The organism is Halococcus saccharolyticus DSM 5350, from assembly GCF_000336915.1.
GTDB classification, from domain to species: Archaea; Halobacteriota; Halobacteria; order Halobacteriales; family Halococcaceae; genus Halococcus; species Halococcus saccharolyticus.
The window spans coordinates 221503-275177 of the sequence record NZ_AOMD01000025.1 but is presented as its reverse complement, the minus strand read 5'-3'; the positions used below and the strand labels follow the sequence as shown (position 1 = coordinate 275177).

The following is a 53675-nucleotide window of genomic DNA, read 5'->3' as shown; positions in this document are numbered from 1 at the left end:
GCTCGCGTCCTCCCGCAACCCGCCGGTACTGGACCTCGATGTCACCGGCGTCAAAGCCGGCCGCCGTCGCGTCGACCAAAAGGGTCGTGTCGAGCAGGTGATTCGCTGCGTACTGCCGCGCGGCGTCGTCGCTCATGCCCATGTTCGAGACCGTGACGCTCCCCGCGTAGGGCGTGCCGCCGACGTCCACCCTGTAGGTGATGGTCCACCGTTCGCCGGTACTCATCGGCCCGCTCCCGCTCCGGTGTCCCCGACGAGCGCCGTCCAGACGGTCCAGTCGTCGCCGCCTGTTGCAGCCACGCAGCCCGTACATGGATAGCCCCGCTTGCCGACGAGCGTGGGGCCGGCGCACCCGCGAACGTCGTGCTCGCAGCCGTGCTCGGCGGCGAACGCCGCGACACGGGCGACGAAGCGCGTGTTGCGCTGGACATCGTCGAACAGGGCCGCGAGCGCTGCCCGCTGACTGTGCTTGCAGCCGAGGCCGCGGAACGTGGTGTCGGCGCACCCGCAGTAGCCGGACTCCAACTCGATGCGGTAGGTCTCCCCACTCGCTGAATGGACATCGTAGATTGCGGGGGCGACCGGCTCGGCGTCCATCTCTTCGGTCGTCGCGCGCCGGTAGCGTGCCTCGGTTAGTGCCGGCTCCTGCTCAGCGTGGCCGGTGTCGATGCCCTTTTCTTGTCCGCTGACTGAAATTGCCATTGCTGTCTTGGTCTCCACGAGACAGCCAGCCTCGGTGTCCAACCACCGGGGCAATTCTCCGTCGAAAGCGCCCAAAGGGCCGGTTCTGCCTCACCATTACATAGTACCTGTATAGGCTTAAACTCTACCTTTTGGAGTACCTGCAAAGGGATATACGTTCAGGACCATTACTCTTGACTATGATGGTGACAAACGACCATTCAATGCCGAGAGATCGCGACGACGAGAGTGGTCGATATACCGAAAGCTACCCGGCAGAGGACGTGCTCGCGGCCGTCCGCGAGGTGGGCGGTATGGCGAGCACGCGCGATGTGACCGACGCGCTTGGAAGCTCCTACGAGACCGCGTACCAGAAGCTCCGGGGGCTTGAGGATGAGGGCGAAGTGGAGAGTCGGAAGGTGGCGAACGCGCGTCTGTGGATGGTTCAGGAGAGCGACGGCGAATAAGTCCCTCCGAGGACGCCGAGGTCCGGCTGAAACGCCTGAGCAACGATCTCGGCCAACCTATCACCGTCGGTGACCGCGTGTACGAGGACGGCGATGTACAAGACCTCAACCGCGACGGCGACCCCAGACCGAACCTCGACCGGGTGGCGGATGGCGTGTTCATCGCCGAGTGTGACGAGTGCGGGCGCAAGGAGACGTATCAGCGCACCGCGTGCCGCGGCTGTGGGACCGAGACGACCACCATCGATAACGACTGGCGAAACCTCGCGTGGCGTCGGGACCCACATCGTAGCAGCCTGGCCGACGACTGCCCCGGCCACGGTCTCTGCTGGGTGTGTGTCGCCAACCACCTTGCCGCCGCCCACCCCGGTCCTCGTCAACCTCTAGACGTTGCTGTCGGATGTCCAGCGCAACGCAAACGACCTGCGCAAGGACGTGACCGATGTACTTCTCGACCGGGCACAAGATGCCCGCCCGGTCTACGAGCAACGGCTCTGTGCAGCGCACCACGCGCCGCCAGCGTTCGCTCAAGGACGACGAGAACCGTACTCAACGCACCCGAATCGGCCGGCATCGACCGCAAGCAGGTGCTCGGTGTCGACCGCGAGAAGGTCGACAAGGCGCTTGAGGTGGTCTCCCGCTCTCCGAGTCGGCGGTGTACGACATTGAGGAGAGCAAGTACGTTCGCAAGGCAGACGTCAATGAGGACCACGGATAATGGTACAAATTTGAATTTGATATTCCGACCAAAAATCTAAATAGTGTATCAGCCTTCTCCTCCATATGACCGAACACGGGGCACTCGAAGAGGTTCAGCGGGCGCTTGAGGATAAGTACGGGGTGTCGCGTGTTACCCGAGAGCCAGCTCTGGGTGAGGGTGGAGTATCTATCAGACCCGACATTCTCGTGTTCAAGGACAAGGAGAGGACATCCCCATTCCTCGCTCTTGAGTATAGCAGTCTCAGCACCCCTCACCGAAGAACCGAGGACATCGAGCAAGTTCGAAGGTATATCGAGAAAACCGGTGCACCGTTCGGCGCGATTGTCTCTGAGGATCTCCTTTACATCTTCCAGGTAGACCAGGACGACGAGCTAATCGAAGTTCCCGTTTCCAAGTATCCAGACATCGGCGACGAACCGAACATGGGTCCGCAGCCCATCGGATCGCACGAGTTGTTCAAGTTCCTTATCGCTCGGATACGCGACCAACTCCGCTCCAAACAGCACCAGCAGGTGTCAGAAGCATTTGTTCAACAGCTTTACCGGAAGTATGAGGCCGATAGAGGGGCGGTAGACGTTGATATCGAGGACTCGTTTGAGAAGGTCATTGAGAGCCTTGACGCGTCTATCCAACAACGGCACGATTCTTACACGCCGGGCAAAACACCAATCGATTCGCCCGTACTCAGGACCGTATTCTCGGTCTTCTCGAACTACGACCTCGCATCCACTACACTCGACATCCGACGGCAAATCGTCGATGAGACGTTCATGGGAGACTTCTTCGACCGTGAGGGTGAGAAGTTCACCACCCCACCCAAGGTCGCCGAGCGTCTGGTAGAACTGCTCGATATCACTGACAGTGACTCTGTCCTTGACCCTGCCTCTGGCTGGGGTTACACGCTGAGAGCGGCCAACGAGTACACGGACGAGGTCGTCGGTGTAGAGCTGAATCCAGGTGTAAACAACGCTGCTCTCTTCTTCAACGATCTACTGGAGAAGTCCGGCACCTATGTGACGGCCGACTTCTTGGAGATGGCCTGTCGGGAGGATATCCAAGCCTCAGGTAACTCTACCACGCTAAGCACGTTCGCGCACGACGAGGAGGTCACCAGCCAGCCGCAAATTGCAGCAGAATTCGACTGTATCGTACTCGACCCTCCTTTCGGAGGACACCCCTCGGATGAGGTCCTCGACTATCTCGATGAAGGAAGAGGGGTGAAACTACACGAAGCCTTCCTCTCTTTGGCCTTAGACCAGTTAGCCGATGGCGGTCGGTTAGTAGCAATAGTTCCCACCACCGGTCTGGTGGCTGTCCGTAGCGCATGGCTTCGAGAAAAGATTGTCCAAGATTACAACCTTCGTGGGATTATCGAGCTTAGTGATGCCAAGCTCTTCCCGTATCTTGACTCCAGATTCAGCCTGTCTGTTGTAGTGGTTGACAATCACGGGGGGCCGACAAACGAGTTCACGGGCATCGTCTGTGATGAGGGTAGTAAGGACGAACTGAGTCGAGCAGTGGCGCAAGTCAAGAACGACGAAGGTGAAACGATTCCGGTGAAGGGAGCTTCAGAATCTCTCCTGCCGAGCGAACTGCTGGGAATGGAAGAGGCTCAGCAGGCACTTCACGATCGGTTCGACCAAGTCGCTCCCTTGGAAGACTTCGCAATCCAAATCGAAGGGGGAGCGCGTCGTTCGGGCGACGAACTCGAACCGTACGAAAACCCGAATTCGGATATCTCCTATCTCAAATTGGGTGCTAACCTGTACGAATGGACGACTCACGTTGATGGCGACTCTCTCGTCGCTAATCCAACCGATGTTCTCATCGGGTTAAAAGGGACGCCGGGGAAAGTCTACCACCCCGGAGAAACAGTCGTCCCCTCATCGAACTGGGCCATCATCAGGTTCCATTCAGAGGTTGAGGCGGCGGTTTACGCTGCGTACCTCGCTTCCCAGACGGGGCAGAAGCAGGTTCAGTCCATGGCCCGTGGGTCCACCATTCAGTACGTCCCTCTCCGCCGAATTGGCGACGTTATCGTTCCGTTGTACTCCGATAGCGAACTCATGGACCTTGCGGAGAAAGTTCAGAAAGCACGCGAGGAGTACAACGACGAGCAGAGAGATTACACTGCCGTTGATTTCGAGGGGGTGTTCTAAGCGATGAGTGGGGGCGAGCCCTCAGAGACAGCAGACCTGCTTGAGGGAACCGTACTGGAAGAGCAGCTGGACCAGTGCGACGCAATCATGGGGGACATCATGGAGGAGAGGTTGGACCCGACGGACGAGGAGAACATCTACACGAGGATTGACTTCCAGTACGGGAGGACGAAGGACAAGACGCTCGAGGTCCTTTCAGACCGGTTCGAGGCTGAAGGCCTCAACACAGCACTGAAGACGCTGATTTCGGGGATAATCGAATGTCAGGGCTTCCATGCCAAACTTGAACGCAACGGGCAGAGAGATGATAGTCTCGAAACGGTGACCCGCTGGTTCAAGCTCTACGCTGCAGTCGTGCTTGAGAAGCAGCCCGACATCCCGTTCGAGTTCGTTCTCACCCAGTTCAAGAAGTATCGAGATGTCGTCATCGTACACCCGGACGGTATACCGACAGCGACCGACAAGCCCGAAGCGTCCCTGCTGGGCTTCCTCACTCTGTCGTGGACAGCGATGGAGGAAATTCTCCGACTCTGGCAAGAGATACTGTCGAAGTCAGATGTAGAGCTAATTGGCCGCGAAAGTGCTCTTGACGGCAATACTCCGAAGCACGGATTCATTCACAATCTATCCGATACCCGAGGGTTCGTCACGGCCTACCCGGAAGGACAGGAAGGGGACGACACTCACTTCGATCTTGACTCGGCGGAATACTTCCCTAAAGAAGGAGATGTCGTTGAGCTGGAGGACGAAGAGAGCGCTCCCCACCACGATGCTCGAACAGCTAACTCACTCAGGAAATACGACCCATGAACATACACATCATCCCCCACGGTCGGGCCACCTCGCACGTGAAGCGAGGACTCCGCGCGTACTCAGGTGCGGATAAGGTTTATCTCCTCACCAGCGACGCGTTCGAGTCCGAGGGGATAGAACTGGAGGCAGACCTAGAAGAGTTTGGATATGATTTGGAAAGCCGTCTAATTGACGCGTTTGACCTTCGAGATGTCGTGGACACCATCGTCAGCATTGCCAAACAGCATCCGGGTGACGACCTCTTCATCAACATCACGGGCGGGACGAACCTTGTCGCGGGCGGAGCGACATCGTCGGCGTTCTTCATCGGCGCGACGCCTTACTACGTGCTCGAACCACAAGATGGAACCGAGAACATCGACGAGCTCATCATGGAACTCCCGGCACCTACCCAGCCACTCACGTTCGAGGTCGAGGGGCTCCAGCGCGACCTCCTGGTCACGCTCGGTGACTGGACCGACGAGGGGAGAACAGGCGTGATAATGCGGGAGATTGGGGAGGCGCTCGGGGAGTCGGCACAGAAGGTCAGTTACCACGTGGACCAGCTGGAGGACCGCGGACTCGTCGAGCGTCGACCGTCCGGACGAACCAAGCACGTCTACCTTACCGACGTGGGGAAACTGTATCTCCAGTGGACAGGAGAGGAGTGATTTCCAATGGCACCAGAAAGAGATAAACAACGGATGGCACATGATGGCAGTATGGCTTCTAAAGATGAGAGCCTCCTCCAGTACACTGAGGGAGGGGAAAAATTCTCGACCTCGACACGCTGGAATCTCACCCTTGGGAGGCGGCTGATGTTCTGCGTGGAAGTATTGACGCAGCGGACTACAAGAACTACATCTTTGGGCTGCTCTTCCTGAAGCGAATCAACGACCGGGTTGAAGAGGAGACGTGGGAAATCGCCGAGGAACTCACCGGTGACGAAGAGGAACTGGATGAATACCTCCTCGAACAGATTCGAGGCGACCGCGACCTCCATGAGGAGTTCTGGGTTCCGGAACGTTCTCGCTGGGGCCATATCGCCGCGCAGAGCAGCGACATCGGGGCGACCTGAACAAGGCCCTCGAAACGGGCGACGACGAGAACGACGCCATCGCCGACCTCACGTTCAACGATGTCGACTCGGACGTGACGCCCCGCGACGACGCAGCCACCGACACTACTTCACTGGGAACAGGGGGGACGGTCTGGTCTTGCTGCTTCTCGATACGGCGTTTGAGTACGGTGATGCGCTCCTACTGACGGACCGTTTGGTGCTCGATGCCGACAAACCTGCATGACGCGCCCCTTCATCGACGTCCCCAAGTCGCTCCATCGAAGAGTGTTGGCTGCTGGACAGAACCATGACCCCGACCGGCAAGAGGCCTATACCGCTGCCGAGCTGCTGGTAGTTCTTGACCCAGACTCCGTACATGATCCCGAGGTCACCGGACCGTTCGGCCGTTTCCTTGACGAGTACGACGACCGAGGAGAGTAACCAACAGCTGTCGCGCTCGGTGTAACGGCGGCCGTTGAAGGGGGGAAAGGCTTTGTCTGCGTTCACACAGCCGAAGCGGGTCAGGCGTGGAATTTGCGACTTCCTCCGAGAGGTTGTGAACTCTTAACACTCCACGCTCACACTGACTTCGTGAGCATGCCCCTCACAGAAGACACCGGTCCTCTGGAACCCATTGTTTCTCGAATTGTGAACGACTACGACAGCTGGTCTCATCCATTTGAGCGAGATATGTTGCCGGAGAAACGGGCTATGGTCGGCATCGAAGATACCGACGACCGCGCCCGCTATCTCACGTTCGTTGCGTGTATTGACTACCAGCGGGACGCAGAGGCGCTTTGGCAGAAGACCAGACGACTTTGGGATGATGAGCGTTGGATATACGAGCCGACAACACTCTTCGAGGAGCGGTCTCTGGAGGAATTAGTTGACCTCTTTCGAGAGCAGGGAATGCGTTTCGGGAAGCGCGATGCGGAAATCTGGCACCAGAACGCTGAGACGTTCTATCGTCACTATCGTTCAACCCCTCTGAAACTATTCGAGAAACACGATTTTGACGCTCCCTCAATCCTCAAAGCGGTCCGTAGCGACAGCGGCTTCCCGTACCTGGGAGGCGAGAAAATCGGCCCGCTCTGGATGCGGCTGATGCACGAGGACGTCCACCCACTATCAAACATCACAGAAATCAACATCCCAGTCGATGTCCAAATCCGGAAGGTAACAAAGGTAATCTTGGGGCAGGAGTACAGCGATACGGAAATCAGGAGCTTCTGGAGTCAGTTTTGCGTGGAGCATGGCTTCGACCCAGTGAAGGTAGACCAACCCCTCTGGCTTATCGGCACACACTGGAACGATTGGGGACGTGAGTATCTCGAAGACCAACTCGAAGCTGCAGATGTGGCATCGGACCGCCCACAACTCAAGGTTCCACTTCGAGAAGAGTATGGTACGATAGACGAGTGGTTGGATGCAGTAGCCGCATCAATTGATGTGGAAACGGAGGTCATGTGGGAAATCTACGACCAAATTGACGCCGAGGAGTCCGAAGCGGACCAGTCTCGGTGCTGACTTACTCAGTGCTACTCATCGAGGTGTTCGTTGTACCAGGCAAGTGTCTTCCCGAGACCTAAGCCCTCCGTCGGAATGCTAATGTCCACACCTGAGTCTTCTAATAGCGGGAGGAGTTCCTCATAGTAATCACGACCTGCGTGGAACACCAATTCATTGCCTTGCTCCAGCAAATTTTCGCGGTTGAGTTGTTGATGAGTAGTCTTCGCCCATTCGCGTTTTCTATCAACGGGCGCTCCGCTCAGCGTCTCGTCGTAGGGCTCGATTACCGAACCGTCAGGACTGAGGAGGTGGTGCTTCGCCGAGAGAATATACCATCCGTCGTGATTCTCCTCGCTGTAGGCTTTCGCTTTCTTGAACAACGAAGACGGCATGTAGAGTTCGGACGGTTGCGAAGCTTCTGACCGCTTGCTTTTCGTGCAGCTTACGAGACCTACCTGCATGTGTGAGGATGTGTTGTGGCTCAGCATATATTTTGCTCGCAATTCCTACAAGTGCGTCCTGCTCACCATGAAGTCTAAGACCCTCACGGATATGGATACGGTATGCCCCTGACGCTTGATGAGCTCGACTCTCATCTGTTCAAGTGTGCGGATATCATTCGTGATGCAGTCGACTCGACTGACTACAAGGAGTACATCCTCCCGCTGGTCTACTACAAGACCATCTCCGACGAGTTCGAGAAACAGTATCAAGAGAATCTCGACGACTATGGCGAGGACTACGCTCGTCGGCCGAAGCTCTTCGATACGCCCGTCGTTCCTGAAGGCTACCTCTGGGAAGACCTCCGCGCCGTTAGCGATAACGTCGACCAAGCGCTCAACGAAGCGTTCGACGCGCTGACCGAGGAGAACCCCGAACTCCAAGGTCTCTTCCGAGCGGACTACATCGATGCCGACGCGCTCAACGACGACCGGCTCGGGAAGCTCGTCGAGCACCTCAGCAAGTACGACCTCGATCGCGAGAACGTGCCGCCGGACATGCTCGGCGAGGCGTACATGGATCTGGTTCGTCACTTCGCCGAGGAAGAAGGGAAATCCGGCGGACAGTTCTTCACGCCGCCGCACATCGTTCAACTGTGTGTCCGGCTCGTCGACGAGTTCGAGGATGGTGACACCTTCCACGACCCGACGGTCGGCTCCAGTGGGATGCTCATCGAGGCCGCGAAGTACTACCGCGAGCAGGGTGGCAACCCCTCGAAGCTCACGTTCACGGGGCAGGAAATCAACCCCGACATCGCGGCCATCGCCAAAATGAACCTCTCCATCCATGCGCTCAACGGGACCATCGAGCGCGAGGACTCGCTATCGAACCCGCAGTTCACCAACGGCGACGAACTGGAGCGGTTCGACCGCGTGCTCGCGAACTTCCCGTTCTCGGCTGACTGGGGGAAGGACGACCTCCAAGACGACGCGTATGGCCGCTTCGACTGGCACGAGAAACTCCCGCGGGCCGACCGGGGTGACTACGCCTTCATCATGCACATGGCCGAGCAACTGAAAGACCCCAAGCGCGGCGACGACTCGGGTGGTAAAGCCGCTATCGTCATCCCCCACGGCGTGCTCTTCCGCAAGCACGAATCACGCTACCGGGAGCCGATGCTCGAAAACGACATGGTGGAGGCCATCGTCGGACTGCCCGAGAACCTCTTCCAGAACAACTCGATTCCGTCGGCCATCCTCGTGTTGAACACCGACAAGCCGGCCGAGCGCGAGAACGAAGTCCAGTTCGTCCACGCCGCCGACGAGGCGTTCTACGACGAACTCTCGAATCAGAACGAACTCACCGACGAGGGGGTCGACCGCATCGTGGCGAACGTTCGTGACTGGACGACTGAGGAGCGCGTCAGTCGCACGGTGGCGCTGGAGGAGATTCGGGAGAACGATTACAACCTGAACATCGCGCTGTACGTCGATACGACCGAACCCGAGGAGGACATTGACGTGAGCGCGGAACTCGGGAAACTCCGGGAGTTGCAGACCGAACGCGACGAGATAGAGGCGCGGATGGACCAGCACATGGAGGCGCTGAACTATGAGTGAGGAGGCGTCGCTTGACGAGTTTGCCAAGCCACAGCCTGAAGATAAAGCTGAGTTCGTGGAAACAGCGGCTGGCCGGATTCCATCAGATTGGGATACGAAAAACGTTGAGTCCCTGTGTGAACTACGAAATGGAAAAGCAACTGACCATGCCGATGAAGGGGTGAAACAATATCCTGTATATGGCTCAAATGGCCCTATCGGTTCACACTCCGAATCGAATTTCGACGGAGGTCTGATTTTTGGTCGTGTTGGCGCGGTCGGTGAAGTTGAGAAAGCATATCAACCAGTGTGGGTTTCAGACAACGCGATTCAAGCGCAACCATCTGACGACATCAACACCGATTTTCTGTTTTACTGCTTATCTAATAGAGAATTGGGGGCGCTTGCGACCAAAACCGCTCAACCACTTCTCAATCAATCCACGATTGGTAACGTAGCTGCACCATATCCATCATATAAAGAACAGCGCAAAATCGCCACCGTACTCTACACCCTTGACCAAGCGATTCAGAAGACCGAAGAAATCATCGAACAGACTGAGCGGGTCCAACGGGGGTACATCAGGAGGCGAGTAATCGCATCGGATGCGAGCGGAGAGCGACAAGATGGTATCGTAGGCACACGGAGGGTGACGATTCCACAACATTGGTCTGTCGTCCGATTAGGTGACGTAGCCGAAATCGTGAGTGGCAAATCTTTTCCCAGAGAGTTTCAGAAGGGTCACGCTGGCTCACGTGCGGTGATAAAGGTTGAGGACATGAATTTACCCGGAAATGATAAATCTATTCAAGAAGTCACGAACAGAGTTACCGACGAGGTACTTGATGAATTGAGCAAGAACGTTTTCCCCGAGAATACGGTCATTCATCCTCGCGTCGGTGAAGCGCTATTACTGAACAAGACTCGTATCACAGGTGAGGACACCGCCTTTGACGATAACATCATGGGTTGGATTCCTGAAGAAATCAATCCGGAGTATCTGTATTACGCATCCACACTGGTCGACTTCAATGCAGTCGCGCAGACCGGCACCGTCCCATCAATCAACAAAACAATGGCCGCTAACTTTCGATTCCCCCTCCCACCAAAAGAGGAACAAGAGGAAATCGCTGAAGACCTGTCTCGCGTCGACAGCCAAGTTAGTATCTACGAAGAAGAGAAGGAACAGCTACGGAGGGTCAAACAGGGTCTCATGCAGGACCTGCTCTCTGGTACGGTCCGCACCCACGAGGCGGACATCGACATCCCCGAGGCGGTGCTGGCGCACGGCTGACTCACCGATAGGTTTCGAGCGCGACGCCGGGAATCGTGCCGAAGTGCGAATCGCCAGCGAGAACGGGTTCGTCGCGTTCGATGGCGGTCGCGGCGATTGCCGCATCACCCTTCCCGATGCCGGGACCGTCGTCATCGTCGGCCATGCGCTCGCCGAGGAGTCGTCCGGCACGCCGAGCAATCGAGGGAGTCATCTCCACCAGCGGGTACGAATCCAGCACCGCCTCGACGGTCCGGCGCTCGGCGGGGGAGTTCGCCACCTTCCCCACACCGATATAGAGTTCCAGCACGGTCATCGCCGGCATGACGAGTGGCACACCCTCGGCTTCGAGTTCCCGTTCCATTGAGACGGCCGCCTCCACGTCGCCGATGACATCCAGGACGAAGCTCGTATCGACAATCACTCGAAGCACTCGGCGACCTCGCGGGCTTCGTCGCGGTCTCGCTCGTCGGCGGCATCGATGGCGTCGCGCATCTCGGCCACCTCGTTCTCGTCGAACACGCCACAGAGGTCGCGCAACGACCGGTCACCGATGAGCCGCTCGACGGCCTCGCTGAACGACTCGTCGTCGCGCTTGTTCGACCGGATGCGCTCGTACACGTGGTCTTGAAGCCGAACCTGTTGTGACATTCTTGTTGACAGCGTTGACGCTCTACAGTAATCAGGGTTCGGACCCCGTCGGCTTCTTTCGTTCGACCACCGACAGAATCTTGTCATACCTCGCCGAACGCCGGTCCATGGTGAGCGTCCCGAACGAGGGCGGTGTCGAGCGGTCACTGCTCTCGTGGCTCGATGGTGTCGGCTGGGAAACTCACGGGCAGGACGGAAGTTGGGGTGCGGACGTTCTCGATAGCAAGTATGACCGTCGGAGCAACGAAGTCGTCTACTGGGACCTACTGGCCGAGCAGGTAGTCAACCTCAACGACGACGTGACCGCGGACAACGTGGACAAATTCATCTCCTCGTTGAAACGTGACCTCGACCACGAGAACCTGCTGGACGGCAATCAGGCGTTTCACGAACTCCTCACCAAGGGGAAGACCTTCTCGGTCCAGCAGGCCGACGGTTCGAGCGAAACCATCTACGTCGACCTGATTGACCACAAGGTACCCGAGAACAACCGTTTCCATGCAGTCAATCAGTTCTCCGTCTCGCGCGGGACGACCATCCGCCCGGACGTGAATCTGTTCGTCAACGGCATCCCGCTGGTGACGATGGAACTCAAGAGCCTCGCACAGGACAACGACTGGCACGACGCTGTGAGCGACCTGCTGACCTACGAGGAGGACGTACCTCGGCTGTTCGTCCCTGGCCTGTTCAATATCGCCGCCGACACGATGGAACTCCGGTATGGGGCTGTCGGCGCACCCAAGGAGTTCTACGAGCCATGGAACGACGCGCCGCGGGTCTATGAAGACCCCAACGAGATGAAGCAGGCCATGCTGGCGCTCTGTAACCCCGAGACGCTTCTCGACCTGCTGAAGAATTTCGTGTTCTACGAGCGGCAGGCCGGCGGCGACGCGAAAATCGTCCCGCGATATATGCAATACTACGCCGTCAACGCCATCCTTGACAGAGTGCGTGAGGGCGAGCACGACCGCGGGCTCATCTGGCATACCCAAGGCTCAGGCAAGTCGTTCACGATGCTCTATGCGGCCGAGAACCTTCTCTCACGGGCCGCCACCACCAACCCGCAGGTGTTCATCATCGTCGACACGGACAAGCTCAACAGCCAGATGCGCGACCAACTGGCGAACCTTACGCTGGAGCGGTGGACCGAGGCCGAGAGCATCAGCCATCTCCAGCAACTCATCGAAGAAGGCCAGAGCCAGCTCGTTCTCACGACTATCCAGAAGTTCGAGGACGTCGAGCCGGACACCCAAGGCAACGACGAGGTCGTCGTGATGAGCGACGAGGCTCATCGCTTCATGGAAGCCGACCTCGGGAGCCGCCTTGATGCGGCGCTCCCGCAGTGCTCTCACTTTGGATTCACCGGCACGCCCGTCCGCGAGGGCGAGCGGGAGAAGGACAAGAACACCTTCCGCGAGTTCTCTCCCGAAGACGAGGACTACCTCCATCGCTACTCGGTCAGGCAGGGCATCGAGGACGAACTAATCCTTCCGGTGTACTTCACGCTCCGTCACGAGATGGAGTGGGACATCGATGAGGCGGGTCTCGACGAGGAGTTCGAACACCAGTTCCGCGGCATGAGTACCGAGGAGAAACGCGAGTTCATCCGCGAGACCGTCACCGCGACCACGCTCGCCGAATTCGGACCGCGGGTTGACCGGACTGTCGAGGAAATCGACCAGCACTACGATGAGCACGTTGCGCCGAACGGCTGGAAGGGAATGGTCGTCACGCCCAGTCGGCGGTCTGCCGCGATGTACGGCGAACGCCTCGTTGAGCAACGTGGCGAGGACGAGGTCGAAGTGCTCTACACCGCGACCAACGACGACTCGGACCTCATCAAGCAGTTCCACACCGACTCGGAGGAACGCGACCAGATAGTCAAGCAGTTCAAACAGGGGGACACGCCGGAGCTACTGGTCGTCCATGGTATGCTCCTGACGGGGTTCGACGCGCCGGTACTGAAGACGATGTACCTCGACCGGGACCTGAAGAACCACAACTTGATGCAGGCCATCGCCCGGACGAACCGGCCTGCCGCGGGCAAAGAGAACGGCGAAATCGTGGACTTCCAGGGCGTCTTCGAGAACATTGACGAGGCGCTCGATTACGATGCCGAGACGAAAGCCTACGCCGCTCGCGACAAAAACGAGCTCTTCGACGACCTCGTTGAGCAGTTGGAGATGGTGATGGGTCTCTTCGACGATATCCCCAAGGATGACAGCCAAGAGGCTACCTACGAAGCCGTCGAGCGCGTCAGTACCCATCCCGAACGTCGCGAGTTCAAGCAGGGCTTCCGCCGTCTCCAGAACCTCTACGAGTCCGTTGCTCCCGACGGCCGGCTCATCGAGGAGGGAATACAGGACCAGTACAAGTGGCTGAGCCGTGTCCACGTCGCGTTCCAGAGAACCACCTCGGGTGAGGACACACCCGAGGAGGACATGCGTGAGAAGACCCGCGACATCCTCGAAGGCAACATCGACGTGGGTGAGATACGACGCGACTTCCCCACGTACAAGCTTGGCGAGGAGTTTCTTGAAAACGCCGAGGGGCTGGACAACCCCGGCGTGAAGGCGTCGCAGGTCGCTCACGCCACGCGTGACCACCTCCATCCACGAACGGGTCAGAACCCACGGTACAAGCGTCTGAGTGAGCGCGTCAACGATATCGTCGAGCGCTGGCAAGGTGGCGACATGGCGGACCCCGAAGCCGTCGAGGCACTGAAATCCGTTGAGGAGGAGGTACTGGCGGTCGAAGAGGAGGCCAACGAGCGCAGCATGGATGGTGCGGAGTTCGCTATCTACACTCACTTGTCCGAAGAGACCCCAGATGCTATCGATTCCGATGACCAAGCCGAGGCAGTGGCCGAGGACATCGCAGCGCGGTTCGATGAGCAGGTGGACCGTGACTATCCCGGCTGGGAGACGAACCAGCAAACACTCCAAGATATCGAGCATGTACTCTTGGATACGCTCGTCGTTGAGCACGACCTCGGCCATCTGATGCAGGACGACGAGTTTGCGGACGCGGTTCGGACCTACCTCATCGAGAACTATGTCTGAGACGCGACCGCGTGAAACCGACTTGCTCGGCGAGGCAGTGAACTATGAAGTGCGTCGCAGCAACGAAGCTGGCGAGCCGCGTATAGATGTCGATATTCGCGGCGTGGTCGTGATACTCCCACAGGAGTCTCAGAGTAACCCGGAGACGTTGCTGGCGGAGAACGCGGCGTGGGTCGTCGAGAAGAAGCGTAAGTACGATTCGTATCGGAAAGAGGTGCCGAACCGACGATTTGAGGTCGGAGCGACGTTCCTATATCTCGGCACACCCCACGAGATAGTGGTCGAACGCCGGTCCTCGTCCGCGGTCCGTGAGGGAGAGTTCCGTCTCTCGGAGCACCATGTGAAGCAGGCGTCAGTGAAACGCGCCTTGGAAACGCTCTACCGGCGCAAAGCCCGGGAGACCTTCGAGAAACGCGCCAGTCACTATGCCGAGGAGATGGGTGTCGAGTACGAGCAAATCGAGATACGAAACCAACGAACGAAGTGGGGAAGCTGCTCGACCGCAGGAACGCTCGGACTGAACTGGCGACTCATGATGGCTCCGTCGGACATTGTTGACTACATCGTCATCCACGAACTCGCCCACCTTCGAGAACCGAACCATACTGATGCCTTCTGGTCGCTTGTCGTGGAGTACGACCCCCAGTATAGAGAACATGCTCAGTGGCTTGAAGAACACAGCACTCGCCTGATATTCTCGAGTGGGGATTTGTGACTATACGACTTCCTGAATCGTAAAATTAATTTGACCTATACTTCCAGCTACGTCATCAAGGCCGGTCCGATTTGTGCAAACGATTTCTGCTTTTTGAACATTTGCCTCACTCTGGTTTTAAATTCACATCTGGTAAGGGGCTATCTTCCCACGTTACATCTAATTCCCCTTCAAGCTTGTTGGCATCAGCGGAGGTAACTATAACTTTCTTTGTGTTCCACTCTATCTCTTCAAATGTCTCCTTTTTGAGTTGCGATTTCATATCAACGAAAGGCTCATAGCTTGTTCTGGGGGTATATGTCTCTACTCGAATGGGTTCCGAATGCCGTGATAAGTTGCCACCACCTCCATCAATTTGCTCATGTTCGCTGAATACAATACGTGTATCCATCTCCGGTCCAGCTGCTTCAGAATGTACACGAAAAAGTTCAAAGCGGCTGATTTCTTCTCTATTGATATCGATTCTGGTTGGCGACTCAGACTCGCTCCACCCTTGTGTCAGCTCAATCTGGTAGTTTTTCTCTGCACTGACCTCCTGTTCTCGTGCCCCTCCCTCCTGTGCATCTTGCCGAATTCGCGTTTCAGTTGTGTTTCGTACGCCCTCAAGAATAACTCGAAGTTTACAATTAGTGGCTACTGAGCTTCCTGTGTTTCTGACTTCTACCTCGTACTTACACCATTCCATTAACCAGCCTTGGGAGGTATGGCCGTTTCTCAGAATGCTTGGTTCAAATTCTAATACTGGCTTCTGCCACCATCGCACTGTCAGGCTTCCCAAAGATGTGGCAAGGAAGCCCGCAATGGCACCAGACACGATTGAACTGAGCAGACTCATACACGGAGAACACACGCTGTTGCGTTAGTTCTTAATGCTATTCGAATTTGAAAGCAGTTAAATTCTCAACTATATCCGGCTCAATCGTGGTGGAACTGCCATATGCTACTAATAAACTTTTCTGAAATGGTCGTCCGCTCGATTTTACCTCCCTACAATAGGGTCACTTGACTTTTGACTCGCCCCCGTCAGTGACCACTGCCTCAGAACCCTCGTCGGGGTCAGCGACTGCGTAGGTGTAGGGCATCTCGTCGTCAACACGAGTGAGATAACCGGCCTCCCAAAGTTCGCGCAGGTGCTTCCGAGCTGTCTCTTCTGTGATTTCAAGCGCGTCTCCCATCTCCTTTGAGTCATTTACGCCTTCTGCGATAGCTTCCATTACCTTGACCTGCGTGTCACCGAGGTCTTCAGCGTCGTCATGACGGTCGATGTTGGCCTCCAAGTCTCGGGTAGAGGACAATACCTCCATGGCCCGCTCATGTCCAAGCTCATCGACGAGCTCAGAAATATCGGCTAACTTCTCCCGCTCGTTTGCTTCTCGGGCGACCGGGGCCAATTCCTCGAAGGCCTCCCGCACACACTGCATGGTTTTCTCGTCTGCCGCCACATGAGGGGCGAAGTTGGCAAACCGCCCATTTTCTTGATAGCAGGCGAGGCGCACCTCGTACCGGTCACGGTTTGAGTTCCGCGATACCTGAACTTCCGTACGTCCTTGGTCATCGCCCCACTCCTCGACCACGCGCCGTTCGATGATATCTGACATCGCACTTCGTCCGTGTATCAATGGGCACAAAAAGCTTCCTCGTAAATTCTCGTTATTTCTGAGAAATTCTCGTCGCAGGTCGGGCCCCTACTGCCATTGCTGCTTAAATTGACATTTCATAGGCAGGATTGAGACCTCTCCCTTAGTATTGAGTTTTAGACAATTATATTAGGTAATATCAGTCGCTCACCTTCTGTAAAACCGGTTGGACACTTGTGGAGAGTGCCTCTTGCGACCTGATGGTCAAAACTGGGTGCTGGCGGAGTAGAGAACGACAAAGTAGGGCAATATGATAATTGTTCTTAGTATATAGGAACAATAATTCGGCCGACGAGAACTGCGAGGTCGCGGTCGTACTCAAAGAGAAGGAGGTTGGAAATTATTACGGCGAGGTCTTTATGACCGACTGGGAGGGTGGAGACAGCGGGTCCGGGAGCGGCGACGATTCACCGCTGCCCGTCGGGGTCGTCGCCACGGTCATCGGCGTGATGGTGCTCGCGGTCGGACTTGCATTCCACGATGATGTACTGGTGTCTTCAGCCTCTCTCCTGCCATATGCCACAGCCCAGGCGGAGAGACGGTAAAACACACAGTGTGGAGTAGTGCGTTGGGTGGTAGTGGCGACAATAGTGCTAATAGATTCTCGTTTACCCGGAGCAATCTCTCGTGCGCGAAGGCTCGATTCGACGCGTTCGATGAACTCTGCCGACCTGACTCGCGCGATGTCCTCCTCACCGGCAAGGAGTGTCGAGGCATCGCGCACAAAGTCCTCGATCTCGACACGCCGACTCTGTCACTGATCTCTGCCGGCAGCCCACCCGAGAACGGCGTCTGGCACCCACAAACCGTTCACGCCGTCGCAGCCGCGAAGGCGCTCGCGTTCGAGCGTGAAACCCCGGTCGAGCGGGCGTTCGTCGAGTATCCGACACACGGCATCATCAGAGCGGTGGAACTCACCACCCGGCGGAAGGCAGCCTATCGACGGGCGGTCCGAACGCTCGAATCGATCGATGGCCCACCGCCGCGCCTCGACGATGACTCGAAATGCGAAACCTGTGAGTACCGCGAGGAGTGCGGGGTGAAGACGCGGTCGCTGCGTTCGCTGCTCGGACTCGGGTGATGCCTACTCCTCACTGCGGTCGAGCCACGCCGTGATCTCGTCGGCGCGTGCGCCGCGGCGGTGGATCGTGCCCTCCGAAACGTCGACTACGGTGCTCTCGGTGCCAGGGAGTTCGTTGCCGCCGTCGATCACGGCCGCGCTCGCCTCCCGCACCGCCGCGTCGACGTCTTCGACCCGTCGGGCGCTCGGGTTCCCACTCACGTTCGCGCTGGTGGCGGTGAGCGGGGCGACCTCTCGCAGGAGCGCAAGCGCGGTCGGATGGTCCGGGACGCGGATGCCGACCTGGTCCCCACCGGCAGTCAGCACGTCGGGGACCGCCTCGCGTGCCTCGACGAGTACCGTGACCGGACCGGGCAGGAACTCGTTCATGAACCGTTTTTCCTGTGCGGTCGGCCGCGTGTACTCCGTCGCCGTCTCGACGTCGGGCACCGCTAGCGAGATCGGCTTACTCCGATCGCGTCCCTTGACTGCGAACACCTGTTCAACCGCCGACGCCGAGAGCGCGTCCGCGGCAAGGCCGTAGACCGTTTCGGTCGGATACACCACGACCTCTCCCTCGTGGATCGCGGCGGCGGCGCGTGCGAGATCGACCACGTTCAGAGCGCGTCGATCGCGGTCTCGACGTCGTCGTAGTCGGGGAAGTCGGGCCACTCACTCGCCACCCACGCATACTGGATGGTACGCTCGTCGTCGATCACGAACACGGCGGGCCGCGGCTCCGCGACCCCGGCCATCCCGTCGAGGTCGTTCACGATCCCGTACTGCTCGGCGACGCCGTTTTGCGGATCGGAGAACAACCGTGCGTCGATCCCACGCTCGGCGATCAGCCGTTTGTGCGCGTACGGTGTCGAGATCGAGAGCCCGACGACCGCGATTTCGTCGGTCCATCCTCGATCCCGGATCTCGTTCCAGACGTACGTCGCGGGGAACGCCCCATCCATGGGGTGGAAGACGAGAACGACCGGTCCGTCGTCGAGCACGTCCGAGAGGGCGGTGTCGGCCCACGCCTCGGCGTCGACCAACGGCCGGACGAAATCGGGCGCTTCGTCGCCCGCTGCCGGATGGTCGGTTTCGTCGAGTTCGACGACATCGAAGTCGAGCTCCGCCATCAGGCCGCGTCCTCCCCGTCGCCGTAGGTGCCATCGAGATACGCCACGATGTTCGCGCTCTCGGACATCGTGACACCGGTGTTCGGGTCGACGATCGCCGGCACGGTGCGCTTGCCGCTGATGCGCTTCACGACGTCGCGCTCGGAGTGCAGGGGCTCGACGAACCGCGACTCGTAGTCGACGCCGAGTTCGTCCAGCCGGCGGACGACACGTTCGCAGAACGGACACGCCTGGAGTCGGTAGAGCGTGAGCGGCTCGCTTGCCTCGACGGACGCGGTGCCGCTGGCTGCATCGGTGCTCATGCGCCATCCTTCGGGCGAGACGCGCGTAAGCCCTTCGCCTCTCCTCGCCCGGTCGAACCGTCGAACGGTTCGTTCGTCTCGATCGGATCGTCCGATTTTGTGTTGCGATGGTTGGCGAACGCTGCTCGATCGTCACCATCGACCATGCGAACGTTTAATCCGGCCGGCAGGCAACACCACCACGTCGCTATGGGCATACTTCCGTTCACGACGGCTCCGTCCGCGCCGCTCGGGGCACTCGTTCCCCTCCAAGTAGAGGTTCTCGGGGCCGAAATCCCCGAAACGGTGTTCGCCGCTCTCGGTGCAGCCGTCATCCTCACGCTGATCGGGCTGTCGGCGTTTTTCTCCTCCTCGGAGATCGCGATGTTCTCGCTCGCCTCACATCGACTCGACAAACTCGTTGAGGACGGCGAGCCGGGAGCGGAACTGGTCAAGCAGTTGAAGGACGATCCCCACCGGTTGCTGGTGACGATCCTCGTCGGGAACAACCTCGTCAACATCGCGATGACGTCTATCTCGACGGGACTGCTCGCACTCTACGTCTCGCAGGGCCAGGCCGTCGCGATCTCCACCTTCGGGATCACCGCTCTGGTCCTCCTCTTTGGCGAGAGCGCCCCCAAGTCCTACGCAGTCGAGAACACCGAGTCGTGGGCGCTGACGATCGCGCGCCCGCTCAAACTCGCCGAGTACGTCCTCCTCCCGCTGATCGTGTTCTTCGATTACCTGACCCGTCAGATCAACCGGATCACCGGGGGTGGGTCGGCGATCGAGACTTCGTATGTGACCCGTGACGAGATTCAGGACATGATCGAGACGGGCGAACGCGAGGGCGTGATCGAGGAGGACGAACGCGAGATGCTCCAGCGCATCTTCCGATTCAACAACACTATCGCGAAGGAGGTGATGACTCCCCGACTCGACGTGACCGCGATCGACGCCGAATCCACCGTCGAACAGGCGATCGAGACGTGTGTCCAGAGCGGTCACGCCCGGATTCCGGTGTACGAGGGCAGCCTCGACAACGTCATCGGGATCGTCAACATCCGCGATCTCGTTCGGGACCTGAACTACGGTGAATCCGCGGACCTCGACCTCGACGCCCTCATCCAGCCCACCCTCCACGTCCCCGAATCGAAGAACGTCGACGACCTTCTCCGGGAGATGCGCGCCGACCGCCTCCGGATCGCGATCGTGATCGACGAGTTCGGCACCACCGAGGGCATCGTTTCGGTGGAGGACATGATCGAGGAGATCGTCGGCGAGATCCTGGAGGGTGGCGAGGACGAACCGATCGAAATCGTCGACGACGACACGCTCGTCGCCCAGGGCGAGGTCAACATCGACGCCGTCAACGAGGCGCTCGACATCGATCTCCCCGAGGGCGAGGAGTTCGAGACCATCGCGGGATTCATCTTCAATCGGGCGGGCCGCCTCGTCGAAGCGGGCGAGAGCCTCTCGTACGATGGGGTCGAGATCACGGTCGAATCCGTCGAGAACACCCGTATCACGGCCGCACGCGTCCATCGGCTTTCCGACACCGAGGCGAACGTCGAAGCGACCGCCGAGACCGATGGCGGACCGGGCGAGACGGAGTGAAACCGGTCAGTTCGTCGTGAAGTCGACGTCCGATTCGGCATCCGATACCGCTGTTTCCTCCGGCACTTCGCCACCTTCGGCGGCTTCGAGCGCCTCGACGTTCTTCGGGGTGTCGACGTGCCACCGATCGACCTCGTCGTCGTACTCGGCGAGCCGATCGGAGACCTGCTCTTTGAGATCGTCGTCGTTGACGTTGACTTCGAAGGCATAGCCCACGTCGTCGCCCTCGCGGGCGCGTCCCGAACGCTGGAGGTTCGCGCTCACGAGCTCGTTGTCGAAGTAGTACGGCGCGACCTGGGTCATCACGTTCCGGTAGACGGTGTCCTCGACGGTGCGAACCGCCTTCCGGCCAGCGGAGTCGGCCGCGCGTGCGACGTAATCGAGCGATTCGCCCCACGAGTCGACGGCCTCGTCGGGATCATCGAGTCGGTCGTAGGACTCGCTGAGTTTCTCGCCTGCGCTCAGGAGGTCCTCGTTCGGCTCCTTGCCGGCTTTCTCGCCCTCGCCCTCTTCGATACTCGCCTGCTCGGCGGTCTTCTCGTTGACGTCCTCGCCGAGGCGCTCGTGGCTCTTCGGCCGCCATTCGTCCCACTCCGAGAACGCCTCGCCCTCCACGCCGAGTTCGGCGAGCGCGTGGGTGATCCGTTCGCCGTGTTCGACCGCGTCGTTCCATCCGCCCCGTATCTTGAAACCTGAAATACTCTCTTCCATCGAGTTCGATGATCCTCGCGTTCGTTGATTCGCGACTACTTTCCGTACGTGAGGCGGGTCGCCACCGCGTCGATCCGGCGCTTCGCTCCGGCGAGCCACGCCGCCGGCGACACGCTCCGGAGTTCGGTCTCCGAGAGTTCGATCCGTGCGCCCGCGAACGGATCGGTCGTCTCGTCCTCGGCGTTCTCCCCGTCCGCGGCCACCTCGGTCACGGAGGTCATGGCACACCGACCACACGCCTCGCGGTCAGTTCCACCCATGGTTGGTCGGCGTTACGCCGAGCAGGCGCTTAAACGTTCGCGTGGGCCGTGCGCTTTTACTCGCGCCCGTCGTGACGCCCCCATGGGCTATCGCGTTCTCGATCCCGACGATATCGCGCCAAGCGACGACCGTCCCTGCGAGCTTCGTGGTCTCACTGAGCCGGCAGGTCTCGATCGGATGGCGATCAACCGCTTCCGAGCCGAACCTGGCGAGATGCTTCCACTCGCATACCACTACCACGACGACCAGGAGGAGGCGTTCTACGTCCTCTCCGGGACGCTCCACGTCGAAACTCCCGAGGAAACCTACGAAGTACCCGAGGACGGGCTGTTCGTCGTCGATCCCGGCAGCCCACAGCGCGCGTTCAACCCAGCGGACGCCGAGACCTCGGTTGAGGTACTCGCGATCGGCGCGCCCCCCACGGAGGGTGACGTCCACGCCTACGACCCATGACTCCCGATGCGAACGGTGGCGAGTCGGGACAAATCGAAACCGGCACGACGGACGCCGACGCAGACGACGCCAGCGATGCTGCGGCCGACCCCGACACAGCCACCTATCCCGACGTTCCCGATTGGGACGACGAGTACATCGATCGGGTGAGCGATCGACTGCTGTTCAACTACGATCTCGACCGTGATCGCCACGTTCGGGGCGAGCGATTCACGCTCTACGGCGAACTCCACATCGAGAGCCACAAACAGTTCTTCCACGAGGCGCTCTCGTACGGCCACCACGAATCCGGCGAGCACCTGTTCGTCCGTCGGGCCGATCGGACCGACGTTGCGGAGCTGGAGCGTCTCGTCGATCTCGCCCACGCCCTCGCCGACGAGTGGATCGAACCGAACGAGGAACATTACAGCACCGAGTTCACGTTCGCGATCGCGACCGACACGATCGACGCCGATACCAAGTCGTTCGTCGAAGGGTTCACCGACCGCACCCTGCTGAAGTACGGCTACCACGGTCACTACGAGATCAACCTCGTCGTCGTCGCACCCGACCACGAGGAGCTGGTTGCGAGCCGAAACGCCGACGTCGCCAACGCGTTCCGGCTCTGGGACGACGATACTCCGACGGGATTACTCGAACGGCTCGTGGCGCGCGTCCGCCGCTGACCCGCACTTCCGTCACGAATTCTGCGAGAGGGGACTCAGATCATCCCGAGCGCCGCCAGCCCGGCGTAGAGCAGATCGCCGTAGACCAGTGCGAGACAGAGTCCGCCGAACAGCGGGACGAGAAACGGGATCCCCGGCGAGATCCACACCGATTCCGCCGTCGTGAGGTGGTCGAGCGCCGCACGGAGGTTGGTGGGGGTCGCGCCGTAGGCGTCGCCCACGTCGTCGCAAAACGCCGCTGCACCCCACGGGTCGGCCGGATTCTGTACGTTCTCCCGATCGGCCGCCGCTGTGTCGTGGGCCGGTCCAGTCGCTCGGCGGTCTCCGTGTCGCGGCCTGCCGTCGGTGGCGGCGTCGACCCGTCCGTCGCCGGGCGCGTTCGGTTCCGTCGGTAGACTCTCCGGATCGCGTCCTTCGGCGGGTGCGGCCCGGAGCGCGGCGAGACTCGTGTTACGCCACGCGAGGTACATCCGGAGCGCGTCGAGATCGAGACCTGAGTCGAGCCCGTTCGCCCGCCCGAGCAACCGGCCGTGGGTTGCCGGAACCCCCTCCCACGAAATCGGCCGGCCGACGGCCATCGTCGTCGTGATCCGGCCCGCGAGCGCGTTCCGGACGGTGAGCGAGAGCGGGTAGACCGCGCCGACGAGTGCCGCGTTCGTGAGGATCGTCACGGCGAACGCACCGCTCGCGGTTGTGAGCGGGAGGACGAGCGACGGGGCGGTTGGGAGAAGATACGAGGCTGGTGTCGGAAAACACAGGCAGATCGCGGCGAGTGCCTTCGCGTCGGCACCGCCGAACGCGCCGAGCCACCAGAACAGGTAGCCGACCGGGGCGATCACGCCCACACTGACGGCGACGCGGACGACGAACAGGCGGCGTTCGGTGGCGAGTCCGCCCTGCCATATCGTCCATGCCTCCCACGCGAGCAGCGCGCCGCCGAGGGCGACGAGCGGCAGCCACATCCGGTTCGCCACCCGGCGCGTTCGCAGATCCCGGTGGGCAGCCCACCCGAGCACGGGGAGCGCGAGCAGCCGCAGCAGATCGACGGGCGCGTTCACGATCCATGAGCCGAGCGCGGGAACAAAGGTCTTTCCTCAGGATCGATGCGTGTCGTCCTCGATTCCCCGAACGAACTCATCGATCGTGTCGTCGAACGCCGCCGGCCGCTCGATCATTGCGAGATGCGCGGCGTCGGCGAGAACGGTGGTAGTCGCGTTCGGCACGTTCTCCGCGAGGTACTCGTGGTAGCGCGGCGGCGTTAGACCGTCGTGCTCGCCACAGACCGCGAGCGTCGGAACATCGATCCCGTCGAGTTCCCCCCGGACGTCGAACCGATGGCAGGTCTCGAAGTCCCGGCGAGTGGTCGCCTGGCCGACCGCAGCCATTGTGGCCTTCGAGGTCTCGACCGCCGGATGATCGGTGTCGTGAAACAGTCGATTCTCGCCGTGGAGGAACTCGATAGCGCGATCGAAGTCCTCGTCGAGCCACGCGCGCAAGTCGTCCATCACGGTGAGTTTCGCGCCGGTCCCGGCGAGCACGAGACCCGCGGGCGACGCGTCGCGTTCGAGCGCGAGATGCTGACAGATCGCGCCGCCGAGCGAGTTGCCGACGATGATCTCGGCGTCGGTCGCATCGGCGACCGCGAGCACGTCGTCGGCGTACGCCGAGAGCGTCTCGTAGCCCGGATCGGCGTCGACGTCCGCGGAGTCGCCATGACCACTCAGATCGAGCGCGACCGCCGGCCGCGCGCCCTCGTCCAACTGGGCGCGCCAGATCTCCCTGTCCGCCCCGCTGCCGTGGACGTACAGCGCCCGCTTACCGTCACGATCGCTCCCCACCTGTTCGTAGGCCGTCGTCCGTCCGCTGTGAGTAACGGTTTCCATACGCTGGGTTCGTCGGCGACGCACATATACTGTCGGCGAGAACGAGTCATCAGGAAGCGCGCTTGGATCGACCGTCGACGACGGACGATTGCGGTGATGTCTTCTCACAACCTAGCCGCTGGTACTCCACTCTTCAGCCTGAACCACAATACCAGCGATAGAGTTCGAAACAACCCACGTGCCGGGGTTGCGAGAGATAGACTTATATACCAGTAGCACTAACCAAGGGTTAGGATGACACCGAAACTCCAGCAGTTCGACGAGCGCGACACCGGCGGACTCCGGCGGTACGAGTACGACGACCGGGTGGTGTACGCGGTCGATGTCGGACTCGGCGAGGCGACGGTCGACGTCGCCGGGAGCACGGTGATGCTCGTGAGCGACGACGATCAGGCCGAGTTCGAAGTGCCAGAATCGGGAACCGTCGAAGCCGCTATCAACAACGGCGTGCTTACCGTCGAGGTGGGACGATGAAGCTCACCGTCAAACCCCTGAAACAGAAGGACGCCGGCCGCGGTCTCGCGGCGGTCGATCGGGCCGCGATGGACGAGCTCGACCTCGAAAACGGCGACTACATCGTGATCGACGGCGGCGAAGGGCGTGCGATCGCGCGCGTGTGGCCGGGCTACCCCGACGATCAGGGCCGCGACGTGATCCGGGTCGACGGCCAGCTCCGCAGCGAGGCCCAAGTCGGGATCGACGACAACGTGACGGTCGAGAAGGCCGAAGTCAGTCCTGCCCAGTCGGTCACGGTGGCGCTGCCCCAGAACCTCCGTATCCGGGGGAACGTCGGGCCGTACGTTCGTGACAAACTCTCGGGCCAGGCGATCACCCAGGGTCAGACGATCCCGTTCTCGCTCGGGTTCGGACCGTTCTCGGGCGGGTCGGGCCAGCGCATCCCGCTCAAGGTCGCCGACACCAGCCCTGATGGAACGGTGATCGTCGCAGAGAACACCGAGATCACGATCAGCGAGAAGCCCGCCGAGGAGATCGTCTCCGATGCGGGGGGCGGCAGCGGTGCAACGACGCCCTCCGTGACCTACGAGGACATCGGCGGACTCGACCGCGAGCTCGAACAGGTCCGTGAGATGATCGAACTGCCGATGCGCCACCCCGAACTGTTCCAGCAGTTGGGGATCGAGCCGCCGAAGGGAGTCCTCCTGCACGGGCCGCCCGGAACGGGCAAGACGCTGATCGCGAAGGCGGTCGCGAACGAGATCGACGCCCACTTCGAGACGATCTCCGGCCCGGAGATCATGTCGAAGTACTACGGCGAATCGGAGGAACAGCTCCGCGAGATGTTCGACGAGGCCGAGGAGAACGAGCCCGCGATCGTGTTCATCGACGAGATCGACTCGATCGCGCCCAAGCGCGACGACACGAGCGGCGATGTCGAGCGCCGGGTCGTGGCGCAGCTCCTCAGCCTGATGGACGGGCTCGAAGAGCGCGGCCAGGTCACCGTGATCGCCGCCACCAACCGCGTCGACGCGATCGACCCCGCGCTCCGGCGTGGTGGCCGGTTCGACAGGGAAATCGAAATCGGTGTGCCCGACAAGGAAGGTCGCAAGGAGATCCTTCAGGTCCACACCCGCGGGATGCCGCTGGCCGACGACATCGATCTCGACCAGTACGCCGAGAACACCCACGGGTTCGTCGGCTCGGACATCGAGAGCCTCGCGAAGGAGTCCGCGATGAACGCGCTGCGGCGCATCCGGCCCGAACTCGATCTCGACGAGGAGGAGATCGACGCCGAGGTGCTCGAATCGATGCAGGTCACCCGTGATGACGTCAAAAACGCGCTCAAGGGCATCGAGCCGAGCGCGCTCCGGGAGGTCTTCGTCGAGGTGCCTGACGTCACATGGGAGAGCGTCGGCGGTCTCGAAGACACCAAAGAGCGCCTGCGCGAGACCGTCCAGTGGCCGCTCGACTACCCCGAGGTGTTCGAGGCGATGGACATGAACGCCGCGAAGGGCGTGATGATGTACGGGCCGCCAGGCACCGGGAAGACCCTGCTCGCCAAAGCAGTCGCGAACGAGGCCCAGTCGAACTTCATCTCGATCAAGGGTCCCGAACTCCTCAACAAGTTCGTCGGTGAGTCGGAGAAAGGCGTCCGCGAGGTGTTCTCCAAGGCGCGCGAGAACGCTCCGACGGTGATCTTCTTCGACGAGATCGACTCGATCGCTGGCGAGCGCGGCCGCAACATGGGCGACTCCGGGGTTGGCGAGCGCGTCGTCTCCCAGCTCCTGACCGAGCTCGACGGGCTCGAAGAGCTGGAGGACGTCGTGGTGATCGCGACCTCCAACCGGCCGGACCTGATCGACAGCGCGCTCCTCCGGCCCGGCCGGCTGGATCGCCACGTCCACGTCCCGGTGCCCGACGAGGACGCCCGCGAAGCGATCTTCGAGGTCCACACCCGGGACAAACCGCTCGCCGACGACATCGACCTCGCCGATCTCGCCCGCCGGACGAAGGGCTACGTCGGCGCTGACATCGAGGCCGTCACCCGCGAGGCCGCGATGGCCGCGACCCGGGAGTTCATCGAGAGCGTCGATCCCGAGGACATCGACGGCAGCGTCGGTAACGTCCGGATCGACGAGAGCCACTTCGAGCACGCGCTCTCGGAGGTCACCGCAAGCGTGACCGAGGAGACTCGTGAGCGCTACGACGAGATCCAGGACCGCTTCGACAGCGGCGAACCCGCCGAGGACCGCGAGGTCGGCCGGACCTTCCAGTGAACGTTTTTACTGCGGCGCGCGACCCCCCGCAGTAAAAACGTTCATCAAAAACTCCCGCTCGCTCACTTCGCTCGCTCGCGGTAGGGCTACCGGCGCTTTCCGCGACCGCAATCGTACGGCACCGTTCAAGTTCGTGGCTACTTATTCCAGCCAGAACCTCGGTTCTTGCCCTACAGCCGTCATCGTCTCACTACGATAGTACGAGCGCGCCTGTCCCCGATTCGCTGCTTTTCATCCGACTCTAAAATAGCGAGAATTCCTACTGTGTAATAAAATATACTGTCGACGAACCGCCAAACGTTTCTCGTGAACGAACTGCTCGCGTCGATACGTGATCCGTCCGCGCGACGGACTTCTATCCCTGTCATCATTTTCCCTATCGTCCTGCCAGTCATAGCCTCGAAAAGAAAGAAGTAAGCGAATTGACTGATACCGATGGAAAGGACAAATACAACTGTCGAGTTCATATCCATTGTCACGGCAGAAACTGAGAGAACAAGAATAAGGAGGATTGTATCTACCGTAACAGCAGCTGCTCGGCGAACGACGTTTGCCTCTTCGAATCTTACTTTGTCCGACATATACGGCCGATTCCGAGTGTTTGAGTGTTTCTAACGTAGATCGAAGCTCTTCGTTGGGTGTCTACTGCTCCTGATCGTCGATCCCCAGAATCGAGTCGGTGAGCACGTCGACACCGATCGCGATCGACTCCTCGTCGACGTCGAACGTCGCGGTGTGATGACCACCAGGATGGTCGGTGCCGACGCCGACGTAGGCCGCGTGGCCGCCGTGCTCCTGGACACGTTGCATCAGGTAGGTTGCGTCCTCGCTCCCGCCGAGGTCGTCGCGCTCGGTCGGCGTGTCGACGTCGGTGTTCTCGGTCGCCGCGTCGAGCACGATGTCGACGAGTGCCTGGTCGCTCGTCGCGCTCGGAGCCTCGCCGACCGTCGAGAGCTCGACCGAGCAGCCGTGCATCCCGGCGGCGTTATCGAGGACGCGCTCGGCGCGCTCGCGGGTGTACTCCATCAGTTCGGTTGTTTCGCCCCGGACCTCGCCCTCGATGAACGCCGCCTCGGGGATGATGTTGGTCGCGGTGCCGCCGCCGACCATCCCGGCGTTGACTCGCGTGGGGCCGTCCTCGTGGCGTGGGATCGCGTAGAGATTCTGGATGGCGGTCGCCATCGCCTGGACCGCGTTCTCGCCTGCGTTCGGCTTGCCACCGGCGTGGGCCGGCGTTCCGGCGAAATCCGCACGGAAATGGTGAACCGCCAGGAAGCCCCCGACGCCGGCGACGATCTCGCCGGTGGGGTGATCGAGCCCGACGTGAACCGCGAGGAGGGCGTCGACGTCGTCGAGGTGGCCACCTTTCGCCATCGGTTTGCCGCCCGCGACCATCTCCTCGCCCGGCTGGAAGAACACCTTCAGGGTGCCCGCGAAGTCGCTCTCCTTGATCGCTTCGAGCACTCCGATCCCGATAGTTGCGTGGGCGTCGTGGCCACAGGCGTGCATTCCCTCCGTCTCCGAGCGAAATCCCTCTCGCACTGGTGTGTGGTCGTCGTCGGTGGCCTCCTCGCGGAGCAGTCCGTCGATGTCGACTCGGAGTCCCACAGTGGGACCGTCGCCACGGTCGAGGATCGCGATGGCCCCGGTGTAGCCCCCTTCGGTCCGTTCCAGAACGTCCTCGCGAGCGCCGACCTCGCGAGCGCGATCGTGCCAGCGTTGGAGTTCGTCGTCGTCCGGGACCGCGTTTCGCTCGCCGTCGGCGAGCACGTCCGGGCCGACGAGGAGTTCGTCGACGCCGATCCGTTCGCACTCCTCGACGATTCGAGATGTGGTGTAGAACTCGCGCCACGCAGGTTCGGGGTGGCGATGGAGGTCGCGGCGCAGCTGGATCAGGTCGTCGTGTGTGGACTGCTGCATGGGACGTGGTCACGCGCCGGACCGTTATACTGTCGGTTGGGCGCATCGATGACCGCTTTTCGATCGACGAAGCAACCTCGATTACCCGAACCCTGTTCGAGTTTGGACAAGACTTATGCTCGCACCCATCGCGGCACTGACAACCTCGATGTCAATCATCGAGATAGACAACTTCACTGAACAGTAACGGCGACGTGACCGCCGTCGACGGCCTGTCGCTGTCTGTCGAGTGGCCATCCGCTCATCTCGACGCCTGGCGGGCGCTTCGGTTTCTTCCCGGCAGGCGAGACGGCGAACTCGATCGCGACCTCCTACTGGTTCGCTGCCGTCGTTCTGCTCGTGTGGACGGTCCTCGCGCCGGTCGCCGGACTACTTTACTTCCGAAAGCGGGACGTCCTCTGAGGCGCTCCCTCGACGCTGTCCGTCTTCGTCAGCCTGACCCCGCGGATCGAACTCTCTCGATCTCGACTTCGGCGTGGATTCCGGCGGGGAACTCGCTCGCGACCGATCGAGCGAACTCGTCGTGACCGACGATCTCGATCGAACGGGCGTAGACGGTGTACGTCCAGTCCTCGAAGCGGCCACCGTAGGCTGAGAGACCTTTCGACTGGGGGACGCGACGCTCGGCGGGCGGAGCGGGATGGGGCCCGTTGAACTCCACGCCCTTGCGTGCGGCGGTCGTCTTGATGTCGTCGACCACCCGATCGAGCGCACCCCGATCGCCGCTCGTGAGTCTGAGTTTCGTGACGAAGGGCATGGCAGTTGTGTCTCGCCACTCGCCAGTCCGTGGGTAAAAACCCACAGTTCCTGTTCGACGCTCCCGGCTCGATCGCCAGCGCTCAAAGAGCAGCACCGCAGGATTCCATCGGCGCGACGAAGCAGTAACCAATTAAACGCCGACCGTGTATAGCAAGCAATGGCAGTCGATGCGACGAGCGCGGGGGCTATCCTCTTCCGGGATACGAGGGGCCGCCGCGAGTACCTGCTCCTCAAGAGTCGCCCCGGGGACTGGGAGTTCCCCAAAGGCGGCGTCGAAGGGAGCGAAGAACTCCAACAGACCGCGATCCGCGAGGTCGAGGAAGAGGCCGGAATCACCGATTTCCGGCTCCTCAACGGCTTCCGCCGCGAGTACAGCTACGTGTTCCAGGCGGGCGGCGAGACGATTCACAAGACCGTCCACCTGTTCATCGCCGAATCCGAGGAGGCGAGCGCCGAGCTCTCCCACGAACACCGTGACCACCAGTGGCGCGACTACGAACAAGCCATCAATACGATCACCCAAGACGGCCCGCGCGACATCTTTCGAGAGGCTCATCGCTTCCTCGACGACGAGGGGTACTGACCGCTCGTCTGTCGAGTGGAAAACCTTTGGTCTCGGTGCGGTGGCGCGCGGGAGCGGAGCGCGGCGCGACCGAAGGGAGGGCCGCGGATGCGAACGGGGAGCGTAAGCGACCCGTGAGCGCGTCGGAGACGCGCGACTCGCGCGAGGGATGACTGAACGGAGTGAGCGAAGCGAACGAAGTGAAGGAGTCGGATGAGGAGGCGTGTGGTTGCGGTCCTCATTTGTGTCGGCTCAGTCCTCGAAGTGCTGAACTCCGTCGTCGAATCAGACGACCGATGAAACCAACCCGAAACAAAGCAATCAGACGACGATGGACCATAGGAACCGAACGGCTTAGTCACCACACGACGGACTCCCGGACGTGACGGAGAGCGCCGACACCGAGTTCGAGTTCGAACTCCGAGTGTGCGGCTGGGCCGAGCGCAACTGGCCGCCGGGCGATACGCACGACCCCGATACCACGGCGATCGTGGCGCGCCAGCTCGGCACGAAACACCGGCGGTGGGACACCGTGATCGTCGAGACCGACGCCAACGCACTCGCGGCACGCGCTCGCTTTGGCACCGACCGACTCGATTCCGATCTCTTGGGCGTCGTTCGGCACGCACCCGCCGAGTGGATGTGGTACCGCGACGCGCTCCCCGAGCCCGATTATCCTTGGCGGTACGTCCGCGAGGCCGTCCACCGTGCAGCCGATCGGGAGATCGTCGAGACCAGGCAGCGCGGCAACCGGATCGAACTCCGGCGAAAGTGGGCCTACCCCGACTGGATCGAGCGCGTGATCGCGATCGAGAACAAACCCGATCTCACCGCGAGCGCCGCGCGCGCCCTCGCGGGCCAGATCGAGCACGACGTCGCGCTCGGCCTCGCCGACGAGGTCTGGGTCGCGACCGCTGCGACCGACGACTCCATCGAACCCGTCCTGCTCGAAGATTTCCCGGTCGAAGCGGGCGTGCTGGTTCTCGGTGAGGGCACGGCTGGCGACGATACGAGCGTCGCGTGGCACCCGCGAACGCTCGCGGTCGACGAACCGGGCACGCGGATTCTCGACCGGCCGACGGGTGGGGCTCACGACCGGTCGGCTGCACGCTTCGAGTACGCAAGCCCAGTGTGGAAACGTGGGAAACGGCTCGCGATCGCCGAGCGCGCCTACGAGCGCGGCTGGCGGTCGTATGTCGACACGATGCGACCCGACTGCCGCCACTTCGAACTGCGTCGCGACAAACGCGACGGGAGTCGGGACGTGCTGCCGTGGTGTGCGGCGAAGGAGCGCCGTCAGACCGCGGCCGAGTGTGCGGGATCCTGTCCGAAATTCGAGCCCGAACCCCCGAACTGGCGCGCTGCGGGCTGGCCGATCGAGGGCGGGCCAGGCAGTGCCGTGAAACGATTGCTGGCGCGAAGACGCGACCGTAGGCGGCCCGAACTGCCGGAGTAATCACTCGTCGTCGATCGGCTCGATCGACACCGCGTCGCGTTCGACCGCGAGCCGGAAGGTCGGCACCGTCCGCTGGATCACTTCGACGACGCCCCGACGTTCGAGGCCGCGCAACGCCGAGCGCACGTCGTCGGCAGTGAGATCGTCGTCGTCGGTCGTACCCCCGTTTCCGCCCACATCGGCCGCATCGTCGCGGAGCTTGTGAAGCACCGAGACCACGCTCTCGGCGCGTTCGTCGTGGTCGGCGACGACCCCGAACGCCCGGTGTTGGAGTGCGGGAACGCGAACGGTTCGTGGACCGTCCTCGTTGGGTTCTTCGCCGACCAGCGTCGCAGCGTCGGCGGTCGCGCGGATCAGACTGTTCTCGTCGCGGTAGTAGTGATCGGCCAGCTCGCTTTCGAGGTACTGGTGGACCTCGCTACCGCCGTCCATCCCCCACCGTTCGGCGAGTTCGGCGTTTTTCGTCGGCTGGAGTGCGACCACGTCTTCGAGACGCGCCGTCGCCTCGTCGGAGAGCCCCATCGAACAGGACGTAATCGAACCCGCTATATCGGTTTTCCGGACTCCGTTGGCTGCGTGCCGTCTTCATCGCTGGACTCGACCAGCAGCGTTCGCCAGTGTCCGGTGAATCCATCTGTCTCGGGGGTGTGTGGCAGTCACATGCGAACAGTAAGGTTACAAGCGTGCGGCCCCAGAAACAGCCACGAGAACGAGTCGGCGAGCGTCCCCAATGTCGGCCCGTTACCCACGCTAGCCTACAATCCATGACGGATGCGAACACCGACACAGAGTCCGGCCGAGTCGAGACGACACATCCAGAAACCGAACGGCAGCTGTCGATCGACGAGGTCGGCGACCTCGCCCGAACCGTCATCGAGAACACCGAACGAGTGATCGTCGGCAGCCACGACGCGATCGAACACATCGTGACCGCGATACTCGGGCGCGGGCACGTCCTGCTGGAGGACGTTCCCGGTGTCGGCAAAACGATGCTCGCGCGCGCGATCGCGCGCTCGTTCGAGAGCTCCTTTTCCCGTGTGCAGTTCACGCCCGATTTGCTCCCTTCGGACGTGACTGGCACCAACGTGTTCAACCAGAAGACGCGGGAGTTCGACTTCCGGCCCGGCCCGATCTTCGCCAACGTAGTGCTCGGTGACGAGATCAATCGTGCGCCCCCAAAGACCCAGAGCGCGCTCCTCGAAGCGATGGAGGAGACCCAGGTCACCGTCGACGGCACTACCTACGCGCTCGAGCAACCCTTCACCGTTATCGCGACGCAGAACGCCATCGAACGGGGTCGCACCTACGAACTCCCGGTCGCCGAGGTAGATCGGTTCATGAAACGCCTCGAACTCGGCTATCCCGAGCCCGACGCCGAGTCGGCGATGCTCGACAGAACTGTCGGAACGCATCCGATCGATCGTCTCGAACCGGTCGCGACCCTCGACCAGCTCCGGGGTGCGCGCGCCACGGTCGGCGAGGTCACGGTCGAGGGACCGATCCGCCAGTACGTCACTCGACTCGCCAACCACACCCGCGAACGGGCCGAACTCGGTGTCAGTCCACGTGGCTCGCTCTCGCTCCTCCGGGCGGCCCAGGCGCGGGCCGCGCTCGACGGTCGAGGGTACGTGATCCCCGACGACATCCAGCACGAGGCCGAGGTGACGCTCGCCCATCGGATTCGGCCGGCGTCGGGAACCGACCGGACAGGTGCGGACGTGGTCAGGGCGGCGCTGTCGTCGGTCCGGGTCGAATGAGACCGACTCGCCGGGCGATCGTGCTCGCTTTCGTGTGTGTGCTCGCGGTCTGGCTCGCTGCGACGTTCGGCGCACGCTCGCTCAACGCGGTCGTGGTTCCTGGGGTTGTGGCGCTCGCTGCCGGCGCGATCCAGCTCCGTCTCGCTGATCGGCCGACGATCGATCGACGCCAGCCGACGGCGGGGTTTCCCGGCGAATCACGAACTATCCGCGTCGACATTGACGCCGACGACGCGCTGACCGCGCGGATCGAGGAGGTCGTCGACGACGGGCTCCGGACCGACTTCTCGCCCGCGAAGCGGGCGTTGCCGGCGACCCTCGAATACGACATCGAACTGGCGGAGCGTGGCGAATACCGATTGGGACCGCTCACGCTCACGGTGACGGACGTTCTCGGGCTGTTCACGAAGACGTTCACGTACGCCAAGCGGACGCCGCTGCTCATCTACCCGGAGTGTTACCGACTCACCGGCGTCGATAGCGCGTTCGGCGGCCACGACCCGTTCGACGACCGAGAGGCGTTCGACGAACTCCGGGAGTACGTCCCGGGCGACAGTCTCAGGGACGTCCACTGGAAGTCGAGCGCGAAGCGCGACGACCTCGTGGTGATGGAGTTCGACAGCGCGGCCGATGCGAGCGAGGTCACGGTCGCCGTCGAGGCGGTTGCCGGCTACGACGACGCGATGGCGACGGCGGCGGCCAGCATCGTCACCCACCTCCTCGACGCCGGCTTCGCAGTCGAACTGGTGTACCCCGGTGGCCGGATCGAGCAGGCGGGCGGCGACCCACAGCGCGAGCGGGTGTTGCGAACTCTCGCCCGTGCCGGCCCAGGTCGGGTCGAGTCGACCGATGCCGCTATTCACGTGCTCGCTGACGCGGGCGGTACCCACGTGACCGTCGCGGATCGCGAGACGCCGTTCGACCGACTGACCGGTGCGCGACCGACGCCCGCGGCCGCCGACGGGGGGCGTCGATCGTGAGTACCCGATCCGTCCTGTCGGACCGAACGTGGCTCGCCGGCGGACTGCGGCGCGGGCTTGCCCTTGGTGCGGCGGGGCTGCTCATCGCCTCGTTTCTGACCGTCTGTTTTCACGTGACCGACGTGGCCGGCGGGAGCGATCGACTCGTGTTGTTCGTGGTCGCGAGTCTCGTCGCGGCGACACTGCTCGCGCGATTCCTGCCGGCCGTGCTGGCGCTCGTGATCGCGGCGGCACTGTTCGCGGTCGGTCTCTGGAGCTACGTCCTCGCGGTGCCGAACGGCGAACTCCTGCTCCGATCGCTCGGCGCGGTGCGCGCCGACGTGCTCGCGCTGCTGACCGGGCTCTCGATCCTCCAGATCACGGAGGCAGGGATCTGGGCTGCGGGGTTCGCGCCCGCACCGGTCTTCCTGACGTGGTACTTCGCACTCCGGCGACGGTACGTCGCCGCGGCGGTCGTCGGCGGTGCGGCGCTCGGCTTCTTCGTGCTGACCAGCGATGCGGGCGTTCTCGTGGTGCTCGCTGGCGTTGCGGGGGCGGCAGGCGTCGTCGGCTTCGGCGAACTCGAGCGCTACGAGGGTCGATCGGGTCACGCCGAGGTGCTCGTGATCGTCCTCGCCGCAATGATCGTGCTCGCGCCGCTCGTGAGCATCGTCCCCGGCGGCGCATCCGACCCACTGGTTCCCTCTGGCGGCGGCGCTGGTGGCGCAAGCACCGTCGAGGGCAGCCTGCTGGCGGCCGGCGACCGGGTCGGGATCCAGGGATCGATCTCGCTCTCGCCGGAGGTGCGGTTCACCGTCGAGAGCAACAACGGAAGCTACTGGCGCGCAGCGGCCTACGACCGCTACACCGGCGGGAGCTGGGTTCGAACCGGCGACACCCGACCCTACGATGGCTCGATCGCCGGCCCGCCGGGGAACACCACGACGATCGAGCAGACGTTCACGGCCGAAACCTCGATCGGCGTCATGCCCGCAGCGTGGAAGCCGACTCAGGTCTCGGGCGAGCCGGCCGACGACGCGAGTGTGACCAACCTCGACGGCCTCCAGCCCGGGAACGCGTTCGAATCGGGCGACAGCTACTCCGTGGTGAGCCAGCAGCCGACCGCAACGCCCGACGAACTCCGCACGGCGGGACAAAACTACTCCGAAGACCTGCTGGAGCGCTACACCAACCTCCCGGGGAGCACGCCCGATCGGGTCGAACGCCGGACCGACCGGATCACGGCGAACGCCGACAACCCTTACGACACCGCACGGACCGTCGAACGCTGGCTCGAACGAACGAAGGGCTACTCGCTCAACGTCAGCCGGCCTGACGGCAACATCGCCGACGCGTTCCTCTTCGAGATGGAGCAGGGGTACTGCGTCTACTTCGCGACCACGATGGTCACGATGCTGCGCACGCAGGACATCCCAGCACGGTTCGTGACGGGGTACACCGAGGGTCAGCGCGTTGCCGAGGACGAGTGGGTCGTCCGGGGACTCGACAGTCACGCGTGGGTCGAGGTCTACTTCCCCGACACGGGGTGGGTTCGGTTCGATCCCACGCCCGGTGGCCCACGGACCGCAACCGAGGACACCTCCCTCGAAGACGCGCGCGCCAACAACGCAACCAACGTCGACACCAGCGGTTCGGCCGAGGGCGAGTGGACCCCGACGCCGACCGCGACGCCGATCGGCGGGGAGAACGACTCCGAGGCTGCCGACGCCGCTGACGGACAGCGTGGATTGCAGGGACTCGCCGAGGACGGAGCCACCAGCGTGAACGGAACGATAACTCCGCCACCGGTGGCCCAAAGCGGCGCTTCGGCGGCGACGAACGGCACGCCCGGCAACGCGTCGGGCTCGGGACCGAGCCTCCCCTCGCCGACGCGCGAGCAGTGGGCGTTCGGGCTGGTTGCATTCGTGGGGCTCGCCGCGGGTGTGCGGCGGAGTGACGCCGCCGAGCGAACGTATCGTGAGCTCTGGCTGCGCTATCTGCCCGACGACTCGCCGGCCGCCGAGGTCGAGGCTGCGTTCGAACGCCTCGAATATCTGCTCGAACAGCGCTATCGGGCGCGGCGCTCGGGCGAGACACCGCGCGAGTATCTCGCCGCCGTGGGAGCGGACGACCGTGCCGCACGCGTCGGGGAGCTATTCGAGCACGCTCGGTACGCGGGCTCGGCGACTCACGCCGAGGCCGACGAGGCGGCCGAGCTGATCGCCGATCTCGTCCGGGAGCGCACACCGATCCTCGGCCGGTTCCGCCGATCGTAACCGTTCACGACTGCGCCTGCGAGCGGTCCCGACAGTATTTAATATGGTGATACCATAGTGACCGGTGTAATGTCGGAAGTCTGCTCGACGTGCGGGCTGCCGGAGGAGCTCTGCGTCTGCGAAGACGTGGCCAGAGAATCCCAGCAGATCACGATCCGCATCGACGAGCGCCGCTACGGGAAGGAAGTAACGATCATCGAAGGGTTCGATCCACGCGACGTGGACATGAGCAGTCTGTCCTCGGACCTCAAATCGAAGTTCGCCTGCGGGGGCACCATCGAGGACGACGCGATCGAACTCCAGGGCAACCACACCGGCCGTGTTGAGGACTTCCTCCGCGACAAGGGCTACAACGTCGCCTAAACGTTTTTACTTCGTCGGGTGCGCTCGCTCCGCTCCCCGTTCGCAACGAGGCGCGAACGAAGTGAGCGCCTTGCGCCGCTCGCGCACCACTCTCTGCTCGCGGGCCGAAGGCCCGCTCGCACGGTACGAGGGACGCGGAGCGTCCCTCGCTACTCGCAAAAACGTTTATGAAAAACATCCGCTCGCGCCTTCGGCGCTCGCGGTAGAGCTGCTAGTGCCTTCCGCAACTGCCCGCGACCGCACTGCACAGCACAGCCGAAGCCCTCGGCGCGCTCCGCGCGTCTCGCCCTTCATCCACCAGGCTCGCACCGCAACCGCCAACCGGCGGCGTATCTTCGGTGTGGCGACAGCAGGATGGAGAGACGTGGTATGTTGCCAAAAATTTATATCGCGATGAACAGAACCGTGGTGCATGTTCAGTCGTCGGACGAAGGCACGCCTCGTTTTCCTCAGTAACGTTCTCCTGCTGCCGATCATGTACCGATTCGTCCGATGGCGTCGTGCTACCGGCGACGAGGAGTCACTCTCATTGGTTCCCCAATGGTTCGTTGCGGGAGTGGGATATCAGGCCGCGTACTACTGGGCCTACGATCACGACTTCGGAGCCATCCGAACGAGTCGCTGGCGTCGTGCGCTTTTCTCGGGTATTCAGTCCGCTCTCATGTCGAAGCTGTTCCCTCAGTCGGAGGGCGGTCGTCTCAGTTTCTCGATTGGGGGAAACGTTGGAGCGATCGCCTATCGGCTCTGGTACGGCGTGCTTCGACCGCTACCTGGTTCCGACGAGTGAGACAACGAATCGCCGCTAAAACGGGGCGTTGGTGGCCGTTTCGTCGGCGGTCGTCGCGCCGCTTGACGCCGTTCCATCGTCGACGGTCGCCGCTTCGAGATCACCGTCCCACGCATCGAGGCCGCCGGCGAGGCTCTGAATCGCGGCGTCGTCGGTGCTTTCGGCGGACTGGAAGAGCCACGCAGCCTTGAGGCTCGCCTTGCCGTGCGGGCAGACCGTCACGATACGGTCCGCGTCGTCGAACTCCTCGACTCGCTGGGGGAGTTCCTCGAAGGGGACGTTTTCACTGCCAGGGATGTGGCCGTGCGAGAACGCCGTTGCCGTGCGAATGTCGACGACTGCGACGGACTCGTCGGCGTCGAGAAGCCCGGCGAGTTCGTCGGGCGTAATTTCCTCGTCCATCGATGGACGTAATTGGTCGTCGAGCCCTAAACACCCAGCGACTCCGGTTGATCGGTTCGCTCGCCGCCTCAGAGTAGCCCCTCTTCACGGGCGAGCAAGAGCGGCGTGAGCGCGAGTCCGTTGACGGTGTCGCGCGAACGAACGACATCGAGGACCTCGTCGACCGGAGCCGTCGTCGTTTCGATGACCTCACCGTCGTCCGGCGCAGGTGTTCCTGGTTTGAGATCCGTGGCGAAGAAGACGTGGCGGACGTAGCGGGTCCATCCGGAGGGTACGTAGGATTCGACGTGTGAAAGTTCGTCTGCACGATATCCCGTCTCCTCGTGGAGTTCACGGTGTGCGGCCGCTGCCGGCTCCTCGTTGTCCTCGATTCCACCCGCTGGGAGTCCGATCGTGTGCGTTCGGAGGCGCGGACGGTACTGTTCGACGAGAACGAGTTCGTCGTCCGTGACCGCGAGGACGATCACAGCGTTCGAGGGGTTCAGCCAGTAATAGTTCGCGCGCTCGCCGTCGGGCCGCTCGACGACATCGTAGCCTGCCTCGAAGAAGGGTGTCTCCCACGCGACGACGGCCTCGTGGACCGGCCAATCGAGATCGGACCGCTTCCAGGGCTCGGTCGTCACAACAGGCCTTCTTCACGCGCGAGTAGGAGCCCCTCGATCGTGGCGTCGTTCGCCGGCTCCGATCGCGCGACCGCGAGCGCCTCGTCGAGTGGGACCGATGTCACTGTCAGGAACTCGTTGTCGTCGAGGTTGCGTTCGGTGGGTGTCAGCCCCTCGGCGAACGCGATCACCCGGCGGTGGCGGAGCACCCCCGTCGCAACCCAGAAGTCCTCTAGAATCGAGACGCCAGCGGGATCGAACCCGGTCTCCTCGCGGAGTTCGCGCGCGGCCGCTGTGCTCGCGGACTCGCCGTCCTCGATGATTCCGGCAGGCAGTTCGAGACACTGCTCGCCGATCGCGGGTCGGTACTGGTCGACGAAGACGATCTCGTCGTCGGTCCGGGCGACCACGACGACCGCCGGCGGGAGTGCGGCCCAGTAGTACTTTTTCGTGCTGCCGTCGGGCTGTTCGACGAGGTCGTACCCGCCGGTGTACCAGCCGGTCTCGTACTCCGTAACGGACTCGACGACCGGCCAATCGTGCTCCGCGCGCTCGCTCATGTCCCACCCTGCGCTCGGGGGGCGCTAAACGATGACGTTCCCGGTCAGCGCGAGTGTCGAATCGGATGGTATATTCTCGAACGGACGGGTCTGAACGGTCTACTCGTCGTACTCGGTGGTGACTACTGACTCCTCCAGGCGAATCACGTCGCAAACGAGAACCGCAGGCCATATCCTCCCCAACCGATTCGCTCACTCGCTTCGCTTGTTCGCTCATCCACCGTCAGAGCGTTGCTCTGACGAGCCTGCACTCGCTTCGCTCACGGCTCACTTCGTTCGCCGTCTTCTCGCGGGCCGAAGGTCTCGCGCTATTCGCATCGAGGTGCTCCCTATGGTCGCACCTCGCACCGCTCGTGCAGACCTCGCGCGAGTCGCACACTTCGTGCGCTCACGGGTCACGTTGCTCCCCGTTCGCATCGAGGTGCGAACGGAGTGAGCACCTCGCACCGCTCCCGCGCGCCGACCGCACCCGGACCGTAGCGGTTTCCGTCTTGGCGCTTCAAAATTCATCACGGTAGAGCCGACCGAACGCCTGTCTACGGAGGGTTTCGACCGCGGCGCGCTCCTCGTGGGCGAACGTTGCGGCGACCGCGCGGTCGGCGAACGGGGCGGCGTGCCACGCCACACGATCGACGTTCTCGTTGCCCGCGATCGTCACCTCGTAATCGGGGTTGCCCTCGCGCCACGTTTCGAACTCCTCGTGCGTACCGATGTGGATTTCGAGCGACGCGGCGAACAGCGCGTTCCGCGCGCGCTCGATCACCTCGCTCGTCACCCGTTCGTCGTATTCTGTCTTCTCGAACTCCATCGCGGTCGCTACCTCCCGGACCACCGTTTGAGCGGTCGGCCCGAGTGCGTCGAACCGCTCTTTCGCTTCCGCGGTCGTCGCCGGCGCAAACCGCCCCTCGGTGTGCATGGCGGCGGTTCGACCGGCGAACAGTTACCCGTTTTCGTCTCCGTTTGCGTCCGCCATGTCGCAGTCGTCGATCGTGTCACTGTCGTCGGTCGTACCGGACGCGCCGGGATCGTCTTCTGTGTTCGACTGCCGCGTCATCTCACGTGCCTTCTCGACGGCCGCAGCGGTTTCGGGGTCGAGATCCGTGCCGCCACGCGCATCCGGACTTCGAGTTCGTGACGGCGCTCCATCGCGGTCGTCCTCGAAGAGTTCGCCCGGGAGAGGATCGTCGCTGTCGTGATCGCGGTGGTCGTGACCGGTCGTGTCCTCGAAGACCTGTGGATACTCGGTCGACTCGGCGTGTTCGACGACGCGGTCGGCGAGGTCGCTCTCGCCGGCGTCGGCCCAGCCGGGTGCGTGGTCGTCGAGCCACGCCTCGTGGTCGTCGTCGCCGAGCATCGCGGTGAACGCGAGATGGTTGGCGAGGTGGCGCGCGTCGGCCTGTGGTGTCTCGCAGACCGGACAGGCGTATCCCATACTGGATCGAAGCGCTCCACGCGTTTCTATCCCGCGCCCGACGGTCGGTAGCGCCTACGAACCGTCCGCGTCGAACGGTTCGCCACACCACTGGCAGAAGTCGAATTCGCTGTCGCCTTCGCGTCCACAGTGTGGACAGTGCTGCTCGCCACCGTTTTCCTCCGTCGTCACAGCCGCCGCAGCGCGACGGTTGCGCCGGCGTGCGAGCCGGTAGGCGTCGATCGTGCTAAGCGCGAACAGGACGACGATGGCTGTGCTGGCCGCCGTCGGCAACGCCCGGCTGGCCGCCATGATCGTCTCGACCGAGATTCCGCCCGAGTCGGGGATGGCCGAGGTCGGCAGCGAGAGTGCGGTGGTCGCGAACACCAGCCCGAACCACAACAGCGCCCGGAGTCCCTTGCGGAGATAGAGATGCCCGGCTCCGGGGTACAGCAGCGCCAGTGCGACCGCGAGCCACGTCCGTGTTCCCGAACGCTGTCGACGCATCGTCCCCCGTAGCTGGGGCGGGATCCTTAACTTTCGGGTCTCGATCGGACTGCACCCCGCAGGCCGTCACCGACATGCGATTGGCAAACCCCGTTCGATCACAGCGGGTTTCCCACCGGACGTGGTAGTGACCCCATGACTGACGACGGCGGGTGGGTGAGCCTGTTCTCCGGCGGCAAGGACTCTTCGTGGGCGCTGTACCGCGCGCTCGAACGCGGGCTCCCGGTCGCCCACCTCTTGACCGTCCACGCCGAGACGGAGTCGTACATGTACCACATCCCCGCGACCGACCTCGCCGGTCTCGCCGCCGAGACCATCGGGATCGATCTCGTCGAGGTCGACCTCGATGCGGCGGGGGCCGACCAGACCGATTCGGGCGCGCGCGGCGACGCCGAGATCGAACCGCTCGAACGCGCGCTCCGAGACCTCGACACCCAGATCGACGGTGGTCTCGCGGGCGTGATCGCGGGCGCGGTCGAAAGCGAGTTCCAGACGAGCCGAATCGAGGCGCTCTGCGACCGGCTCGATGTCGACCTGTTCGCCCCGCTCTGGCAGCGCGATCCGCGCACGCTCGCCGCCGACATGCTGAACGCGGGGTTCGAGATCCGTGTAATCGATGTCGCCGCTCGCGGCCTCGACGAGTCGTGGCTCGGACGCACGCTCGACGCCGTTGCGTTCGACGAGCTCGAAGCCCTCCACGACGAGTACGGCGTCCATGTTCTCGGCGAGGGTGGCGAGTTCGAGACGCTCGTCACTGCTGGTCCACATATGGACCAGCGGCTCGAAATCGACTACGAAACGGAGTGGGACGGCGTTCGTGGGACGGTTCGGATCACCGACGCGTGGCTCGAACCCCGATAACCGTCAGCCGAGAACGCTATTCGCTTTCGAGGAGTGCCGGCTTGCCGAGGGGGAGCGAGCCGAACAACACGTAGTGAACCCCGAACGCGACGAGCACGACGCCGAGCAGCACCGCAATAGCCTGCTTCGCTCGTGATGACATGGCTCTCGATTACACGACGGCGGTAAAGAACGTTCCGACCCGATACGTCGATCCGATCGTCCGATCGATCGATCGATCGTCGTCGAGCCGATCAGCGCTTGCCGTCGGGAAGCATCGTGTGTGCGCCGACGAGCGCGCCGGCGAGGTCGGTTCCGACGACGTGGGCGTCCTCGTCCACGATCGAGTCCGTGACCGTCGCGTTCTCGATGGTGGCGTCGGGGAATATTACCGAGCGGTCGACGGTGGCGTTCTTGATCGTTGCGCCACCCATGATGTGGACGTCGTCGCCGATCTCGCTGTTCTCGACGGTCGCGTCGGGCTCGATCGCGGTGTCGCCGTTCAGCGCCCACGCGACGGTTTCGAGATAGCCTTCTGCGGTGCCGATGTCGAACCACGCGTCGTCGAAGGTGTAGGCATAGACCGGCCGCTGGGTCTGGAGCCATTGGACGAACCAGCCGGGTTCGTCGGGGTTGTTGTCGCCCGCGAGATACTCGTCGAAGGCGATCGCATCCGCCGGGAAGGCATAACACGCGATCGAGGCGAGCGTGCTCGGCGGATCGTCGGGTTTCTCCTCGAAGTCCACGACCCGATCCTCTTCGCCGAGTTCGAGGATACCGAACGACGTAGCGCGTTCACGGGAACCGACATCGTAGGCCGCGATCGTCGGGGCCTCGCGCGCCTCGAACTCGTTCACGAAGTCGCTGATCGAGAAGCTGATGAGGTTGTCTCCCGCGATCACGAGGAGATCGTCGTCGATCCTCTCGCGCTCGACGAGCTGGGCGAGCGCGCCGATGACGCCGAACTTCTCCGACTCGCCCGAGGTGTCCTCGACGCTGAGCTGCGGTTTCATGAAGTCGCTTTCGGCGAGGTGTTCCTCGAACGCACCCGCGAAGCGCTCGTTCGTGCTGACGTACACTTCGTCGATGCGTTCGTCGCTTTCCAACTCCTCGAAGATCCGGTCGATGATCACCGTGTCGCCCACCGGGAGAAACATCTTCGGCCGATGTTTCGTGATCGGCCAGAGCCGCGTCGCATAGCCGCCAGCGAGCACGATAGCCTGCATGCGCTTTCACACTCGGCGGCCCGGTAAGTCCTTTTTCATTGCACCAGCACCCCTTTACTCGTCTGGTGCGCTCGCTTCGCTCGCCTGCGGCTCGTTCGCGGTACGAGAATTAGTGCTTCCCGCCACCACACAGCACTGCCAGAGCCCTTGCTCTCTGCGGTCGATCGCCTTCGACCCACCAGGACCGTACCGCTATCAGCACCATATTACCATCTGTTGATTCGATCGACACTGAACGAAAACACCACGATCAGTCGGCGAGAAATGCGCGCAGCCCCGCGGCGTCGCGGGCGTTGAGCACGTCGTCGACCTCGGCCCAACCCCGACGGGCGGTGTGGACGCCGTAGCGAAGCAGCTCGTAGCTCGCCGGCCGGTGGGCGTCGGTATCGACGGTGATCGTCGCGCCGGCCTCGATCGCGGTCCGAACCGCACCGCCAGAGAGATCGAGTCGATGGGGATTCGCGTTCACCTCGAGCGCGACGCCGTGCTCGGCGGCCGCGTGCGCGACCCGTTCGAAATCGAGATCGAGGCCAGGACGCCGATTGAGATAGCGCCCGGTCGGGTGGCCGATTACGTCGACGTGGGGGTGCTCGATCGCCGTCACAAGCCGGTCGGTGCCATCGCCGTCGAGTCCGCTGTGCGGCGAGGCCACCACGAGATCGAGGTCGTCGAGCACCTCATCGCCGACCGACACCCCGCCATCGGCGTCGATGTTCGCTTCGACGCCACAGAGTACGTCGATGTCGGCGTCGACGGCGGCGGTCGCGTCCTCGATCGCGCCGCGCTGCTCGCGGAGATCGTCGTCGGCAAGCCCGGTGTCGGCGACGATTCCTGGTCCACTCGCGTGATCGGTGATACAGACGTACTCGTGACCGAACTCGGCCGCATCAGCGATCATCTCCTCGATCGAGTGCTTGCCGTCGGACCAGTCCGTGTGAACGTGGAGGTCGCCACGGACGGCGTCGAGTTCGACGAGGACCGGAAGATCGCCCGCGGCGGCCGCGTCGATCTCGCCGCTGTCCTCCCTGAGCTCGGGTGGAATCGGTGGGAGGTCGACCGCCTCGTACATTCCAGCCTCGGTCTCGCCCGCGACCCGCTCGCCGACTCGTTGACCGGATTCGGGATCGTCAACGTCGCTGACGCCGTCAGACTCGTCCGACGAGCCATCCGAGCCAAGCTCGGAGACGTCGAAGACGCCGTACTCGTTGACCTTCAGATCGCGCTCGATCGCACGGTTCCGAACCCCGATGTTGTGGTCGCGACTCCCCGTGAAATACTGGAGCGCGCTCCCGAACTCCTTGGGCACGACCACCCGAAGGTCCATCCGGACGCCGTTCGCGCGGAGGCTCGCCTTGCTCGTCCCCGCCTCGATCACGGCGTCGGCGCGGTCCCAGTCGGTGAATCGCTCGACCACGCTTCCGGGATCGTCGCTCGCGACGAGGAGATCCACGTCGCCGATGGTCTCGCGCCACCGCCGGAGCGAGCCCCCGAGTTCGCACCGTTCGACCGCCCCGTCTGCTCCACCAGCGACGTACTCCATTAGCGCCTCGCCGAGCGGGCGCGCGTCGCCGAGCAGCGAGCGCTCGTTCGCCTGGCGCGCGAACTCGATCCCCGCGAGGATGTTCTCCTCCGAGGTCGCGCCGAACCCGGAGATCTCGCGGATTTTCTCCTCCCGCGCGACGGTTTCGAGATCGTCGAGATCTTCGACACCGAGTTCGTCGTACAGTGTGCCGACCGTCTTCGGGCCGACGCCCTCGACGCTCGTGAGCGTGGCCATGTCGACCGGCAGCTCCGTCCGGAGCTCCTCCAGCTCCTCGATTGCGCCCGTTTCGACGTACTCGACGATCTTCGCGGCGAGCGCCTCGCCGACCCCCTCAATCGCCTCGACGCCATCTCCGCCGTCGGCCACGAGCGACTCGACGGACTCGGGGTACGCGCGGACGTTCTCGGCCGCTCGGCGGTAGGACTGTGGCTTGTACTCGACCCCGGTAGCTTCGAGTCGGTCGGCGAACTCCTCGAATCGGTCGGCGAGCTCGTCGTTTCGGCTCACACTGATCCTCCACCTCCCAGGGTCGCTACTCCCGTCATTCGTCCTCGCGGCGCTCGCGGAGACACGCCGCGACGGGATCGAGAACGTCGTCGGCGATCCCGTACGGATCGGTCTCGCCCGCAACGACGCCATCCACGAGGTCGTCGATCCCGCCGCGAGCGTCGATCTCCTCGGTGAGGAGTGCGGCGGTGTCCTCGCGCAGTAAGGTTCGAATCTCCTCGGCGTAGCGCTCGCGGGCCTTCGCTGCGGCCTCGCCGGTCGAATCGAGATGCGCGTGGTGGTCATCGATCGCGTCGAGGAACGCCTCGACGCCCTCGCCGCGGGTGGCGACCGCCTCGACGATCGGTGGCGTCCACACGGCGTCTGCTCCGTCCTCGTCGCCTGGTTCGGCCTCGGCTTGCTTGAGTGCGGCTCCGTCAGCCGCAGCAGCGTCGCTTTCGGTCGCTTCGGCGTGGTGGCCGTGGCTCGCGTGGTGGCCATCGTTCCTGCCCGAACCGGCGTTCCCGCGCAAGTCGAGCATCTCTCGAAGCTCTTGGACCGTTCTATCGGCCCCGTCGAGATCGGCCTTGTTCACCACGAACACGTCCGCGATCTCCAAGATTCCGGCCTTAAGCATCTGGACGTCGTCACCGCTGCCCGGTTGGACCAGCACGCAGACCGTGTCGGCGGTCTTCACGATGTCGATTTCGTTTTGCCCTGCGCCCACCGTCTCGACGATGATCCGGTCCTTCCCGAACGCGTCGAGCGCCTTCACCGCGTCCGCGGTCGCGATCGAGACGCCGCCGAGGCTGCCCCGTGCGCTCATCGACCGGAAGAACACGTCCATGTCGCCCACGTTCGAGGCCATCCGGATGCGATCGCCGAGCACCGCGCCACCGGTAAAGGGCGAGGACGGATCGATGGCGATCACACCCACGGTTTCGCCGCGGTCGCGGTACGTCTCGGCCATCTTGTCGACGAGGGTGGACTTCCCCGCGCCGGGACTTCCAGTGATGCCGATCACTTCGGCGGTGCCGGCGTGCTCGTAGAGCCCCGAGACGAGGTCTCGGTAGCCAGGCGCACGATTTTCGATGTTGGTGATCGTGCGCGCCAGCGCGCGGTGGTCGCCGTCGAGCAGCCGTTCGAGCAGGTCGCTCATCGCTCGGGGGCGTTCTCGCGGACGAATTCGATGGTGTCCTCCATCGACGCGCCGGGACCGAAGATCGCCGAGACGCCCTGCTCCTCGAGATCGTCTTTGTCCTTGTCGGGCACGATCCCACCGACCAGTACCAGGGTATCGTCGAGGGCGTCGTACTCGTCGAGGCCGTCCAAGATCTTGGGGACGAGGGTGTTGTGTGCGCCCGAGAGGATCGAGATCCCGAGCACGTCGACGTCCTCTTGGACCGCGGCCTGGACTACCTCGTCGGGCGAGCGATGCAGCCCCGAGTACACTACCTCGAAGCCCGCGTCGCGGAACGCTCGCGCGATGACGTGTGCGCCGCGGTCGTGGCCGTCGAGACCCACCTTGGCGACGAGACATCGGATCGGTTGCTGTGTCTGCCCCGCACTCATGCGGTAACGTTTGCCCGCCCGCGGTTTGGGTCTATCGGTAACGACGATGTGGATCGATTCTGTCTCTCGCCCGTTCGCCAGAAATCCGAAGACGGATACCACCCGCGGCCCGATCCCGACGTATGGCCACCGCGAGCGCCGAGGGGCCGGTGAAGCGACATCCGCTCGCCGTCACTGCCGTCCTCTCGGTCGTCGGCTACGTGCTCGTCCTCGGGAGTTTCGCCGGCATCGTCGACATCTTTCCGCCGATCGGGGAAGAGACCGTGCTGCTGTTCTCCGATGCGATCGCGGTCATCAACAGCCTCGCGCTGACCGCGCTGCTCGTTGGCTACGTCCTTATCCGCCGCGGAGACGTATGGCGACACCGCGCGGCGATGCTCACCGCGTTCACGCTGATCCTCGGCTTCCTCGTACTCTACCTCTGGAAGATCGGCGGCGGCTTCGAGAAGTCGATCGTGATCCGCGAGGGACAGTTCCTCGGTGCCTACGCCGGAATCATCGAGCCGATCTACCTCCTGATGCTCGCGATCCACATCCTGCTGTCGGCAGTCGCGGTCCCAGTCGTGATCTATCCCGTAGTGCTCGGACTGACCCACACACCCGCCGAACTCACAGAGACCGCCCACGCACGGATCGGTCGGATCGCGGTCGCGTCGTGGTCGCTGAGTCTCTTTCTGGGTGTCGTGACCTACTTCCTCTTGAATCACGTGTACAGCTGGGTTCCCCGATAGTCTCGGCCGCCGTATCACCTCTGGAAACTGCACTCAACCAAGCGGGCCGAACAGAACTCCCTCCACTACCACGGTACATACGACGCCAGAAGCAAGCATACAGACGAACCCGATCGCAAACGTGGCAAAGCGGTGTAGCCGTGATTTGTACTCGGGTTGCTCACCGATGGCGTTTTCGACAGTATTGCCAGTCGTCATCCATCCCGTCAGGCGTAGCAGTCCGATGGGAATCAACAGTCCTCCGATCATCGTGGGTGGAAACAGGAGAAAATAGCTGAGAGTGTACAGCAACGAATTCGGTTCACCCACTACACCCACTACAGCCTCACTACCCTGCTGGTGTTTGCGATCCCATGTCAAACTACTGTATACACTGGTCGTATCCGTGTCGATCGGTGGATTTTGGAGGAAGATGACAAGCCCCGGCCTCGTCGGAACGAATCAGTCAGTCCGTCCGCGGGAGCGCGTACGCTCCGAGCGCGACGAAGCCGACCGCGAGCACGCAGAGCACGATCAGGTCTCTGCCCCACACCGCCGCGCTGGCTTCGTTCGTCACCGCGCGCACGCCGCGTGCGAAGTAGGTGAGCGGCGAGAGATTCACGATCGGCTGGAACCAGGTCGGGAGCAGGTCGGGCGGGACGAACGTCTCCGAGAGAAAGAGGAGGGGCAGCGCGATCGTGTTGCTCGCGGCGATCGTCCCATCAGTAGAGTCGGCGAGGCTCCCGAGCAGCGCGCCGACCCCACAGAACAGCGCGACCGCGATCCCGATGAACGGGATCAGCGCCGGTGAGAGCGCCACCTCGGCTCCAGTGACGAGCACCACGAGCCCGAGGATGAGCAGGCTCGCGATCCCGATGATGACGACGTTGACGAGCGTCCGGGCGAGCAGCCACTCCGTCCGCGAGAGCGGCGTGGTCGCGAGCTTCTCGAAGCGGTTGCCGTCGCGGTGGCGCGCGACCGTGCTCCCGATCCGTGAGAGCGGCGTGAACAGCACCACGACCGCGAGGTAGCCAGGTACGTAGTAGCCCGCCGGTTCGGTGAACAGCCCGCCGCCCGTGGGCTGGGTCTGGACGAGCACGCCGAAGATCAAGATCAGGAGGACGGGGAAGAAAAACGTGAAAAACACCGCGGTCCGCCGCCGGAGGAACGATCGCCACGCCGCCGTGAACTCCGCTCCCACCCGGCCGGTGGCGGTCACTGGGCCACCTCCGTTTCACCTTCGCTCGCGCTTGGCTTCGCCGGTGTCTCCGCTTCCGTGTCGTCGCTATCGGTGTCTGTCGATTCCGCGATCGGTTCCCCGCCGCCGGTGACCGCTTGTCCGGTCACCGCGAGATAGACGTCTTCGAGATCGGGCTGTCGCCATTCGAGGCCGTCGTAGGCGATACCGGTGTCTTCGAGATCGTCGACCACCGAACCGATCTCCTCGGCCGCGATCCCGTGAATCACGAGTTCGGTGTCGCGCAGTTCGACCCGATGGCCGGTCTCGTCGAGCGCATCCGCTGCGGCCGCTGGCGACGGTGCCGTAGCGCCACTGGTGGCCGCGACATCCTCGCTCGGCTCGGTGACGAGATCGACCACGATCCGGTTCTCGCCACCGTGTTCGGCGACGAGGGCTGCGGGGGAGTCGACGGCGGCGAGGCGGCCGTCGGCGAGCAGCCCCACCCGGTCGGCGAGGCGCTCGGCTTCGGTCATGTCGTGGGTGGTGAGCAGTACCGTGGTGCCGCCGTCGGCGAGGTCGGCGAGGAGTCGCCGGAGATCACGACGGCCCGCGGGATCGATCCCCGTCGTGGGCTCGTCGAGCACGAGAAGGTCGGGGTCGTTCACGAGCGTCGCGCCGACGCAGGTCCGCCGGCGCTGGCCGCCCGAGAGGTTCTCGTAGTGGGTGTCGGCGGTGTCGGCGAGGCCGACGTCCGCAAGCACGTTCTCGACATCGCGGGGATCGTCGTAGAGGCCGGCGTAGTAGGCGACGAGTTCGCGCGCGCTCAGGCGTTCCGGTGGAGTGAACTCTTGGGGCAGGACGCCGAGACGCGACTTCGCGACGGTCGCGGGCGACTCGCCGAACACCGATACTTCGCCGTCGATGTCGGTCGTTCCGGTCAGCGCGCGGACCAGCGTGGTCTTGCCCGCACCGTTCGGTCCGACAAGGGCGAACACCTCGCCAGCGTCGACCGACAGCGAGACGCCGTCGAGCGCGACCCGATCGCCATACTCACGCCGGACGTCCTCGGCGACGAGTGCCCGTTCCATACCGAAACCGAGTGGCGGAGGCGTTCTAAGGGGATCGATTCGGCGACGATCGGTCGCACCGTTGACTGGCAGTCACAGCTGACTGCGGACTTCTCGGACGATTCCGTCGACGTCGTATTCGTCGTTGGCTTTGTCGAAGACGGTCTCGTCGTCGACCGTGACCGTGAGCACGCCGTGATCGCCGGTCACGAGCGCCACCCGGTCGAGTTCCTCGCCAAGACCGGCGAGCAGCGCGTGTTGGATTGCTTCGGCTCGTTCGAGGAAGCCACACGGGACGCAGTATTCGATCTCGACGGTTGCCATGCACCTCACGACGGACGCGGGCGATTTACGCTTTGCCCGTCCTCGTTCCTCTGCCGTGGCTACTGCGGCGCTACTCGCCACCGAACGGTCGCCAGTACAGCAGTCCGACCGTGACGACGAAGATCACGGTCGAGAGTCCGTACGATTCGGAAAGTGCAGCACTTGCGACCGCCGAGGAGCCTCCGGCGACGCCGCCGACGAGTGAGGCGATCACGGGCCACGTACAGCTCACACACGAGAACAGTCCGAGAACGCCCCCGATCGCCGAGCCCGCCACGTCGAGGACGGTGGCGTAGACGAGCGCGGCGAGCGCGACGTAGCCCACGATCCTGTACGGGAAGAGCACCAGTCGGATCGCCTCACCGCCATAGATCAGTGCGGGGCCCTGTCCCGGCGGCAGGGGGGCGATCCGGAGCCCGGTCGCCATCTCGCCGAGACCGGAGCCCACGAGCCCGCCAGCGTACGCGAGCACGGCGAAGTACCCGACCGCGAGCGCACTCGCGGCGTAGCGTCGCCGCCGACTCGCTGCCGGTGGATCGATCCGGAAGAGCGCCCAGAGACCGACGTTGATCCAGATGAACGGATAGACGTAGTATCGGATCGCGGTCGGCGTCACGTTCGGCTGGACGAGGTAGAGCAACAGCGCCAGAAGTTCGGCGGTGACGAGAATCGCGCCCCACAGTAGAGTTTCGGGGGTCGGACTGACACGGGCGAGGCGATCGCGGATGGCGATGCGGTCGTAGCTCATGGGTAGTATGGATGGTGTGAGATCACAACACGATGGCGTCGATCACGACCGCGACGAGCACCGCACCGAGGTACGCGTTCGACGCGTGAAACGCCCGGAACGCGGCGTTTTCGGTCCGCTCGCGGTGGAGTCGGACCACCGACCAGAGGAACACACCGCCGAAGGCGACCGTGGCCGCGGCGTAGAGCCAGCCGAGTTCGGCGACCGCCGCGAGCACGCTCGCGCCGAGGAGGGTCGCACCGAGATACCACAGGATGTGCCGGCGCGTGACCCGCTCACCACGGACCACGGGCATCATCGGGAAGTCGGCACGCTCGTAGTCATCCTTGTACGCGAGCGCGAGATTGTAGAAGTGCGCCGGCGTCCAGAGGAAGATCACACCCGCGAGCGCGAGTCCAGGGATCCCGATCTTCCCCGTTACGCCGACCCAGCCGATGATCGCCGGCAGCGCGCCCGCTGCACCCCCGAGTACCGTGTTCTGTACAGTATTGGGTTTGAGAACCAGGGTGTAGATCACGCTGTAAAACAGGATGGCACACAGCCCGAGCGCGGCCGCGAGCAGGTTCACGGTGAGGAACAGGCCGAGCGACGCGACCGCGAGCACGCAGCCGAAGGCCATCGCGTTGCGGACGCCCACTTCGTCGGTCGCGAGCGGCCGATCGGCGGTTCGCTGCATCCGGCGGTCGATGTCGCGTTCGAGGACGTGGTTGAACGTGCCGCTCGCGCCGATCGCGAGCACGCCACCGCCGAGCACCCGGACGACGGTGCCGGCGTCGAGCCCCGGCCCGGCGGCGAGCGCCATCCCGGCGGCTGCGACCAGACACAGCAGCCACATCAGCCGGGGTTTCATCAGCCGGAAGTACGCCGCCCCGACGGTTCGTGCGCGTTCGATCACCCCTCTGTCAACAGGGGACGGCGATCGCGTCGATACCGCTTCTACGTCGTTCTCGGCAACCGTCGGGTCACGGTGGCTATCGGCGGATGGTGTCTTAGTCGTCGTCCGGTCGTCTGTCGTCGCGGCCGATGGTGTGGCTTCGGCGAGCTGTGTGTCGCTGTCCGGTGCGGCCGCAGGAACATCGATTTCGAGCGTCCACGCGAGCGCGACGACGAGACCGGTGAAGATCCCGACGCCACAGAGCAGGTGGGCGGTCGAGATCCACGTCGCGCTGGTGGTTGCGGCGAGCGCACCGATCCCGATCTGGATCGGATAGAGCACGAACGGCACGGCGAGAACGGTCTTCGCGCGTCGTGGGGCCGGCGCGCGCCAGGCAGCGACGATCGCGCCGAGGACGAGCAGGCCGACGAGAGCCGCAGCGATGCGATGGCCCCACGCGATGGCGAGGCGTGGATTCGAGAGATCGACGCCGCAGGCTGGCCACGTCGTACACGCGGTGGCTGCGTGTGAGAGCGTCGTGGTCGCCCCGATCACGATCAGGAGGTAGACGCCGACGGCGGCGGCGGCGAGCAGCGTCGTCACCCGCGTCGGGACGGAATCTGTATGGGTGGCCACGGCTGGTGTAACTCGACTCATCGCTTCGTCGCGGTCGCACTTAGGCCCCGCGTTTTCGGCCACCGAACGGGAAAGTCAGCAGGTATTTATGCGCTACCGGCAAACTCCAGACCAAATGAAGCGAACGCGTATCGGCCTCTTCGCCCCGCTCGTCGTCGCGTTACTTCTCGTCGCTGTCGAGCCGGCGATGGCGCAGTCGGTCACCGAGCGGATGATCTCGAACCTGAACACCTCGCTGCTGTACGTGGCGATCCCGATCACGATCCTCGTCGAAGTCATCCTGATCTATACGGTTATCCGGTTCCGGAACAACGACGATCCCCAACCAACCAGGGAGAATCGCCGCCTCGAGATCACGTGGACGATCACGACCGCGATCATCCTACTGTTCGTCGGCCTCGCGTCGTTCGTCGTCCTCGCCAACCCCTACGTCTCGCTGGTCCCCGACGCGAGCGGCGGTCAGGCACAGGCCCAACAGCAGGCCCAGGCGGACGTACTGATCAACCAGTCGGGGGCGACCGCACCGCCGCCAGACAGTGACGCGGTCGAGGTCGAGGTCATCTCCTACCAGTGGGGCTGGACCTTC

63 protein-coding genes and 1 pseudogene (2 of these 64 only partly in view) are annotated in these 53675 nt (G+C 62.9%); 29 read left to right on the top strand and 35 right to left on the bottom strand.

Annotation, left to right across the window (positions count from 1 at the left end; translation table 11 throughout):
- Both C449_RS11955 and C449_RS11950 read right to left on the bottom strand, forming a co-directional pair.
- Window positions 1-226, bottom strand: partial view of a hypothetical protein gene (locus tag C449_RS11955; RefSeq protein WP_006078280.1) — the 5' portion only. It extends 107 nt beyond the left edge of the window; only the first 226 of its 333 coding nucleotides appear in the window; it begins with the start codon at window positions 224-226; its stop codon lies beyond the left edge, outside the window.
- Complete coding sequence (locus C449_RS11950; protein WP_152415707.1) at window positions 223-702, bottom strand: hypothetical protein; 480 nt, start codon at window positions 700-702, stop codon at window positions 223-225. Before C449_RS11950 ends, C449_RS11955 begins: the two co-directional genes overlap by 4 nt.
- Before the next feature lie 203 nt (window positions 703-905).
- Between C449_RS11950 and C449_RS11945 the strand changes: the two genes are divergently transcribed.
- Window positions 906-1148 carry a hypothetical protein gene (locus C449_RS11945; protein WP_006078278.1) on the top strand — a complete coding sequence of 81 codons (243 nt, stop codon included), beginning with the start codon at window positions 906-908 and terminating at the stop codon, window positions 1146-1148.
- Here the strand turns inward: C449_RS11945 and C449_RS11940 are convergent.
- A complete protein-coding gene (locus C449_RS11940; RefSeq protein ID WP_161606456.1) occupies window positions 1127-1498 on the bottom strand; it encodes a hypothetical protein in 372 nt (123 codons plus the stop codon). The genes C449_RS11945 and C449_RS11940 overlap by 22 nt on opposite strands.
- Before the next feature lie 16 nt (window positions 1499-1514).
- Between C449_RS11940 and C449_RS18680 the strand changes: the two are divergent.
- The 7 genes and pseudogenes from C449_RS18680 to C449_RS11915 all read left to right on the top strand — a co-directional run.
- Window positions 1515-1866, top strand: a pseudogene (locus C449_RS18680) (hypothetical protein); the annotation flags it as partial.
- Between the two features lie 65 nt (window positions 1867-1931).
- Window positions 1932-4028, top strand: a complete 2097-nt coding sequence (locus tag C449_RS11935) for an N-6 DNA methylase (RefSeq protein ID WP_006078276.1) — start codon at window positions 1932-1934, stop codon at window positions 4026-4028.
- Between the two features lie 3 nt (window positions 4029-4031).
- Window positions 4032-4838 carry a hypothetical protein gene (locus C449_RS11930; protein WP_006078275.1) on the top strand — a complete coding sequence of 269 codons (807 nt, stop codon included), beginning with the start codon at window positions 4032-4034 and terminating at the stop codon, window positions 4836-4838.
- Entirely contained in the window at window positions 4835-5491 is a 657-nt protein-coding gene (locus tag C449_RS11925; RefSeq protein WP_006078274.1) for an HFX_2341 family transcriptional regulator domain-containing protein, read from the top strand. Before C449_RS11930 ends, C449_RS11925 begins: the two co-directional genes overlap by 4 nt.
- A gap of 101 nt (window positions 5492-5592) precedes the next feature.
- Window positions 5593-5898, top strand: a complete 306-nt coding sequence (locus C449_RS18675) for a type I restriction-modification system subunit M N-terminal domain-containing protein (RefSeq protein WP_338035215.1) — start codon at window positions 5593-5595, stop codon at window positions 5896-5898.
- A 222-nt stretch (window positions 5899-6120) separates the two neighbouring features.
- Window positions 6121-6321: a hypothetical protein gene (locus C449_RS11920; RefSeq protein WP_006078273.1), complete on the top strand. Its 201-nt coding sequence runs from the start codon at window positions 6121-6123 to the stop codon at window positions 6319-6321.
- Between the two features lie 156 nt (window positions 6322-6477).
- Window positions 6478-7407 carry a hypothetical protein gene (locus tag C449_RS11915; protein ID WP_152415705.1) on the top strand — a complete coding sequence of 310 codons (930 nt, stop codon included), beginning with the start codon at window positions 6478-6480 and terminating at the stop codon, window positions 7405-7407.
- 11 nt (window positions 7408-7418) lie between these two features.
- Here C449_RS11915 and C449_RS11910 read toward each other — a convergent pair whose 3' ends face one another.
- Complete coding sequence (locus C449_RS11910; RefSeq protein ID WP_049914116.1) at window positions 7419-7850, bottom strand: DUF6884 domain-containing protein; 432 nt, start codon at window positions 7848-7850, stop codon at window positions 7419-7421.
- A gap of 102 nt (window positions 7851-7952) precedes the next feature.
- Here C449_RS11910 and C449_RS11905 point away from each other — a divergent pair, with 102 nt between their 5' ends.
- Both C449_RS11905 and C449_RS17510 read left to right on the top strand, forming a co-directional pair.
- On the top strand, window positions 7953-9449 hold the full coding sequence (locus C449_RS11905; RefSeq protein WP_006078269.1) for a type I restriction-modification system subunit M: 1497 nt from the start codon (window positions 7953-7955) through the stop codon (window positions 9447-9449).
- The gene (locus tag C449_RS17510; RefSeq protein WP_080504924.1) at window positions 9442-10722 is read left to right on the top strand and encodes a restriction endonuclease subunit S; all 1281 of its coding nucleotides are present in this window, start codon (window positions 9442-9444) and stop codon (window positions 10720-10722) included. Before C449_RS11905 ends, C449_RS17510 begins: the two co-directional genes overlap by 8 nt.
- 1 nt (window position 10723) lies before the next feature.
- Here the strand turns inward: C449_RS17510 and C449_RS11895 are convergent, their stop codons facing one another.
- Both C449_RS11895 and C449_RS11890 read right to left on the bottom strand, forming a co-directional pair.
- A complete protein-coding gene (locus C449_RS11895) occupies window positions 10724-11125 on the bottom strand; it encodes a PIN domain-containing protein (protein WP_049914114.1) in 402 nt (133 codons plus the stop codon).
- Window positions 11122-11352: an antitoxin VapB family protein gene (locus C449_RS11890; RefSeq protein ID WP_006078266.1), complete on the bottom strand. Its 231-nt coding sequence runs from the start codon at window positions 11350-11352 to the stop codon at window positions 11122-11124. Before C449_RS11890 ends, C449_RS11895 begins: the two co-directional genes overlap by 4 nt.
- Window positions 11353-11459: 107 nt before the next feature.
- On the opposite strand from C449_RS11890, the gene C449_RS11885 reads away from it, so the two are divergent.
- Both C449_RS11885 and C449_RS11880 read left to right on the top strand, forming a co-directional pair.
- Window positions 11460-14414 (top strand): type I restriction endonuclease subunit R, encoded by a 2955-nt coding sequence (locus tag C449_RS11885; protein ID WP_006078265.1) that lies wholly within the window; start codon window positions 11460-11462, stop codon window positions 14412-14414.
- Window positions 14407-15129, top strand: a complete 723-nt coding sequence (locus C449_RS11880) for a M48 family metallopeptidase (RefSeq protein WP_006078264.1) — start codon at window positions 14407-14409, stop codon at window positions 15127-15129. Before C449_RS11885 ends, C449_RS11880 begins: the two co-directional genes overlap by 8 nt.
- A gap of 106 nt (window positions 15130-15235) precedes the next feature.
- Here C449_RS11880 and C449_RS17840 read toward each other — a convergent pair whose 3' ends face one another.
- Complete coding sequence (locus C449_RS17840; protein ID WP_152415704.1) at window positions 15236-15964, bottom strand: hypothetical protein; 729 nt, start codon at window positions 15962-15964, stop codon at window positions 15236-15238.
- Between the two features lie 163 nt (window positions 15965-16127).
- Window positions 16128-16727 (bottom strand): helix-turn-helix transcriptional regulator, encoded by a 600-nt coding sequence (locus C449_RS11875; protein WP_006078263.1) that lies wholly within the window; start codon window positions 16725-16727, stop codon window positions 16128-16130.
- A 296-nt stretch (window positions 16728-17023) separates the two neighbouring features.
- On the opposite strand from C449_RS11875, the gene C449_RS11870 reads away from it, so the two are divergent.
- Window positions 17024-17311 (top strand): hypothetical protein, encoded by a 288-nt coding sequence (locus C449_RS11870; RefSeq protein WP_006078262.1) that lies wholly within the window; start codon window positions 17024-17026, stop codon window positions 17309-17311.
- A gap of 23 nt (window positions 17312-17334) precedes the next feature.
- A complete protein-coding gene (locus C449_RS11865; protein WP_080504923.1) occupies window positions 17335-17847 on the top strand; it encodes a CRISPR-associated protein Cas4 in 513 nt (170 codons plus the stop codon).
- Between the two features lie 3 nt (window positions 17848-17850).
- On the opposite strand, the gene C449_RS11860 is transcribed toward C449_RS11865, so the two are convergent.
- The 3 genes from C449_RS11860 to C449_RS11850 are packed head-to-tail and all read right to left on the bottom strand — an operon-like array spanning window position 17851 to window position 19258.
- Window positions 17851-18441 carry an L-threonylcarbamoyladenylate synthase gene (locus tag C449_RS11860; RefSeq protein WP_006078260.1) on the bottom strand — a complete coding sequence of 197 codons (591 nt, stop codon included), beginning with the start codon at window positions 18439-18441 and terminating at the stop codon, window positions 17851-17853.
- 2 nt (window positions 18442-18443) lie between these two features.
- Window positions 18444-18956: a redoxin domain-containing protein gene (locus tag C449_RS11855; protein WP_006078259.1), complete on the bottom strand. Its 513-nt coding sequence runs from the start codon at window positions 18954-18956 to the stop codon at window positions 18444-18446.
- A complete protein-coding gene (locus C449_RS11850) occupies window positions 18956-19258 on the bottom strand; it encodes a glutathione S-transferase N-terminal domain-containing protein (RefSeq protein WP_006078258.1) in 303 nt (100 codons plus the stop codon). The genes C449_RS11855 and C449_RS11850 overlap by 1 nt, the downstream gene beginning before the upstream one ends.
- A 189-nt stretch (window positions 19259-19447) precedes the next feature.
- Here C449_RS11850 and C449_RS11845 point away from each other — a divergent pair, with 189 nt between their 5' ends.
- Entirely contained in the window at window positions 19448-20854 is a 1407-nt protein-coding gene (locus tag C449_RS11845) for a hemolysin family protein (RefSeq protein ID WP_006078257.1), read from the top strand.
- 6 nt (window positions 20855-20860) lie between these two features.
- Here C449_RS11845 and C449_RS11840 read toward each other — a convergent pair whose 3' ends face one another.
- Together C449_RS11840 and C449_RS11835 are read right to left on the bottom strand one after the other, a co-directional pair.
- Complete coding sequence (locus C449_RS11840) at window positions 20861-21565, bottom strand: DUF5828 family protein (protein ID WP_006078256.1); 705 nt, start codon at window positions 21563-21565, stop codon at window positions 20861-20863.
- A gap of 35 nt (window positions 21566-21600) precedes the next feature.
- Window positions 21601-21825: a hypothetical protein gene (locus C449_RS11835; protein WP_006078255.1), complete on the bottom strand. Its 225-nt coding sequence runs from the start codon at window positions 21823-21825 to the stop codon at window positions 21601-21603.
- 82 nt (window positions 21826-21907) lie between these two features.
- Between C449_RS11835 and C449_RS11830 the strand changes: the two genes are divergently transcribed.
- Together C449_RS11830 and C449_RS11825 are read left to right on the top strand one after the other, a co-directional pair.
- On the top strand, window positions 21908-22279 hold the full coding sequence (locus C449_RS11830; RefSeq protein WP_006078254.1) for a cupin domain-containing protein: 372 nt from the start codon (window positions 21908-21910) through the stop codon (window positions 22277-22279).
- Window positions 22276-22944 carry a hypothetical protein gene (locus C449_RS11825; RefSeq protein ID WP_006078253.1) on the top strand — a complete coding sequence of 223 codons (669 nt, stop codon included), beginning with the start codon at window positions 22276-22278 and terminating at the stop codon, window positions 22942-22944. Before C449_RS11830 ends, C449_RS11825 begins: the two co-directional genes overlap by 4 nt.
- Before the next feature lie 35 nt (window positions 22945-22979).
- Here C449_RS11825 and C449_RS11820 read toward each other — a convergent pair whose 3' ends face one another.
- Window positions 22980-24002, bottom strand: coding sequence for an A24 family peptidase (locus C449_RS11820; RefSeq protein ID WP_006078252.1), 1023 nt, complete (start codon window positions 24000-24002; stop codon window positions 22980-22982).
- Window positions 24003-24038: 36 nt separating this feature from the next.
- Window positions 24039-24827: an alpha/beta fold hydrolase gene (locus C449_RS11815; protein ID WP_006078251.1), complete on the bottom strand. Its 789-nt coding sequence runs from the start codon at window positions 24825-24827 to the stop codon at window positions 24039-24041.
- A 234-nt stretch (window positions 24828-25061) separates the two neighbouring features.
- Here C449_RS11815 and C449_RS11810 point away from each other — a divergent pair, with 234 nt between their 5' ends.
- Window positions 25062-25301 (top strand): DUF7127 family protein, encoded by a 240-nt coding sequence (locus C449_RS11810; RefSeq protein WP_006078250.1) that lies wholly within the window; start codon window positions 25062-25064, stop codon window positions 25299-25301.
- Entirely contained in the window at window positions 25298-27562 is a 2265-nt protein-coding gene (locus tag C449_RS11805) for a CDC48 family AAA ATPase (RefSeq protein WP_006078249.1), read from the top strand. Before C449_RS11810 ends, C449_RS11805 begins: the two co-directional genes overlap by 4 nt.
- A gap of 179 nt (window positions 27563-27741) precedes the next feature.
- Here C449_RS11805 and C449_RS19010 read toward each other — a convergent pair whose 3' ends face one another.
- From C449_RS19010 to C449_RS11790, 3 genes are all read right to left on the bottom strand, one after another.
- Window positions 27742-28143, bottom strand: coding sequence for an RDD family protein (locus C449_RS19010; RefSeq protein ID WP_006078248.1), 402 nt, complete (start codon window positions 28141-28143; stop codon window positions 27742-27744).
- Window positions 28144-28204: 61 nt separating this feature from the next.
- Window positions 28205-29482, bottom strand: coding sequence for an amidohydrolase (locus C449_RS11795; protein ID WP_006078247.1), 1278 nt, complete (start codon window positions 29480-29482; stop codon window positions 28205-28207).
- A gap of 430 nt (window positions 29483-29912) precedes the next feature.
- On the bottom strand, window positions 29913-30239 hold the full coding sequence (locus C449_RS11790) for an uS10/mL48 family ribosomal protein (RefSeq protein ID WP_006078246.1): 327 nt from the start codon (window positions 30237-30239) through the stop codon (window positions 29913-29915).
- 159 nt (window positions 30240-30398) lie between these two features.
- Between C449_RS11790 and C449_RS11785 the strand changes: the two genes are divergently transcribed.
- Entirely contained in the window at window positions 30399-30824 is a 426-nt protein-coding gene (locus C449_RS11785) for a bis(5'-nucleosyl)-tetraphosphatase (protein ID WP_006078245.1), read from the top strand.
- Between the two features lie 361 nt (window positions 30825-31185).
- Window positions 31186-32259, top strand: coding sequence for a DUF5787 family protein (locus C449_RS11780; RefSeq protein ID WP_006078244.1), 1074 nt, complete (start codon window positions 31186-31188; stop codon window positions 32257-32259).
- On the opposite strand, the gene C449_RS11775 is transcribed toward C449_RS11780, so the two are convergent.
- Window positions 32260-32781 carry a DUF5797 family protein gene (locus C449_RS11775; RefSeq protein ID WP_006078243.1) on the bottom strand — a complete coding sequence of 174 codons (522 nt, stop codon included), beginning with the start codon at window positions 32779-32781 and terminating at the stop codon, window positions 32260-32262.
- 242 nt (window positions 32782-33023) lie between these two features.
- Here C449_RS11775 and C449_RS11770 point away from each other — a divergent pair, with 242 nt between their 5' ends.
- The 5 genes from C449_RS11770 (at window position 33024) to C449_RS11750 (ending at window position 38401) form a co-directional block, all read left to right on the top strand.
- Window positions 33024-34016 (top strand): AAA family ATPase, encoded by a 993-nt coding sequence (locus C449_RS11770; RefSeq protein WP_006078242.1) that lies wholly within the window; start codon window positions 33024-33026, stop codon window positions 34014-34016.
- On the top strand, window positions 34013-34996 hold the full coding sequence (locus tag C449_RS11765; RefSeq protein ID WP_006078241.1) for a DUF58 domain-containing protein: 984 nt from the start codon (window positions 34013-34015) through the stop codon (window positions 34994-34996). The genes C449_RS11770 and C449_RS11765 overlap by 4 nt, the downstream gene beginning before the upstream one ends.
- Entirely contained in the window at window positions 34993-37251 is a 2259-nt protein-coding gene (locus C449_RS11760; protein WP_006078240.1) for a transglutaminase TgpA family protein, read from the top strand. Before C449_RS11765 ends, C449_RS11760 begins: the two co-directional genes overlap by 4 nt.
- A gap of 69 nt (window positions 37252-37320) precedes the next feature.
- Entirely contained in the window at window positions 37321-37614 is a 294-nt protein-coding gene (gene yciH, locus C449_RS11755; RefSeq protein WP_005045476.1) for a stress response translation initiation inhibitor YciH, read from the top strand.
- A 412-nt stretch (window positions 37615-38026) separates the two neighbouring features.
- Window positions 38027-38401 (top strand): hypothetical protein, encoded by a 375-nt coding sequence (locus C449_RS11750; protein ID WP_006078239.1) that lies wholly within the window; start codon window positions 38027-38029, stop codon window positions 38399-38401.
- Between the two features lie 15 nt (window positions 38402-38416).
- On the opposite strand, the gene C449_RS11745 is transcribed toward C449_RS11750, so the two are convergent.
- The 6 genes from C449_RS11745 to C449_RS11720 form a co-directional block, all read right to left on the bottom strand.
- A complete protein-coding gene (locus tag C449_RS11745; RefSeq protein ID WP_006078238.1) occupies window positions 38417-38803 on the bottom strand; it encodes a rhodanese-like domain-containing protein in 387 nt (128 codons plus the stop codon).
- Window positions 38804-38871: 68 nt separating this feature from the next.
- Entirely contained in the window at window positions 38872-39426 is a 555-nt protein-coding gene (locus C449_RS11740; protein WP_006078237.1) for an NUDIX hydrolase, read from the bottom strand.
- Window positions 39423-39965 (bottom strand): NUDIX hydrolase, encoded by a 543-nt coding sequence (locus C449_RS11735; RefSeq protein WP_006078236.1) that lies wholly within the window; start codon window positions 39963-39965, stop codon window positions 39423-39425. The genes C449_RS11740 and C449_RS11735 overlap by 4 nt, the downstream gene beginning before the upstream one ends.
- Before the next feature lie 499 nt (window positions 39966-40464).
- Entirely contained in the window at window positions 40465-40881 is a 417-nt protein-coding gene (locus C449_RS11730; protein ID WP_006078235.1) for a DUF5809 family protein, read from the bottom strand.
- Between the two features lie 24 nt (window positions 40882-40905).
- Window positions 40906-41397, bottom strand: a complete 492-nt coding sequence (locus C449_RS11725; protein ID WP_006078234.1) for a DUF5810 domain-containing protein — start codon at window positions 41395-41397, stop codon at window positions 40906-40908.
- A 54-nt stretch (window positions 41398-41451) separates the two neighbouring features.
- Window positions 41452-41883: a zinc ribbon domain-containing protein gene (locus C449_RS11720; protein WP_006078233.1), complete on the bottom strand. Its 432-nt coding sequence runs from the start codon at window positions 41881-41883 to the stop codon at window positions 41452-41454.
- A 135-nt stretch (window positions 41884-42018) separates the two neighbouring features.
- Between C449_RS11720 and C449_RS11715 the strand changes: the two genes are divergently transcribed.
- Window positions 42019-42744, top strand: coding sequence for a diphthine--ammonia ligase (locus C449_RS11715; RefSeq protein WP_006078232.1), 726 nt, complete (start codon window positions 42019-42021; stop codon window positions 42742-42744).
- 16 nt (window positions 42745-42760) lie between these two features.
- Here C449_RS11715 and C449_RS18855 read toward each other — a convergent pair whose 3' ends face one another.
- The 5 genes from C449_RS18855 to C449_RS11695 all read right to left on the bottom strand — a co-directional run bounded on the left by C449_RS18855 (window position 42761) and on the right by C449_RS11695 (window position 47550).
- Complete coding sequence (locus C449_RS18855) at window positions 42761-42886, bottom strand: hypothetical protein (protein ID WP_275039170.1); 126 nt, start codon at window positions 42884-42886, stop codon at window positions 42761-42763.
- Between the two features lie 91 nt (window positions 42887-42977).
- Window positions 42978-43949, bottom strand: a complete 972-nt coding sequence (locus tag C449_RS11710; RefSeq protein ID WP_006078231.1) for a sugar phosphate nucleotidyltransferase — start codon at window positions 43947-43949, stop codon at window positions 42978-42980.
- A 250-nt stretch (window positions 43950-44199) separates the two neighbouring features.
- Window positions 44200-45999, bottom strand: coding sequence for a PHP domain-containing protein (locus C449_RS11705; protein ID WP_006078230.1), 1800 nt, complete (start codon window positions 45997-45999; stop codon window positions 44200-44202).
- Window positions 46000-46033: 34 nt separating this feature from the next.
- Window positions 46034-47137 carry a methylmalonyl Co-A mutase-associated GTPase MeaB gene (meaB, locus tag C449_RS11700; protein ID WP_006078229.1) on the bottom strand — a complete coding sequence of 368 codons (1104 nt, stop codon included), beginning with the start codon at window positions 47135-47137 and terminating at the stop codon, window positions 46034-46036.
- Complete coding sequence (locus C449_RS11695; protein ID WP_006078228.1) at window positions 47134-47550, bottom strand: cobalamin B12-binding domain-containing protein; 417 nt, start codon at window positions 47548-47550, stop codon at window positions 47134-47136. The genes meaB and C449_RS11695 overlap by 4 nt, the downstream gene beginning before the upstream one ends.
- Window positions 47551-47672: 122 nt before the next feature.
- On the opposite strand from C449_RS11695, the gene C449_RS11690 reads away from it, so the two are divergent.
- The gene (locus C449_RS11690; protein WP_006078227.1) at window positions 47673-48281 is read left to right on the top strand and encodes a DUF420 domain-containing protein; all 609 of its coding nucleotides are present in this window, start codon (window positions 47673-47675) and stop codon (window positions 48279-48281) included.
- Between the two features lie 445 nt (window positions 48282-48726).
- On the opposite strand, the gene C449_RS11680 is transcribed toward C449_RS11690, so the two are convergent.
- From C449_RS11680 to C449_RS11660, 5 genes are all read right to left on the bottom strand, one after another.
- A complete protein-coding gene (locus C449_RS11680; protein ID WP_006078225.1) occupies window positions 48727-49479 on the bottom strand; it encodes an ABC transporter permease in 753 nt (250 codons plus the stop codon).
- Entirely contained in the window at window positions 49476-50528 is a 1053-nt protein-coding gene (locus tag C449_RS11675; protein ID WP_006078224.1) for an ABC transporter ATP-binding protein, read from the bottom strand. Before C449_RS11675 ends, C449_RS11680 begins: the two co-directional genes overlap by 4 nt.
- A 72-nt stretch (window positions 50529-50600) precedes the next feature.
- On the bottom strand, window positions 50601-50831 hold the full coding sequence (locus C449_RS11670; protein ID WP_006078222.1) for a SelT/SelW/SelH family protein: 231 nt from the start codon (window positions 50829-50831) through the stop codon (window positions 50601-50603).
- A 70-nt stretch (window positions 50832-50901) separates the two neighbouring features.
- Complete coding sequence (locus C449_RS11665; protein ID WP_006078221.1) at window positions 50902-51579, bottom strand: DUF7546 family protein; 678 nt, start codon at window positions 51577-51579, stop codon at window positions 50902-50904.
- A 22-nt stretch (window positions 51580-51601) separates the two neighbouring features.
- A complete protein-coding gene (locus tag C449_RS11660; RefSeq protein ID WP_049914147.1) occupies window positions 51602-53110 on the bottom strand; it encodes a heme o synthase in 1509 nt (502 codons plus the stop codon).
- Window positions 53111-53204: 94 nt separating this feature from the next.
- Here C449_RS11660 and coxB point away from each other — a divergent pair, with 94 nt between their 5' ends.
- On the top strand, window positions 53205-53675 hold the 5' portion of the coding sequence (coxB, locus tag C449_RS11655; RefSeq protein WP_006078219.1) for a cytochrome c oxidase subunit II. The gene runs 390 nt beyond the window's last position; only the first 471 of its 861 coding nucleotides appear in the window; the start codon lies at window positions 53205-53207; its stop codon lies off the right edge, out of view.

Excerpts from the sequence above, each read along its gene's own strand:
- C449_RS11745 (WP_006078238.1), bottom strand. The coding sequence starts at position 38,803 with ATGGACGAGGAAATTACGCCCGACGAACTCGCCGGGCTTCTCGACGCC.
- C449_RS11765 (WP_006078241.1), top strand. The coding sequence starts at position 34,013 with ATGAGACCGACTCGCCGGGCGATCGTGCTCGCTTTCGTGTGTGTGCTC.
- C449_RS11720 (WP_006078233.1), bottom strand. The coding sequence starts at position 41,883 with ATGCGTCGACAGCGTTCGGGAACACGGACGTGGCTCGCGGTCGCACTG.
- C449_RS18855 (WP_275039170.1), bottom strand. The coding sequence starts at position 42,886 with ATGTCATCACGAGCGAAGCAGGCTATTGCGGTGCTGCTCGGCGTCGTG.
- C449_RS11725 (WP_006078234.1), bottom strand. The coding sequence starts at position 41,397 with ATGGGATACGCCTGTCCGGTCTGCGAGACACCACAGGCCGACGCGCGC.
- C449_RS17510 (WP_080504924.1), top strand. The coding sequence starts at position 9,442 with ATGAGTGAGGAGGCGTCGCTTGACGAGTTTGCCAAGCCACAGCCTGAA.
- C449_RS11855 (WP_006078259.1), bottom strand. The coding sequence starts at position 18,956 with ATGGCGGAGCTCGACTTCGATGTCGTCGAACTCGACGAAACCGACCAT.
- C449_RS11845 (WP_006078257.1), top strand. The coding sequence starts at position 19,448 with ATGGGCATACTTCCGTTCACGACGGCTCCGTCCGCGCCGCTCGGGGCA.
- C449_RS11825 (WP_006078253.1), top strand. The coding sequence starts at position 22,276 with ATGACTCCCGATGCGAACGGTGGCGAGTCGGGACAAATCGAAACCGGC.
- C449_RS11795 (WP_006078247.1), bottom strand. The coding sequence starts at position 29,482 with ATGCAGCAGTCCACACACGACGACCTGATCCAGCTGCGCCGCGACCTC.
- C449_RS11915 (WP_152415705.1), top strand. The coding sequence starts at position 6,478 with ATGCCCCTCACAGAAGACACCGGTCCTCTGGAACCCATTGTTTCTCGA.
- C449_RS11690 (WP_006078227.1), top strand. The coding sequence starts at position 47,673 with ATGGCCACCGCGAGCGCCGAGGGGCCGGTGAAGCGACATCCGCTCGCC.
- C449_RS11925 (WP_006078274.1), top strand. The coding sequence starts at position 4,835 with ATGAACATACACATCATCCCCCACGGTCGGGCCACCTCGCACGTGAAG.
- C449_RS11930 (WP_006078275.1), top strand. The coding sequence starts at position 4,032 with ATGAGTGGGGGCGAGCCCTCAGAGACAGCAGACCTGCTTGAGGGAACC.
- C449_RS11710 (WP_006078231.1), bottom strand. The coding sequence starts at position 43,949 with ATGCAGGCTATCGTGCTCGCTGGCGGCTATGCGACGCGGCTCTGGCCG.
- C449_RS11815 (WP_006078251.1), bottom strand. The coding sequence starts at position 24,827 with ATGGAAACCGTTACTCACAGCGGACGGACGACGGCCTACGAACAGGTG.
- C449_RS11850 (WP_006078258.1), bottom strand. The coding sequence starts at position 19,258 with ATGAGCACCGATGCAGCCAGCGGCACCGCGTCCGTCGAGGCAAGCGAG.
- C449_RS11660 (WP_049914147.1), bottom strand. The coding sequence starts at position 53,110 with ATGAGTCGAGTTACACCAGCCGTGGCCACCCATACAGATTCCGTCCCG.
- C449_RS11770 (WP_006078242.1), top strand. The coding sequence starts at position 33,024 with ATGACGGATGCGAACACCGACACAGAGTCCGGCCGAGTCGAGACGACA.
- yciH (WP_005045476.1), top strand. The coding sequence starts at position 37,321 with ATGTCGGAAGTCTGCTCGACGTGCGGGCTGCCGGAGGAGCTCTGCGTC.
- C449_RS11950 (WP_152415707.1), bottom strand. The coding sequence starts at position 702 with ATGGCAATTTCAGTCAGCGGACAAGAAAAGGGCATCGACACCGGCCAC.
- C449_RS11875 (WP_006078263.1), bottom strand. The coding sequence starts at position 16,727 with ATGTCAGATATCATCGAACGGCGCGTGGTCGAGGAGTGGGGCGATGAC.
- C449_RS11715 (WP_006078232.1), top strand. The coding sequence starts at position 42,019 with ATGACTGACGACGGCGGGTGGGTGAGCCTGTTCTCCGGCGGCAAGGAC.
- C449_RS11840 (WP_006078256.1), bottom strand. The coding sequence starts at position 21,565 with ATGGAAGAGAGTATTTCAGGTTTCAAGATACGGGGCGGATGGAACGAC.
- C449_RS11730 (WP_006078235.1), bottom strand. The coding sequence starts at position 40,881 with ATGCACACCGAGGGGCGGTTTGCGCCGGCGACGACCGCGGAAGCGAAA.
- C449_RS11695 (WP_006078228.1), bottom strand. The coding sequence starts at position 47,550 with ATGAGTGCGGGGCAGACACAGCAACCGATCCGATGTCTCGTCGCCAAG.
- C449_RS11920 (WP_006078273.1), top strand. The coding sequence starts at position 6,121 with ATGACGCGCCCCTTCATCGACGTCCCCAAGTCGCTCCATCGAAGAGTG.
- C449_RS11880 (WP_006078264.1), top strand. The coding sequence starts at position 14,407 with ATGTCTGAGACGCGACCGCGTGAAACCGACTTGCTCGGCGAGGCAGTG.
- C449_RS11775 (WP_006078243.1), bottom strand. The coding sequence starts at position 32,781 with ATGGGGCTCTCCGACGAGGCGACGGCGCGTCTCGAAGACGTGGTCGCA.
- C449_RS11830 (WP_006078254.1), top strand. The coding sequence starts at position 21,908 with ATGGGCTATCGCGTTCTCGATCCCGACGATATCGCGCCAAGCGACGAC.
- C449_RS11885 (WP_006078265.1), top strand. The coding sequence starts at position 11,460 with ATGGTGAGCGTCCCGAACGAGGGCGGTGTCGAGCGGTCACTGCTCTCG.
- C449_RS17840 (WP_152415704.1), bottom strand. The coding sequence starts at position 15,964 with ATGAGTCTGCTCAGTTCAATCGTGTCTGGTGCCATTGCGGGCTTCCTT.
- C449_RS11905 (WP_006078269.1), top strand. The coding sequence starts at position 7,953 with ATGCCCCTGACGCTTGATGAGCTCGACTCTCATCTGTTCAAGTGTGCG.
- C449_RS11945 (WP_006078278.1), top strand. The coding sequence starts at position 906 with ATGCCGAGAGATCGCGACGACGAGAGTGGTCGATATACCGAAAGCTAC.
- C449_RS11735 (WP_006078236.1), bottom strand. The coding sequence starts at position 39,965 with ATGAGCGAGCGCGCGGAGCACGATTGGCCGGTCGTCGAGTCCGTTACG.
- C449_RS11835 (WP_006078255.1), bottom strand. The coding sequence starts at position 21,825 with ATGGGTGGAACTGACCGCGAGGCGTGTGGTCGGTGTGCCATGACCTCC.
- C449_RS11750 (WP_006078239.1), top strand. The coding sequence starts at position 38,027 with ATGTTCAGTCGTCGGACGAAGGCACGCCTCGTTTTCCTCAGTAACGTT.
- C449_RS11935 (WP_006078276.1), top strand. The coding sequence starts at position 1,932 with ATGACCGAACACGGGGCACTCGAAGAGGTTCAGCGGGCGCTTGAGGAT.
- C449_RS19010 (WP_006078248.1), bottom strand. The coding sequence starts at position 28,143 with ATGTCGGACAAAGTAAGATTCGAAGAGGCAAACGTCGTTCGCCGAGCA.
- C449_RS11910 (WP_049914116.1), bottom strand. The coding sequence starts at position 7,850 with ATGCAGGTAGGTCTCGTAAGCTGCACGAAAAGCAAGCGGTCAGAAGCT.
- C449_RS11785 (WP_006078245.1), top strand. The coding sequence starts at position 30,399 with ATGGCAGTCGATGCGACGAGCGCGGGGGCTATCCTCTTCCGGGATACG.
- C449_RS11670 (WP_006078222.1), bottom strand. The coding sequence starts at position 50,831 with ATGGCAACCGTCGAGATCGAATACTGCGTCCCGTGTGGCTTCCTCGAA.
- C449_RS11810 (WP_006078250.1), top strand. The coding sequence starts at position 25,062 with ATGACACCGAAACTCCAGCAGTTCGACGAGCGCGACACCGGCGGACTC.
- C449_RS11675 (WP_006078224.1), bottom strand. The coding sequence starts at position 50,528 with ATGGAACGGGCACTCGTCGCCGAGGACGTCCGGCGTGAGTATGGCGAT.
- C449_RS11805 (WP_006078249.1), top strand. The coding sequence starts at position 25,298 with ATGAAGCTCACCGTCAAACCCCTGAAACAGAAGGACGCCGGCCGCGGT.
- C449_RS11890 (WP_006078266.1), bottom strand. The coding sequence starts at position 11,352 with ATGTCACAACAGGTTCGGCTTCAAGACCACGTGTACGAGCGCATCCGG.
- C449_RS11790 (WP_006078246.1), bottom strand. The coding sequence starts at position 30,239 with ATGCCCTTCGTCACGAAACTCAGACTCACGAGCGGCGATCGGGGTGCG.
- C449_RS11665 (WP_006078221.1), bottom strand. The coding sequence starts at position 51,579 with ATGAGCTACGACCGCATCGCCATCCGCGATCGCCTCGCCCGTGTCAGT.
- meaB (WP_006078229.1), bottom strand. The coding sequence starts at position 47,137 with ATGAGCGACCTGCTCGAACGGCTGCTCGACGGCGACCACCGCGCGCTG.